This is a genomic window from Pseudoxanthomonas sp. LjRoot206 (genome assembly GCF_056175725.1).
In genome coordinates this window covers 222,775-279,876 of sequence record NZ_JBGFFI010000001.1, presented here as the reverse complement: position 1 = coordinate 279,876, position 57,102 = coordinate 222,775, and the positions used below count along the sequence as shown (strand labels likewise).

Annotated in this window: 51 protein-coding genes (2 of these 51 cut by a window edge); 20 read left to right on the top strand and 31 right to left on the bottom strand. The window is 65.9% G+C overall.

What is annotated here, in order from left to right:
• Positions 1–1,551: the 3' portion of a TonB-dependent receptor gene (locus tag AC04MD_RS01360; RefSeq protein WP_475495548.1), read on the top strand. It extends 1,494 nt beyond the left edge of the window; only the last 1,551 of its 3,045 coding nucleotides appear in the window; its start codon lies beyond the left edge, outside the window; it ends in the stop codon at positions 1,549–1,551.
• A 109-nt stretch (positions 1,552–1,660) separates the two neighbouring features.
• Positions 1,661–3,058: a CehA/McbA family metallohydrolase domain-containing protein gene (locus AC04MD_RS01355; protein WP_475495547.1), complete on the top strand. Its 1,398-nt coding sequence runs from the start codon at positions 1,661–1,663 to the stop codon at positions 3,056–3,058.
• A gap of 509 nt (positions 3,059–3,567) precedes the next feature.
• On the opposite strand, the gene AC04MD_RS01350 is transcribed toward AC04MD_RS01355, so the two are convergent.
• Both AC04MD_RS01350 and AC04MD_RS01345 read right to left on the bottom strand, forming a co-directional pair.
• Positions 3,568–3,873, bottom strand: a complete 306-nt coding sequence (locus AC04MD_RS01350) for a hypothetical protein (protein ID WP_475495546.1) — start codon at positions 3,871–3,873, stop codon at positions 3,568–3,570.
• Between the two features lie 163 nt (positions 3,874–4,036).
• On the bottom strand, positions 4,037–4,528 hold the full coding sequence (locus AC04MD_RS01345) for a pyridoxamine 5'-phosphate oxidase family protein (protein WP_475495545.1): 492 nt from the start codon (positions 4,526–4,528) through the stop codon (positions 4,037–4,039).
• A 221-nt stretch (positions 4,529–4,749) separates the two neighbouring features.
• Here AC04MD_RS01345 and AC04MD_RS01340 point away from each other — a divergent pair, with 221 nt between their 5' ends.
• From AC04MD_RS01340 to AC04MD_RS01330, 3 genes are all read left to right on the top strand, one after another.
• Positions 4,750–5,109, top strand: a complete 360-nt coding sequence (locus AC04MD_RS01340; protein WP_475495544.1) for a glycine zipper 2TM domain-containing protein — start codon at positions 4,750–4,752, stop codon at positions 5,107–5,109.
• A 471-nt stretch (positions 5,110–5,580) separates the two neighbouring features.
• Complete coding sequence (locus AC04MD_RS01335) at positions 5,581–7,827, top strand: methyl-accepting chemotaxis protein (RefSeq protein WP_475495543.1); 2,247 nt, start codon at positions 5,581–5,583, stop codon at positions 7,825–7,827.
• A 55-nt stretch (positions 7,828–7,882) separates the two neighbouring features.
• A complete protein-coding gene (locus AC04MD_RS01330) occupies positions 7,883–10,801 on the top strand; it encodes a putative bifunctional diguanylate cyclase/phosphodiesterase (RefSeq protein WP_475495542.1) in 2,919 nt (972 codons plus the stop codon).
• Between the two features lie 146 nt (positions 10,802–10,947).
• Here AC04MD_RS01330 and AC04MD_RS01325 read toward each other — a convergent pair whose 3' ends face one another.
• The 7 genes from AC04MD_RS01325 to AC04MD_RS01295 all read right to left on the bottom strand — a co-directional run bounded on the left by AC04MD_RS01325 (position 10,948) and on the right by AC04MD_RS01295 (position 14,586).
• Positions 10,948–11,277 carry a thioredoxin family protein gene (locus tag AC04MD_RS01325; protein WP_475495541.1) on the bottom strand — a complete coding sequence of 110 codons (330 nt, stop codon included), beginning with the start codon at positions 11,275–11,277 and terminating at the stop codon, positions 10,948–10,950.
• The gene (locus AC04MD_RS01320) at positions 11,274–11,678 is read right to left on the bottom strand and encodes a host attachment family protein (RefSeq protein ID WP_475495540.1); all 405 of its coding nucleotides are present in this window, start codon (positions 11,676–11,678) and stop codon (positions 11,274–11,276) included. The genes AC04MD_RS01325 and AC04MD_RS01320 overlap by 4 nt, the downstream gene beginning before the upstream one ends.
• A 74-nt stretch (positions 11,679–11,752) precedes the next feature.
• Positions 11,753–12,505, bottom strand: a complete 753-nt coding sequence (locus AC04MD_RS01315) for a hypothetical protein (protein ID WP_475495539.1) — start codon at positions 12,503–12,505, stop codon at positions 11,753–11,755.
• Positions 12,506–12,702: 197 nt separating this feature from the next.
• The gene (locus AC04MD_RS01310) at positions 12,703–13,830 is read right to left on the bottom strand and encodes a sensor histidine kinase (protein ID WP_475495538.1); all 1,128 of its coding nucleotides are present in this window, start codon (positions 13,828–13,830) and stop codon (positions 12,703–12,705) included.
• Between the two features lie 51 nt (positions 13,831–13,881).
• Positions 13,882–14,196, bottom strand: coding sequence for a hypothetical protein (locus AC04MD_RS01305; RefSeq protein WP_475495537.1), 315 nt, complete (start codon positions 14,194–14,196; stop codon positions 13,882–13,884).
• Entirely contained in the window at positions 14,197–14,391 is a 195-nt protein-coding gene (locus tag AC04MD_RS01300; RefSeq protein WP_475495536.1) for a hypothetical protein, read from the bottom strand.
• A gap of 9 nt (positions 14,392–14,400) precedes the next feature.
• Positions 14,401–14,586: a hypothetical protein gene (locus tag AC04MD_RS01295; RefSeq protein WP_475495535.1), complete on the bottom strand. Its 186-nt coding sequence runs from the start codon at positions 14,584–14,586 to the stop codon at positions 14,401–14,403.
• 175 nt (positions 14,587–14,761) lie between these two features.
• On the opposite strand from AC04MD_RS01295, the gene AC04MD_RS01290 reads away from it, so the two are divergent.
• Positions 14,762–14,989 carry a hypothetical protein gene (locus AC04MD_RS01290; protein ID WP_475495534.1) on the top strand — a complete coding sequence of 76 codons (228 nt, stop codon included), beginning with the start codon at positions 14,762–14,764 and terminating at the stop codon, positions 14,987–14,989.
• A gap of 9 nt (positions 14,990–14,998) precedes the next feature.
• Here the strand turns inward: AC04MD_RS01290 and AC04MD_RS01285 are convergent, their stop codons facing one another.
• The 4 genes from AC04MD_RS01285 to AC04MD_RS01270 form a co-directional block, all read right to left on the bottom strand.
• Positions 14,999–15,367, bottom strand: coding sequence for a response regulator (locus AC04MD_RS01285; protein WP_475495533.1), 369 nt, complete (start codon positions 15,365–15,367; stop codon positions 14,999–15,001).
• Positions 15,364–16,740 carry an HWE histidine kinase domain-containing protein gene (locus AC04MD_RS01280; RefSeq protein WP_475495532.1) on the bottom strand — a complete coding sequence of 459 codons (1,377 nt, stop codon included), beginning with the start codon at positions 16,738–16,740 and terminating at the stop codon, positions 15,364–15,366. Before AC04MD_RS01280 ends, AC04MD_RS01285 begins: the two co-directional genes overlap by 4 nt.
• Positions 16,741–16,950: 210 nt before the next feature.
• On the bottom strand, positions 16,951–17,313 hold the full coding sequence (locus tag AC04MD_RS01275) for a hypothetical protein (protein WP_475495531.1): 363 nt from the start codon (positions 17,311–17,313) through the stop codon (positions 16,951–16,953).
• A 161-nt stretch (positions 17,314–17,474) separates the two neighbouring features.
• Complete coding sequence (locus AC04MD_RS01270; RefSeq protein WP_475496147.1) at positions 17,475–19,172, bottom strand: methyl-accepting chemotaxis protein; 1,698 nt, start codon at positions 19,170–19,172, stop codon at positions 17,475–17,477.
• Between the two features lie 400 nt (positions 19,173–19,572).
• On the opposite strand from AC04MD_RS01270, the gene AC04MD_RS01265 reads away from it, so the two are divergent.
• Both AC04MD_RS01265 and AC04MD_RS01260 read left to right on the top strand, forming a co-directional pair.
• Positions 19,573–21,468 carry a diguanylate cyclase domain-containing protein gene (locus AC04MD_RS01265; protein ID WP_475495530.1) on the top strand — a complete coding sequence of 632 codons (1,896 nt, stop codon included), beginning with the start codon at positions 19,573–19,575 and terminating at the stop codon, positions 21,466–21,468.
• Positions 21,465–24,431, top strand: a complete 2,967-nt coding sequence (locus AC04MD_RS01260; protein ID WP_475495529.1) for a bifunctional diguanylate cyclase/phosphodiesterase — start codon at positions 21,465–21,467, stop codon at positions 24,429–24,431. The genes AC04MD_RS01265 and AC04MD_RS01260 overlap by 4 nt, the downstream gene beginning before the upstream one ends.
• A gap of 51 nt (positions 24,432–24,482) precedes the next feature.
• On the opposite strand, the gene AC04MD_RS01255 is transcribed toward AC04MD_RS01260, so the two are convergent.
• From AC04MD_RS01255 to AC04MD_RS01235, 5 genes are all read right to left on the bottom strand, one after another.
• The gene (locus tag AC04MD_RS01255) at positions 24,483–24,899 is read right to left on the bottom strand and encodes a nucleotide triphosphate diphosphatase NUDT15 (RefSeq protein ID WP_475495528.1); all 417 of its coding nucleotides are present in this window, start codon (positions 24,897–24,899) and stop codon (positions 24,483–24,485) included.
• Positions 24,900–24,935: 36 nt separating this feature from the next.
• Positions 24,936–25,274 carry a hypothetical protein gene (locus AC04MD_RS01250; protein WP_475495527.1) on the bottom strand — a complete coding sequence of 113 codons (339 nt, stop codon included), beginning with the start codon at positions 25,272–25,274 and terminating at the stop codon, positions 24,936–24,938.
• 78 nt (positions 25,275–25,352) lie between these two features.
• Positions 25,353–25,667, bottom strand: coding sequence for a hypothetical protein (locus AC04MD_RS01245; protein WP_475495526.1), 315 nt, complete (start codon positions 25,665–25,667; stop codon positions 25,353–25,355).
• A 123-nt stretch (positions 25,668–25,790) separates the two neighbouring features.
• On the bottom strand, positions 25,791–26,072 hold the full coding sequence (locus AC04MD_RS01240; protein WP_475495525.1) for a hypothetical protein: 282 nt from the start codon (positions 26,070–26,072) through the stop codon (positions 25,791–25,793).
• A 108-nt stretch (positions 26,073–26,180) separates the two neighbouring features.
• The gene (locus AC04MD_RS01235; RefSeq protein ID WP_475495524.1) at positions 26,181–27,167 is read right to left on the bottom strand and encodes a LysR family transcriptional regulator; all 987 of its coding nucleotides are present in this window, start codon (positions 27,165–27,167) and stop codon (positions 26,181–26,183) included.
• A gap of 97 nt (positions 27,168–27,264) precedes the next feature.
• On the opposite strand from AC04MD_RS01235, the gene AC04MD_RS01230 reads away from it, so the two are divergent.
• From AC04MD_RS01230 to AC04MD_RS01220, 3 genes are all read left to right on the top strand, one after another.
• Entirely contained in the window at positions 27,265–27,594 is a 330-nt protein-coding gene (locus AC04MD_RS01230; protein WP_475495523.1) for a nuclear transport factor 2 family protein, read from the top strand.
• Positions 27,591–28,373 carry an SDR family oxidoreductase gene (locus tag AC04MD_RS01225; RefSeq protein ID WP_475495522.1) on the top strand — a complete coding sequence of 261 codons (783 nt, stop codon included), beginning with the start codon at positions 27,591–27,593 and terminating at the stop codon, positions 28,371–28,373. The genes AC04MD_RS01230 and AC04MD_RS01225 overlap by 4 nt, the downstream gene beginning before the upstream one ends.
• A 191-nt stretch (positions 28,374–28,564) precedes the next feature.
• On the top strand, positions 28,565–29,350 hold the full coding sequence (locus AC04MD_RS01220; protein WP_475495521.1) for an alpha/beta fold hydrolase: 786 nt from the start codon (positions 28,565–28,567) through the stop codon (positions 29,348–29,350).
• A 143-nt stretch (positions 29,351–29,493) separates the two neighbouring features.
• Here the strand turns inward: AC04MD_RS01220 and AC04MD_RS01215 are convergent, their stop codons facing one another.
• Positions 29,494–30,720, bottom strand: a complete 1,227-nt coding sequence (locus AC04MD_RS01215; protein WP_475495520.1) for an HD-GYP domain-containing protein — start codon at positions 30,718–30,720, stop codon at positions 29,494–29,496.
• Between the two features lie 305 nt (positions 30,721–31,025).
• Here AC04MD_RS01215 and AC04MD_RS01210 point away from each other — a divergent pair, with 305 nt between their 5' ends.
• From AC04MD_RS01210 to AC04MD_RS01200, 3 genes are all read left to right on the top strand, one after another.
• On the top strand, positions 31,026–33,458 hold the full coding sequence (locus AC04MD_RS01210) for a methyl-accepting chemotaxis protein (RefSeq protein WP_475495519.1): 2,433 nt from the start codon (positions 31,026–31,028) through the stop codon (positions 33,456–33,458).
• A gap of 232 nt (positions 33,459–33,690) precedes the next feature.
• Positions 33,691–38,109 (top strand): CHASE domain-containing hybrid sensor histidine kinase/response regulator, encoded by a 4,419-nt coding sequence (locus tag AC04MD_RS01205; protein WP_475495518.1) that lies wholly within the window; start codon positions 33,691–33,693, stop codon positions 38,107–38,109.
• Positions 38,110–38,113: 4 nt separating this feature from the next.
• On the top strand, positions 38,114–39,136 hold the full coding sequence (locus AC04MD_RS01200) for a response regulator (protein ID WP_475495517.1): 1,023 nt from the start codon (positions 38,114–38,116) through the stop codon (positions 39,134–39,136).
• Between the two features lie 257 nt (positions 39,137–39,393).
• Here AC04MD_RS01200 and AC04MD_RS01195 read toward each other — a convergent pair whose 3' ends face one another.
• From AC04MD_RS01195 to AC04MD_RS01165, 7 genes are all read right to left on the bottom strand, one after another.
• The gene (locus AC04MD_RS01195) at positions 39,394–39,690 is read right to left on the bottom strand and encodes a hypothetical protein (RefSeq protein WP_475495516.1); all 297 of its coding nucleotides are present in this window, start codon (positions 39,688–39,690) and stop codon (positions 39,394–39,396) included.
• A gap of 125 nt (positions 39,691–39,815) precedes the next feature.
• Positions 39,816–40,274 carry a hypothetical protein gene (locus AC04MD_RS01190; protein ID WP_475495515.1) on the bottom strand — a complete coding sequence of 153 codons (459 nt, stop codon included), beginning with the start codon at positions 40,272–40,274 and terminating at the stop codon, positions 39,816–39,818.
• Positions 40,267–40,485 carry a hypothetical protein gene (locus AC04MD_RS01185; RefSeq protein WP_475495514.1) on the bottom strand — a complete coding sequence of 73 codons (219 nt, stop codon included), beginning with the start codon at positions 40,483–40,485 and terminating at the stop codon, positions 40,267–40,269. The genes AC04MD_RS01190 and AC04MD_RS01185 overlap by 8 nt, the downstream gene beginning before the upstream one ends.
• 68 nt (positions 40,486–40,553) lie before the next feature.
• Complete coding sequence (locus AC04MD_RS01180) at positions 40,554–41,090, bottom strand: hypothetical protein (protein ID WP_475495513.1); 537 nt, start codon at positions 41,088–41,090, stop codon at positions 40,554–40,556.
• Positions 41,091–41,346: 256 nt separating this feature from the next.
• Positions 41,347–42,030, bottom strand: a complete 684-nt coding sequence (locus tag AC04MD_RS01175; protein WP_475495512.1) for an Nmad2 family putative nucleotide modification protein — start codon at positions 42,028–42,030, stop codon at positions 41,347–41,349.
• An 8-nt stretch (positions 42,031–42,038) separates the two neighbouring features.
• Entirely contained in the window at positions 42,039–43,280 is a 1,242-nt protein-coding gene (locus tag AC04MD_RS01170) for a hypothetical protein (protein ID WP_475495511.1), read from the bottom strand.
• Positions 43,281–43,377: 97 nt separating this feature from the next.
• Positions 43,378–43,854 carry a hypothetical protein gene (locus AC04MD_RS01165; RefSeq protein ID WP_475495510.1) on the bottom strand — a complete coding sequence of 159 codons (477 nt, stop codon included), beginning with the start codon at positions 43,852–43,854 and terminating at the stop codon, positions 43,378–43,380.
• 198 nt (positions 43,855–44,052) lie between these two features.
• On the opposite strand from AC04MD_RS01165, the gene AC04MD_RS01160 reads away from it, so the two are divergent.
• Positions 44,053–44,373 carry a hypothetical protein gene (locus AC04MD_RS01160; protein WP_475495509.1) on the top strand — a complete coding sequence of 107 codons (321 nt, stop codon included), beginning with the start codon at positions 44,053–44,055 and terminating at the stop codon, positions 44,371–44,373.
• Here the strand turns inward: AC04MD_RS01160 and AC04MD_RS01155 are convergent.
• The gene (locus AC04MD_RS01155) at positions 44,348–44,890 is read right to left on the bottom strand and encodes a hypothetical protein (RefSeq protein ID WP_475495508.1); all 543 of its coding nucleotides are present in this window, start codon (positions 44,888–44,890) and stop codon (positions 44,348–44,350) included. The genes AC04MD_RS01160 and AC04MD_RS01155 overlap by 26 nt on opposite strands.
• Positions 44,891–45,013: 123 nt before the next feature.
• Here AC04MD_RS01155 and AC04MD_RS01150 point away from each other — a divergent pair, with 123 nt between their 5' ends.
• Genes AC04MD_RS01150 through AC04MD_RS01130 form a run of 5 tightly spaced genes read left to right on the top strand, consistent with a single transcriptional unit; the run spans position 45,014 to position 53,615 of the window.
• Positions 45,014–47,824 carry a type I restriction endonuclease subunit R gene (locus tag AC04MD_RS01150; RefSeq protein WP_475495507.1) on the top strand — a complete coding sequence of 937 codons (2,811 nt, stop codon included), beginning with the start codon at positions 45,014–45,016 and terminating at the stop codon, positions 47,822–47,824.
• Complete coding sequence (locus tag AC04MD_RS01145) at positions 47,821–49,587, top strand: restriction endonuclease subunit S (RefSeq protein ID WP_475495506.1); 1,767 nt, start codon at positions 47,821–47,823, stop codon at positions 49,585–49,587. Before AC04MD_RS01150 ends, AC04MD_RS01145 begins: the two co-directional genes overlap by 4 nt.
• 2 nt (positions 49,588–49,589) lie before the next feature.
• Positions 49,590–51,335: an AAA family ATPase gene (locus AC04MD_RS01140; protein ID WP_475495505.1), complete on the top strand. Its 1,746-nt coding sequence runs from the start codon at positions 49,590–49,592 to the stop codon at positions 51,333–51,335.
• Positions 51,332–52,144 carry an HNH endonuclease family protein gene (locus AC04MD_RS01135; protein WP_475495504.1) on the top strand — a complete coding sequence of 271 codons (813 nt, stop codon included), beginning with the start codon at positions 51,332–51,334 and terminating at the stop codon, positions 52,142–52,144. The genes AC04MD_RS01140 and AC04MD_RS01135 overlap by 4 nt, the downstream gene beginning before the upstream one ends.
• A gap of 1 nt (position 52,145) precedes the next feature.
• Positions 52,146–53,615 (top strand): class I SAM-dependent DNA methyltransferase, encoded by a 1,470-nt coding sequence (locus tag AC04MD_RS01130; RefSeq protein ID WP_475495503.1) that lies wholly within the window; start codon positions 52,146–52,148, stop codon positions 53,613–53,615.
• A gap of 96 nt (positions 53,616–53,711) precedes the next feature.
• Here the strand turns inward: AC04MD_RS01130 and AC04MD_RS01125 are convergent, their stop codons facing one another.
• From AC04MD_RS01125 to AC04MD_RS01110, 4 genes are all read right to left on the bottom strand, one after another.
• The gene (locus AC04MD_RS01125; RefSeq protein WP_475495502.1) at positions 53,712–54,506 is read right to left on the bottom strand and encodes a MipA/OmpV family protein; all 795 of its coding nucleotides are present in this window, start codon (positions 54,504–54,506) and stop codon (positions 53,712–53,714) included.
• 406 nt (positions 54,507–54,912) lie between these two features.
• Positions 54,913–56,253, bottom strand: a complete 1,341-nt coding sequence (locus AC04MD_RS01120) for a sensor histidine kinase (RefSeq protein WP_475495501.1) — start codon at positions 56,251–56,253, stop codon at positions 54,913–54,915.
• Positions 56,246–56,926: a response regulator transcription factor gene (locus AC04MD_RS01115; RefSeq protein WP_475496146.1), complete on the bottom strand. Its 681-nt coding sequence runs from the start codon at positions 56,924–56,926 to the stop codon at positions 56,246–56,248. Before AC04MD_RS01115 ends, AC04MD_RS01120 begins: the two co-directional genes overlap by 8 nt.
• Positions 56,927–57,002: 76 nt before the next feature.
• Positions 57,003–57,102 carry the end of an aspartyl/asparaginyl beta-hydroxylase domain-containing protein gene (locus tag AC04MD_RS01110; RefSeq protein WP_475495500.1) on the bottom strand. It continues 887 nt past the right edge of the window, so 100 of the gene's 987 nt are visible here — the last part of the coding sequence; its start codon lies off the right edge, out of view — the gene reads right to left on this strand; it ends in the stop codon at positions 57,003–57,005.

Below are 57,102 nucleotides of genomic sequence, written 5' to 3'. Positions count from 1 at the left end.
GAGAAGACCCTGGACTATTCCAACCTCAAGCACGTCGCCTACGCACCGTCGCGTACGCGCTGGACCGGCCGCAGCGGCGAAACCATCCCCAGCGCCACGTCCGCCGGCTTCGATATGTACAACTCGCCGTCGCGCTACCTGTTCGAGGCCTACGAGACCACACTGGAGAAGATCGACGACGACAAGTACGCGGCCAAGCTGGACGTGACGCGTAAACTCGACCTGCCCTTCCTGCCCGCGTTGCGCAGCGTGCAGTTCGGCGGCCGCTACACCGACCGCAGCAAGGAACGCCAGTACGGCGAACTGAAGATCACCGGTCCCAGCGCCGGCAATACCTCGTGGGTCAACACGCGTACGCTGGCCGACAGCCCGCTGCAGTGGATCGGCGACATCGTCCCCGGTGGCGCGTACAGCGTGAAGGACCTCGACTGGCAGCAGGTTTCCAACGACTTCGCCCGTGGCTACTTCCGCTATCCCGGCTTCTACACGCCGTTCGACGACGCGCAGTACTACCGCGTCGATGAAGAGGTCGCCAGCCTGTACGCGATGACCAACGTCGACTTCACCCTCGGTCGCGTGCCGGTGACCGTGAACGCGGGCGCGCGCTATGTGGACACGTCGGTGACCTCGTTCGGCTACCACCCGGTGCAGAATCCGGACGGCAGCACCGGCTACACCGACACGCCGGTGTCCAGCGACGGCGGCTACACCGACGTGCTGCCCAGCGTCAACCTGACCGCCGAACTCGCCGACGGCCTGCTGCTGCGCGCCGCCGGTTCGGAAACCCTGATCCGCCCCGCGCTCACCGACGTGGCCTACAAGCGGACCGCGAGCTGGAGCTCGTTCCGCTTCACCGACGGCAACCCGGACCTCAAGCCCACGTACGCCAAGCAGGCGGAAATCGGCCTGGAGAAGTACCTGGACAACGGCGGCCTGCTGGCGGCGTCGTACTTCCGCAAGAAGATCGACGGCGTGGTGGTCAGCGCGCTGACCGGGGTGGTCGAGGATGTCGCCGTCTACAACGCCAACGGCACGCTCAACGGCTACTACGACTTCGACGTCTACCAGCCGGTGAACGCCAAGGGCTCGTACGACGTCGACGGCATCGAGCTGATCGCCAACCTGCCGCTGTCGGCGCTGCATGCCTCGCTGGACGGCTTCGGCATCAACGCCAACTACACGATGCTTGACAGCTCGCTGGCCGGCGAATCCGACCTCGGCATCCGCACGCCGATGCCCGGCCTGGCCGAGAAGACCTGGAACCTCACCGCGTACTACGAGAACGCCCGCTTCGACGCACGCGTGTCCTACAACCACAAGGACGAATACGTGGAATCGATCGGCTACAACATGTACCCGATCTGGCGCGATGCCTACGGCCAACTGGACGTCTCGATCGGCTACCGCATCAGCGACCACCTCAAGCTGAGCCTGAAGGGCATCAACCTGACCGACGAGGAAACCAGCGGCTACACCATGGATCCCTCTTTCCCGACCATGTACGAGAAGTCGGGCCGCCGCATCAGCCTCGGCCTGCGCGCGGACTTCTGAGCCGCCGCGTCGCTCTTCGCGAGCGACGCGCTTCTTTCCACGCCCGGGCCGCCCTCGCGGCGGCCCGGCACGTGCGGCGCATCCTGCTGCGCCCGTTCCGGGAGTTCCCATGTTGCGTTCCCTGCTCTGCCTTGCCCTGATGGGCCTTCCTTCCTTCGCATCCGCAGCCGACGACACGGCTCGTCGCTGGCAGCCCGGCGACCACCACGTGCACAGCGAATGGAGCGTCGACTGGGACCGCACGACCTCGCCGCCGACGCCGATCCGCGGCGGCGATTCGCCGTACACGCGCAGCGACAACGCGCGTCAGGCGCAGAAGTTCGGCCTGACGTGGATGGTGCATACCGACCACGGCGGCCCCGGCCACTCCGTGGTGACGCGCGACCATGCCTTTCCTGCACTGGAACAGGCGCGTCGCGACGTGCCCGCGCTGATCCAGTTCAACGGCATGGAGTTCGATGTACCCGCGGCGGAACACGCCTCGCTGATCATCGCGCCCGGTGCCCGCGAACGCGACGAACTGGTGGAGATCGAGCGCCGCTTCAGCCGCAACGAGCCCGTGGACGGCATCCAGCGCGACGACGGCCAGACCATGCTCGATGCGCTGGCGCACATGCGCGCCCTGCCCGCACCGCCGCTGATGTTCGTCAACCACCCTTCGCGCACCGCCACCGGCGTCGGCCAGTGGGGCGACGTGGAGCCGTCGGAACTGCGCGCCTGGCACGACACCGCACCGCACGTACTGGTCGGCATGGAAGGCGCGCCCGGCCACCAGGCCATCCGCAGCGAGCGCGGCCTCTACCGCAACCAGGCGGCACCGACATTCGGCGGCTTCGACCAGATGACCACGCAGGTCGGTGGCGTGTGGGACACGATGCTGGCTGAAGGACGCCGCTTCTGGATCACCGCCACGTCCGACTCGCACCACAACCTGCGCGACGGCGGACGCGACTACGATCCCGGCGAGTACAGCAAGACCTACGTGTGGGCACGGCCCGAGGCCAATGACATCCTCGATGGCCTGCGCCATGGCCGCATGTTCGCGGTCACCGGCGACCTGATCGATGCGCTGGAATTGACGGTCCGCGGCTCCGGCGACCACGCACGCGTGGCAACGCTCGGCGACACGCTCGCGCTACCCGCAGGTGCCGCGATGCGCATCGAACTGCGCGTACGCCAGCCGGCGCACGCCAATACCCATGGCGAGCGACCCGCGCTGCAGCAGATGGAACTGATCGTCGGCACGCCCGGCGACTGCGGCACGCCGGCGATGCAGACCCGTCGCTGGACCACGAAAGAGTGGCGCCGACAGGGCGAATGGCACGTCGCGACGTGGGAACTGCCGGTACCGGCGCGCGGCGCCTTCGTGCGCGCACGCGGCAGCAGCACGCAGGAAGCCACGCCGCTGGCCGACATGCCCGGCGAGGATCCGTGGCAGGACCTGTGGTTCTATGCCAATCCGGTCTTCATCAACGCAGTGGAGCAGAACATCGCGCCGCCAACGTGATGGAGACAGCCCGTGTTCACCGTGCGATGTGACCTCTTGCGCAGTTCGCCCGGTCATGACGCGCTGCGTTGACAAGGCCTTTGCGAACCGTGCGCGACACTGCGGGCGTGGTCGATGCTGCAGCAGCAGCCTGCCGGATCCAGCTTGAACAGCCACGGCGGCCACACGGGTACCGTTGTGCGAAGCCCTAGCTTCGTCCAGCCTGGCTGCATGTGCGTCCCCGTCGGAAGGATCGCTGGCGCGCTACCTGCTTCACCGTTGCGAGACGACGAAACGCGTGGCCTCAGCCGCGCGTTTCGTCTTTTCCGGCATCAGCCGGCAAGCTGGACCCGCAACGTGCATCGACAGACGCATCCGACCCGACCAATGAACGTGGTGCTGCGAACGTGGCGGCGGCCAGCGCGGCGGCGGCCAGCATCCCGGCGGCGCACACAGCGGCACGATCTCGATCGCTGCGCTTCGGCCGTATCGCCGCACGCAACGGCGCCTTGCATCGGGCGAACACCGCTTCATACGTTCGGAGGCAAAGGAGCGCGCACGCGCGGGATGAACTCGGCCGGCGATGCCAGGGACTGCATCTGGCAGAACGTGGCGTCGTAGGCAGCAACCTCTTCCTGGTACTGGCAGAGGGCGCGGAACGGATTGCGTGCGGACAACGCCTGGGCCGAAGCGCGCAGGCGATCGCCGTCAGGATGACTCTGGACGAGCGCAGCCACCCACACGGTGAGCGCTTCCAGTTGGCCGGTGGTACGGGCGTCGCTGGTTTCCAGTCGGTCCAGCAGGGTGTGCAGATGGGTTTGCGAATACAGCAACATGGGGCGGGCTTCCGGTACGTGATCCACCGTATGCTTGGCCCCTGTTCCAGCGCGTCGGTTTCATGGGATCACGCGTGCCCGTGCGCGTGCCGGCCACCTTCGCTTGGCCGGAGTCAGGCGCCGTTGTGGAACGCATGACTTCCGGCCTACGTATTCGCGCACGTCATCCGCGCAGATCGACGTCCGCCACCTTGTCCTGATAATCCTCTTTAGGATCCACGCCCAGCAGTAGCTTCACGCCCGCCAGCAGACTCTGTTCGTTGAGCCAGATTTCCGCGTGTTCGGCATCGAAGCGCAGCAGCGCGAGCTTCGGATCGTCCTTGCCGCCTTCGTACCAGGCGGCGACGAAGGGGTTCCACAGTCGGTCGATCACCGCGCGGTCATCGTCGCGCACCACCGATCCCTGCAGGCTGGCGAAGACGTCGTGGCCCATCGACGCGAAGGTGGCGACGGCCCGCTGCGGTGATTGGGTACGCTGCGCCAACAGGTTGTCTGTCGCCGTGAAGATCCACAGCGGCCCTCGGCCCTCGTGCTCGAGCAGCGCGGTCATGGGGCGCGTATGGCCATCCTCGCCACCGTCAAGCCCGATCATCAGCGTGCGGTCGGACTTGATCGCCTTCCACAGTTTCCTTTCCAGTTCTTCGGGGGTGTGCATCGCGTACTCCTCGTGACGGATGCGCCGAACGTAAGCGCCGCAGCGTGGTGTTCGCGTCAATGCGGCATGCCGTCCGTCAGCGGGTCGTCATCTTCGTCACGCGCGCGTCACGCCTGGCGTACCGCCGCATGAACACGGCGCCTTCGCAGCGGCGCTTTTCACTACTCGTTCGCACCTCGGGGCGCAGCCTGATCCGGCGATACCCACCAAGGAGATGCGTCATGACTACCTCTCGTATCCTGTTGTCGCTCGGTCTGATGTCGGTGATGTCGGCCGCGGCAGCGCAAAGCTACGGGCCGCAGGACGAAGGCCGGCGCTTCAGCGACGGCAGCAAGGTCGAATGCCGCAACGTCGAAGTGCAGAAGAACAGCCGCGACCCCAACCGTGTGGCAGGTACCGCCATCGGCGCCGTGGTCGGCGGTCTGCTGGGCAACCAGGTCGGCAGCGGGAACGGCAAGAAGGTCGCCACCGTGGGTGGTGCCGTCGCCGGCGGCGCGATCGGCCGCAAGGTGCAGGGCAACAGCCAGGAGAGCAAGGGCGACCGCATCGTCGAGCGTCGTTGCGAGCGTGTCTATCGCTGATCGTCACCGACGATCCAGCCCCGGCGCACGAGGGCGCCTGCGGAGACAAGGCCGCAGGCGCCCTCGTTGCGTCGGTGTGGGGAAAATACCGACATTACCTACGCCGTTAGCCCCGTTATTGGAATTACATAATCCCGCTTATAACCCATCAACGAGAATGGCTTTCATCCCCTGACAAGCTGCTACCAAAGACGTAGACGCCAAAACTAAAGTCTACTGAAAACCGCCGATATCCCGGGGCGAAACGCAATTGTGACAAATCGGCGCACAGCCGAACGGCACAGGATCGGGTTCGAGAAAAGATTAACTTCGATCGATTATGTGCCGCGTGTCGGAAATCGACATATCCGAATGGGTGGATTGCGCTGGATCAAGGCAACCACCGGTATCGGGATCGAAGCTGACCCTCTGGGCTTCCGTCGCAGTGGCCGGCGGGGCTCCTCACTTGGGAGCGCAAGGGATATGAAGACGATGACGTTGAAGGTCGGCCAGCGGTTGGCGCTTGGCTTTGGCCTGGTAGTGGGACTGCTGGCGCTGTCCAGCGCTATTTCGCTGATGCAGTTGCGCCGAATTTCCAGCCGGCAGCACGAGATCACCGCGGTGCTGATGAAGGAGATGACCCACCTGACCGCGATGCGGCGCGATGCGCTGCATGCCGAGGCGTTGACGCGCGAGCTACTACTGAACACTCGTGCCGCACGCCCGGCGATGAAGGTCGAGCTGGACGACGTTCGCCAAGACTTCGACCGTCACTTGGCCGAATACCGGACGATCGCACGCGACAGCCGGTTGTCCGAGCTGCTCGATCGCGCCGTAGCGTTGGAAGCGAGAAAGCGCGCGATCGCCGACCGGATCGTGGGCGAAGCGCTGGAGGGCCGGGACGCTGCCGCAGCGGCCCTGCTGTTCAACGTCGGCAAGAAGATCGGCGAGGCCCGGACCGCACAGCTGCAGGTCGCCATCGACGCCCACGACCGCGCCATGCAGGAGGCGATCGACACGATCGGTGGCGCCACCCGCACCAGCATCTGGACGCTGCTGATGTTCGGCGCGCTGGCGACGGTCGCCGGCCTGCTGCTGGCCTGGCGCACCACCAGCGCATTGGTCAGGCCGCTGAAGGCGGCGACCCGGGCCGCCGACGAGATCGCCCGTGGCACGCTGGACGCCGAGATCGCGGTGGTGCGCGACGACGAGATCGGCGCACTGATGCGCGCCATGCGCGGCATGCGTGACGCGCTGCGCGAGCGGATCGAACGCGACCAGCGCCTGGCGCAGGAGGGTCTGCGCATCCGCACCGCGCTGGACGACGTGACCACCAACGTCATGATCGCCGATGCCGACCGCACCATCGTCTACGCCAACCGTCCGCTGATGACCATGCTGGCCGAGGCGGAGTACGACATCCGCCAGGACTTGCCCGCCTTCGAGGCGGCCAGCGTGGTCGGCCGCAGCATCGACCAGTTCCATCGCAACCCTGCCCACCAGTCGACGATGCTCGACCGTCTGCAGGGCACGCACCGCGCGCAGATCCGCGTTGGCGGGCGCACCATGCAGCTGATCATCAACCCGGTGACCGACGCCGCCGGTGTCCGCGCCGGGTATGTCGTCGAATGGGCCGACCGCACGGCCGAGCTGCGGGTCGAGGAGGAGGTCACCCGCATCGTGCAGGCCGCCGTGCAGGGAGACCTGAGCGGTCGCATCAGCGAGATCGGCAAGCAGGGCTTCCTGCTCGGCCTCTCTCAGCAGATCAACGGCCTGCTGACCGCCATCGCCACCAGCGTGGACGCGGTATCGGGCGTCCTGCAGGCGCTCTCGCAGGGCGACCTGAGCGCGCGCATGCAGGGCGAGTTCCAGGGTGTGTTTGCCCGCATGCGGGATGACGCCAACGCCACCGTCGACCAGCTCACCGACATCGTCGGCCGCATCCAGGACGCGGCTGGCGCCATCACCACGGCGGCGTCCGAGATCGCCGCCGGAAACCAGGACCTCTCGCGCCGCACCGAGCAGCAAGCGGCCAACCTGGAAGAGACCGCCGCCTCGATGGAGGAACTCACCTCCACCGTGCGCCAGAACGCCGACAGCGCACGCCAGGCCAACCAACTGGTCATCGGCGCGGCCGGCGTGGCGTCGCAGGGGGGCGAGGTGGTCGGCCAGGTAGTCACCACCATGGCCGACATCGAACAGTCCTCTCGCCGGATCGCCGAGATCATCTCGGTCATCGACGGCATCGCGTTCCAGACCAACATCCTGGCCCTGAACGCCGCAGTAGAGGCGGCCCGCGCCGGAGAACAGGGCCGTGGTTTCGCGGTCGTGGCGTCGGAAGTGCGCACGCTCGCCCAGCGCTCGGCAAACGCAGCCAAGGAAATAAAGGACCTCATCGAAAGCTCGGTGGACAAGGTGGCCGACGGTGCACGGCTGGTGCACCGGGCCGGCGCGACCATGGAAGAGATCGTGGCCAGCGTGCAACGCGTGACCGACATCATGGGCGAGATCAGCGCCGCCTCCCAGGAGCAGAGCAGCGGCATCGAGCAGATCAACCAGGTGGTCGTGCAGATGGATGGCGCCACGCAGCAGAACGCCGCCCTGGTAGAGGAAGCCACCGCGGCCGCGCGTGCCATGGAAGAACAGGCGCAGCACCTGCAAGAGGCCGCCGCCGTGTTCCGCCTGGAGCCGCGGGACACACTGCGCGCGCCGGTGCTGCTGACAGCACACGCCGCATGACACGCCACCAGCGTCCGGCGGCGCCGTCCGCCGGCCTGCCCCGCCCGAGACCGCCATGAAGATCTCCATCCCCGAGACCAGTGGCGTCTCGGCGCCGTACGTGCGCTGGGTGGCGCCGATGCTCGGCCTGCTGCTGACCACCGGCATGGTGGGCATCAGCATCACCGACCGGGCGGCCCGCGTGCGCGCCGCGGAGGCCCACACCGAGGCCGATGCGCACGCGCTGCACGACACCGTACGCGCGCATGCTCTGGGGATCGTGCGTTACCTGCACGCGATCGGGCCGCAGGCCGATGCCCTGGTCGCCGGCGCGCGCGGCGGCGAGCGGGTCAGTGGGGCGCTGCCGCCGGACATCGGGCTCGCGCCGCGGCCGGTGAATGTCTATGACGGTACCGGGCGCCCGCTGCTCGCGAGCGCAGGCGTCTGGCACACCCTGCCCACGCTGGCGGCACAGGCGCGCCAGGAGGCTGGCATCTTGGTCAGCTACGCCACCCTCGGCGCCAGCGACGCTGCTCAACTGTGGATCGGCGTGCGAACGCCGGCAGGCCATTGGGTCGTTACCCCGGTACCGGCCAGCGAGTTGGCCGCACCGCTGTCCGCACTGGAAATCGGCGAGAACGGCATCGCCCGCGTGCGTGGCCGCAATGGCATTCCCCTGGCCAGCCTGGGCGTCGGCGCTGCGGCGCGCTTCACCCATCGCTACGCGCCGCCGGACTCGCCGTTCCAGACCGAAGTCGGCGTTGCCCGTGCCGACTACCTGGCGGCCTGGCAGCGCGAAAGCGCAGCCGCGCTGGCCACCCTGCTGGCGTACTGGCTGGCGGTGGCGTTCGTCATCCAGCGCGTATCCCGCTCGGAGGCCTACAACAGCGCGGCCTACGCGGAACTGCAGCGCTACGCCGGCTGGCTGCGGTTGGCGCAGGACGCGGCCAATACCGGCATCTGGGTGCTGGACCCGGATCGCGAACAGGCTCGGCTCTCCGGCCGTGCCCTGGACATCCTGGGCCGCGATGCCGACGCCAGCCCAATGCCCATCGAGGATTTCCTCGCTCACGTCCACGTCGACCACCGCGCCGATGAAGCCGACCTGCTGCAGCACGCGCTGCGGGCGCAGACCGACTTCCAGTCCGAGTTCCGCATCGTCCGCGCCGACGGCAGCGTGCGCTGGGTGCGTTCGCAGGGCGGTGCACGCCGCGACCACGATGGCATCTACCTGCTCGTCGGCACCTTGCAGGACGTCACCGAACGCCGCCTGCAGCAGGCGCAGCTGGAGCAGGCCGAGCAGCAGTTCCGGGAACTGTTCGACCTCAATCCGCTGCCGTTCTGGGTGTTCGATGTGCGGACGCTGCGATTCCTGGCGGTCAACGAGACTGCGGTACGCAACTACGGCTACCGCAAGGACGAATTCCTCGCCATGAGCATCCTCGACATACGGCCCGTCCCGGACCATGGAGCTGTTCGCGCCGCTGTCGCCAGTCACGACGAACACGCGGGCGATGACCGTGTCTGGACACACCTCACCCGCGACGGGCAGGCACTGTCGGTACGCGTGCACACGAGCACCATCGTGTTCGGGGGCCACGACGCGCGCCTGGTGCTGGCCGAAGACGTAACGGAGCGCGTGGCCTATGAACGCGGCCTGGCCTGGCGCGCCAGCCATGACGAAACCACCGGCCTGCTGAAGAAGGCGGCGATGGCCGATGCGTTCGCACGTCGCGCGTCTCCTGCCACGCCCCCCGAACGACCGCTGGCGGCCGCGATCCATGTACAGCTGCGCGACCTCGACATCGTCGATTCGGTGCTCGGCCAGAGCGCCGCGCGCGACATCGTGCGTTCGCTCGGCCGGCGCCTGTGCGACGCGCTGTGCGAGCGCACGCTCGTGGGCTTCGACCCGCCGAGTGCTTTCGTGGTCCTGGTGCCGGTGGCCGCCAACGCGCCGGCGGCCGTACAGCGGATCGAAGCGGCACTCGCACAGCCGCTGGAAACGGACCACGGCAGCCACCGCATCGACGCATGGATCGGCGTGGCGGCGCAGAACTGTCCGCAGGAACCGTTCGATGCCGTAATCGGCCACGCCGCCCTGGCCTGCATGCAGGCGCGCAGGGAGCGAGTGCCGACAATGCATTACACCGTCAGCCTGTCCAGGCGCGCCGAAGACCGCCTGGCCATCATCCCGCGCCTGCGCCAGGCGCTGGCCACCAATGCGTTCCACCTGGCCTTCCAGCCGATCGTCGCCGCGGACGATGGCCGTCTGCTGGCGTTGGAGGCGCTGCTGCGCTGGACGGCGGAAGAAGGCCCGGTGCCGCCGGACACCTTCATTCCGTTGTGCGAGGAGTCCGGCCTGATCGTGCCGATCGGCGAATGGGTGCTGACCGCATGCGCCGAAGCGCACTGCGCGCTCGCCCTTCAGTATGCGCACGACATCCCGATCGCGGTCAACGTGTCGGCGGTGCAGTTCATGACCGGTGCGCTGCCCGAGACCGTGGACGCGATCCAGCGCACCTACGGCCTGCCGCCCGGTGCCCTGCAGGTGGAGCTGACGGAGAGCGCCATGATGCGCCGCCCTGCGCTGGTGCGCGAAGCCGTACGCCAGCTGCGCGTGCAGGGGTGCGGCGTGTCGGTGGACGACTTCGGCACCGGCTACGCCAGCATGACCTACCTGCGCGACCTGCAGCTCGACAAGCTGAAGATCGACCGCAGCTTCGTACGCGGCGTGCACCTCGACGCCAGGATCGCTTCCATCTGCCAGTCGATCATCGCACTTGGCCACGGCCTCGGATTGCAGGTGGTGGCCGAAGGCGTGGAAAGTGCTGGCGAACTGGCGTGGCTGCGCGCGCAGGGCGCCGACCAGATCCAGGGCTTTCTGGTAGCCAGACCCATGCCCATGCCCGATCTTCTTGCATGGATGACTGCGCGCGCCCGCGATCTCGTGCTGCAGACCCGGACGCCACCGCACACCGACAGTGTCGTGGCCTGACCGCCGCGCACACGACGCATGTGCGGCGCGCGCCTGGGCCGGATTCGGCTGGCCGCTACCACGCTGGCGCCACGTCGCCTACCAGCGACTCGACGCCCCCCCCCAACAAGACATTCGGACAGGTGCGATCCCAGTTGGCACTGGTGTCACGCGCCGCGCACGTTGCGTACCACGTCCAGATCCGACGACCGTGTCGGGCGCACCGCGCGCGCACGCTCGCGGCCGTTCTCGAGCACGATGACCGTCGGCCAGAGCTTCACACCGAACGACCGCCCCAGCGGCCGTCCCTTGCCGTCCTCTACCTTCAGGTGGACGACGTCCCCGTCCACCTCGGCAAGCCAGTCGCGCAGCAGGGGCTGGGCGGCGTGGCAATGTCCGCACCACGGAGCGCCGAACTCGAGGACCACCACGCCCTGCATGGTATCGATCGCGGTTCGGGACGGCTCGGTGGCCGGGTAGTCGGCGCTGTACGTCATGACGCCATTGCGATCAGCCGTTCGATGTCGTCCAGCCGGCTGTTGGTCAGGTCCTTGGCGAACTCGCCGACGAGGCGCTGCGTCGCTTCCTTGTGCAGCAGCGGACGCACGCGGCCCAACGTGGTCGGATCGGCGATCAGCACCAGGTGCTGGTATCGCTGCTTCAACGCACTGTCGTTCAAACCCTTTGCCAACTGCTTGGCGAAGGTGGCTTCGTCGATCTGGCGGCTGGTGGACTCGCCGGGAAGACGTCCCGACGGGCCATCATCGTTCATGTCCATCAGTTCGAGCAGGTCGTACTGGTGCAGCGATACCTCGCCTTTCTCGCCACGGTTGCGGAAGATGCGTGCGCCGTCGCCGTCCGCCACGACCACCAGGGTATCCACCGGCAATGAACTCATGTCGATCTCCTCGATAAAGGACGCGATCGGCGTGCCGTGCTCCATCCACCGGATGGAGCACGTCGCCTCACGCCTCAGTGCGGCTTCTGGCGGTCCAGGGTGAAGGCATCGGCGACCGCATGCTTGGCGCGCTCCCAGCTCAACCGGGACTCGCCCTTGAAACGACCCCAGCCACGCTCGAGGTCGGCCGACAGGCTGTCGTCCCACTCACGGTCGGCGTATTCGCCGCGCGCGTAGGTACCGTAGCGATAGGCGGGACGATAGTCGTCGTACTCGTCGCCCTTCTCGCGATACGGTGCCGTGTCGAAGCGCTCCGCATAGGTATCGTCGGTCCATGCATAGGCGCCGTAAGTACGGTCGGCGCGCTCCCAGGCGTCCTGCAGCGCGGGGCGTGCGCGCTCCCAGTCCAGACGCGACTCGCCGCGTCGCTCGTCCCAGCCGGCCTGCAGGCGGCGCTCGGTCTCTTCCCACGACTGTTCGGGATACTCGCCACGTGCCACCGCACCGGCCTGGTAGACGCCCGCGTAATCGCGCTGGAAGTCGTGTTCGCCCGAGTAATAGGGACGCGTGGGCGCGGTTTCGCGCCAATAGTCCGTTTCACCGGTGGGGTCGATGCGCTCGGCCACGCCCTTGCCGGCGGCGGCGCCGAGTACCGTCCCGGCCGCTGCGCCGATCAGCGTGCCGATGGGGCCGAATACGGTGCCGGCCACCGCACCCGCGGCCAGTCCGCCGGCCGCGCCGCCGACGCCGACGCCGACCGGGTGCGAGCCCGGCGCGCCGCTGATCGGGTCGCGGTTCGCATCGCGTTGTGAAGTATCGCGTGTCATCTGATTATCCTCCGGAGTTGATGAGGCGATGCGACATGCATCGCTCCATTCCACGCGAACGTCACGGTGTGCGTCATGCGTGGAGTAACCCCGATATTCCGCATCCGGAGTGATCACCATGTGCACTGGCGTGCACGCGACTCATGTTGGTGAGTACACCGTGAGTGCATTGCCGGCGCCAGTGGCGTGCGCACGCGCTACGCGCGCTTCCCGCCCTGTCGAGGCAGCAGGATGACGAACGTCGTCCTGCCGTTCTCGGAGCCGGCCGTGACCTCGCCACCGTGCGCGTGCGCGATCTCGCGCACGATGAACAGTCCCAATCCCAGGCTGCTGTGCTCGCCCTTGTTGGCGGCCTGCGAGCCCCTTCTCAACGGATCGAACAGCGCATTGAGTGCATCGCCCGACAGTGGCGCACCGGCATTGCTCACCGAGATCGCGACATGGTCGGTGCGTCCGATCACCGACACGCCGATCTCGGCATCCGCGTCGCCGTACTTCGCGGCGTTGGTCACCAGGTTGTGGATCGCTTCGCGGACACGCGCATCGTCGAACTCGCCCCAGGTATCACCCTCGACATGCAGCGCGATGGGTGCATCCTTCAGCGACGCACGCAGCAGTTCCACCTCTTCGGTCACTGCCTCGCCAAGATCGCAGGACGCCCGCTGCAGGACCATGCCGCCGCCCAGCGTGCTCTTGCTGTAGTCCAGCAATCCGTCCACCAGCCGACCCAGCTGCACGCCGCCACTGAGGACGCGTTCCACCTGGCGTGCGTACGGGGCATCCCGTGTACGGTCCACCAGCAGCTCCGCCGTCCCGATGACCGCATTCAGCGGTCCACGCAGGTCGTGGCCCAGCGCACCGAGGAACACGTGACGCCACGACTCCACCGTGTGCGAGAACTCGAGCAGCGACTCGGCCACCGCCTGGTCGATCGCTTCGTTGAAGCGGATCATGTCGTCGATCGAACCGGCAGCCAGAGCCTGGCCGGCTGCCCACAACCGCAGCACCGACGCACGCAGTGCGCGGTACTCCGCGATCATCTGGTTGACGCCGAAGCCGTCGTTCGCGCGGCTCCTGCCGTGGCTGGTCGCGGCCGACTCCGGCCCCCTGCGCACGGGTGCGCGCCCCTCGGCCTTGGCGCGCTGTTGCGATGGACTCTGCGGCGTACGCAGGTCCATCACGATCGCGCGCAGGATCAGTGGAATATCGTTGCGCAACGTCTTTACGTCGAACCGCATGCCGTCCGGCGTCTGGGTGATCGCGAACTCCACGGCGTCATCGAGGATCCGCTCGCTGTTCGCTTCAATGAAGTCGCCAAGTCGCATGGGCACTCCTTCCTGCTCCGCCGGTGAGGTAGTGGTCGAGGTCATCGCGGTTCAGTCCGCGATGCTGCGCGGGTCGCGCGGATCATCAATATGGATTTGCGTGGCCGGCGGTTGATCCGGACCGCCGGGCACCTCGTCCGGATTTCCCGGATCACGTGGTGACGCCGGCGTGTCGGGATCTTCCGGCCTGTAGGGATCGCTCGGCTTGCCCGGCTCGCTGGGCTTGCCGGGCGCCGACGGTTGGCCGGGCGGCGTCGGCACGCCCGGCGGGGTGGGTTTGCCCGGCTCGCTGGGTTGCGGCTTGCCGTGGGCCGTAATGAATGTCTGCACGGGAATCTCCTTCGCGCCGACGCGCGGCACGATCACTTACTCCCTCGCGGTGGATGCCTGCAGCGCTGCCGCCAGCCCGGCGTCGCCGGATACGAGGTCGGCCCAGCGCACTTCCACACCGTTGCGCCGTCCCTTTTCGACCAGCTTCAGGCCATGGGGGTCGATGGTCAGCGTGTAGGCCTTTTCGCCGATGGTGATTTCGCGCCGCAGCGCCTTGTCGAGTGGGGTCATGGTGCCTCCTTAGATCTGAGCGGGATGGTCGCGGAGCTGGCCTTCCGCAGCGCCGGGCTCCACGGCCGGATCGTTGCGTTCTTCGTTGGTGCGCTTGCCGGGCGATTCGCCGGGCGTCAGCGGGCTGTCGGGACGGCGCTGCCGCTCCACCGCATTCGGTGCCACGGGCGTAGCCTCCTGGGTCGTTCGATCCACGGGAAAGTCCTCGCATTGCGTGCGACCAGCGTGGCCAGAAAAACGTTGAGGATGCGTGATGAAAACGTCCACGTTTTCAGCATTCGCTCACACAGCAGCGCCTACACGACTGCCGGCTGAACACGCTCACGGCCCGCCCACGGCATTTTTACGACGCGGTCGCCAGCATCGTCCCATGCTTTCCCAAGAACGCATCGACGCGCGTCTGTCAGACGCCGAAAACCTGGTCCGCTCCGGCGCCGACATCGGCGATCCCCATGCTTTCCTGCGCAGCCTGTGGACGCAGGTCTACGACCATGCCCCGATGCACCTGCGCTCGGCCGTTCTGCGCCGCCTGCACGGCGTGGCGCGAGTATTGGGCATCAGCTATGAGCACGGCGGCGCATCGGCGCCGACACGATGATCGACCGGGTCAGTCGGCGTTCGCTCGCAACTGCGTGAGCGCCGCGTCTATGTCGTGCCGCCGGAACGGCTTTGCCAGGACCGGCGCATCGGCAAAGCGTGGCGGCAGACCCTGCTGGCCGTAACCGGTGGTGAACAGGAACGGGATGCCGCGTTCCCGCAGCGCGTCGGCGACCGGAAAGGATTCGGTGCCGGCGAGATTGACGTCGACCACGGCGAGGTCGATCTGCAGCGATGCCAGATGCCCCAGCGCCTCGTCCACCGATGCGGCGGTGCCCGCGATCTCATAGCCCAGCGTGGGCAGCAGCTCTTCCATCAGCATGACCAGCATGAACTCGTCTTCCACGATCAGCACACGGGCGGCGGTGTCCGAGGTCATGCGACGGCTCCTTCTTTGGCGAGCGGGGCGGTGATCTGGCAGACCACGCCGGTGGGCAGGAAATCGAGCGACACGTGGCCGCCGAGGTCGTGGCGCAGGCCGCGTTCGATCAGGTGCGATCCGAAACCGCGCCGGACCGGAGCGACCACCGGCGGTCCGCCCCGCTCTTCCCAGCGCAGCACGAGGCAATCGTCGCCATCGTGCACCTCGCGTGTCCAGCGGATGTCGACATGGCCGCCCTCTGCGGACAGCGAGCCATATTTCATCGCGTTGGCACACAACTCGTGCAGCGCCATGGTGAGCGCCAGCGCGCGTTGCGGCTCCAGTTCGATGGGGAACCCCTGCAGCGTGAAGCGGTCGCTGTCGTCCTGCATGCAGGGGGCGATCGCCGTCCGCACGATCGCTTCCAGCGGCGCGTGCACCCATTGCTTGTGCGTCAGCATGTCGTGCGCCTGGCTCAGCGCATGCAGGCGCGCCTCGAAGCGCTCGTAGGACGGCGACGCATCGCCGTTGCTGCCCAGCGTCTGCAGGGCCATCGACTGCACGATGGCCAGCGTGTTCTTTACCCGGTGGTTGAGTTCGGCGAGCAGCAGGCGCTGGTGCTCTTCGTACCGCTTGCGCTCGCTGATGTCGGTGGCGGCGCCGAACCACTCGGTGATCTGGCCGCCGATCGGCCGGATCGGTACCGCGCGCGAGGACACCCACGACCACGAGCCGCTATTGTTGCGTACGCGGTGTTCGGCTTCATAGGGGCTCTGCGTCGCCCGCGCACGGGCGATGGCCTGGCTGACCCGGTCGCGGTCGTCCGGATGGATCATCACCTCCAGCCAGTCAGGCGTCAGCGAGCCGTGGCGCCCGAGCAGCAGGCTGCCACCGACGATGTCGACTTCGCTCCAGTCGTCGTTGGTGCGGTAGACCAGGTCGGTGGTCGCATCGACCATCGCGGCCAGCCGCTCCTCGCTGCGACGGCGAGCTTCCTCATGCTGCTTGCGGTCGGTGACGTCGCGGGTGGTACCGGCGACGGCTTCGACTTCGCCATCCGGCCCGATCACCGGCATCAGCAGGTAGTCGTAGATGCGCCGTCCGTTGGTCCCGTTGAACGGTACGTCGCCGCGTACCGGCTGGCGAGTGGCGACGACCTGCTCGATCTCGCGGTCGTGCATCGCCGCGTGCCAGGGTTCGTAACCGATCTCCAGGCAGTTCTTGCCGATGGCTTCATCCCATGTCATGCCCCACATGGCCAGCAGTGCAGCGTTGGCATAGGTGAAGCGATGCTGCAGGTCCCACATGTAGACGAAGTCGGGGGTGACCTGCAGGAGGGTCTCGTACAGCCGGACGCGCTGCTCCACGGGAGAGCCCGGTCCGGCTGCCATCGAAGAGGTATTCACGCAAGTCCTTGCCCACCGGCGACGTGTTCAGCTTATCGTCCGCGCGTGTTGGCAAGCCGTGAAACCGCGCGCGTCGCATACCTGCGGTTAATCATCCCGGCGTACGCCTGACGCGGAGACGGGCGCGAGCCGGCCGTCCCGGACCATCAACCTGCGAGGCAAGAAAGCACTGCGAGCGCATCCCTGGACGCGCCCTCACATGAACCAGCTGAATTGGGATTCGATGCGCTGGTTGCCGATCGTCAGGGCAGCCTTGTTGCCGCGGACCACCAGCGTGAAGGGCTCGACACGGGGATCGCCGCCCTTGTACGTCAGCACCAGTACCTCGCGACGGGTGTCGAACACCTCGACCTCGTAATTCCCCCGCAGGACGACACCCTGCTTGTCGCCCGGCGCATGGAAGCTGATGCTGGCCACCTCCGGCCGGACGTCGTGGCCGATCTCCATGGAAAGCCAGTAGCCCTGCCCGTAGAAGGAGAGCGTCGTCGTCGCGGACGCGACGACGGCGACCAGCAGGAGCGTCATCGCAAGACAGCAGGCACGGAAACGGTGGCTCATGATCACTCCTTTCATCATGAAGGCGCCGATGAGCACGGATCGCGCACCGGGGTATCGGCCGACCCGATAGTAGGGTGCGCATGGCCGTGCAACAAGGAGGATTCCCTGCCCTCCCGCCGATGTTCCGGTGCACGGCCCTCGCCTGCCGGCCGGCGCTTGTCCTACGCGTGGAAGCGCGCCACCGCCTCCAGCAACTGCTCCGCCTGGTCCTGCAGGCTGTGCGCGGCGGCGGAGGCTTCTTCCACCAGGGCCGCGTTCTGCTGCGTGTTGTGGTCGATATGGTTGATCGTCTGGTTGACCTGGTCCAGCGCCAGGCTCTGCTCCTGCGAGGCCTGGCTGATCTGGCCGATCAGCGTGCTCACCCGCACCACGCTGGCGACGATCTCTTCCATGTTGGCGCCGGCGTGCTCCACCTGCCGACCGCCCTCCTCCACCCGCGCCAGCGAATCACCGATCAATTGCTTGATCTCGCGCGCCGCACCGCCGCAACGCTGCGCCAGCGAGCGGACTTCGCTCGCCACCACCGCGAAACCGCGGCCCTGCTCGCCCGCACGCGCTGCCTCGACCGCCGCGTTGAGCGCCAGGATGTTGGTCTGGAACGCGATGCCGTCGATCACGCCGATGATGTCGGCGATGCGCCGCGACGAGGCGTTGATCTGCGACATGGTGTCCACCACGCCATGCACCACCTGCCCGCCACGCGCCGCGACATCAGTGGCGCCCACAGCGAGGTCGGCGGCCATGCGGGCGTTGTCCGCGGTGTGGCGCACGGTCGCACTCAGTTCGGCTACCGACGACGCGGTTTCCTCCACCGATGCGGCCTGCTGTTCGGTGCGCACCGACAGGTCGCTGTTACCCGCGGCGATATCGCGCACGCCGGCGTTGACGACCTCGGCCGCGCCCTGGATGTCGCCCACCAGGCTGGCCATCACCTCGACCAGCGCATTGATGCCCTGGCACAGCTCGGCGACCGCGCCGTCCTTGTCGGCGGTGGGCACGCGCACGGTCAGGTCGCCGGACTGCGCCGACTGCACCACCTGCCGGCTCTGCGCCAGCGCGGCCCGCATGGCCAGCGTGGCACGCACCTGCCCGGTCACGTCGGTGGCGTACTTGACCACCTTCACCGGATGGCCCGAGGCATCGAAGATCGGGTTGTACGAGGCCTGGATCCAGATCTCGCGCCCGCCCTTGCCAAGCCGCAGGTATTGGCCGGCGTCGTATTCGCCGCGGCCCAGCTTCTCCCAAAACGCGCGGTACTCGGGGCTGTCGCGGTATGCCGCGTCGGCGAACATCGAGTGGTGTCGGCCCTGCACTTCCTCCGACCGGTAGCCCATCGCGTCCAGGAAGTTCTGGTTGGCCGACAGGATGGTGCCGGTCAGGTCGAACTCGATCACCGCCTGCGACTTGTTGATCGCGGCCAGCTGGCCGGCGTAGTCGGCCGCCTGCAACGTCTGCCGGGTGATGTCGGTGGCGAACTTGATGACCTTGTACGGCTTGCCCTGCGGGTCGAACACGGGATTGTAGGAGGCCTGGATCCAGACCTCGCGGCCGCCCTTGCCGATGCGCCGGTACTGCCCTTCGTCGAACTCGCCACGCGCCAGCCGCGTCCAGAAGTCGCGGTAGGCCGCGCTCGCCGCGTAGTCCTCGTCGACGAACATGCGGTGGTGCCTGCCGACGATCTCCGGCAACGTGTAGCCCAGCGCGCCGAGGAAGTTGGCGTTGGCGGTCAGGATGTTGCCGGCCAGGTCGAACTCGATGACGGCCTGCACCTTGTGCAGGGCGTCGACCTGCGCCTGAAGTTCTGCAAGGCATGCGCGCCGCTGCGTTTCCTTTGCCGACACGCGATGGCCCGTCCCCATCAGGCGGGCGACCCACGAACGCCAGTCGACGGAGGGTGCGGCGTCTGGCGACAGGGTGGCGGCGGTGGTCATGGTCATGCTCCTGGGTGCTTGCACGGCGACGGACCCGATCGGATCGATGAGGTCGACGTCGCTGCGCCGGCGCCTTCGTTCGCTGGCGCCGCACCTGCATAACGGCCATGGGCACTCCGCCTTGAGGTCGCCATGCGCCAACTACACGCGTGAACCCATATCCGTGACAAACCCCCGGATTTCACTGCTTCGCCCTGCTAACCGCGCTGAGCAACGCTTACGTGTTCGCCCGCACACAGACGCGCCTCCGCACGGGCGGGCCGTCTGCACGCCACGCATACAACCCGAGCGCGAGGATGAGGCCATGTTGCATTGACAGGATGTTGGCATGTCCACGTGGCCTCGCAGGACGGGAGGATCGGACATCGTCCTGGCCGCCCTGCTGATCATGGCGGGTGCCTGGCTGTCGATCCGCTGGGCGGTCCGGCCCGGGGAGCTTCCCGCGGTCTGGATTCCCGGCGGACTGCTTTGCGCGTGGCTGCTGGTCAGGCCGCGCGACACCTGGTGGCGCTACGGCATTGCGGGCTCCGTCGCGGACGCGGCGGGCCAGTGGCTGGCCGGCGCACCGCCGGCATTCGCGATGGCGCTGGCCGCCTGCCATCTGTTCGAAGCGCTGTGTATCGCCTTCTTGATCCGCCGCCACATTCCCGACATCAGCGATCCGCGGCACTGGGTCCATCTCGGCGGTGTCGCCACCGCCAGCACGCTTGTCGTGTGCGCGGTGTCGGCCGCAGCCGGAACGCAACTGGAAGGCCCGATGCCGGGCGCGGATCCGCTCGTGACGTTCGCCACCTGGTACGGTGCGCATGTACTGGGCCTGGTGATCGTCGGCACCACGGCGTTGATCCTCCATGTCGAGGGCCTGCGCTTCCTCGCGCCCCCGGGTCGTCGCCTCGACTTCGCGCTCAGCATGGGCTTGGTGGCGCTGATGGCCGGGCTGGCCTTCCTGAGCCACTACGCCCTGCTCTTCCTCACCTATCCGCCGTTGCTGTTCGGCGCGTTCCGCCATCGCTTCGGTGGCGTCGCGGTCGGGATATCGCTGCTGGCCGTCATCGGCGTGACCTTCACCGCGACAGGCCATGGCCCACTCGCCGACATGCCCGCGCGGGGCGACGCATGGCGCACGGTGCTGCTGCAGTCGTACCTCGCCGGCGCGTGCCTGATCACCCTGCCGGTGGTGCTGGCCATGGCCGAGCGCGACCGGCTGACCGCGCGCGTGCGCGACAGCGAGCAGCGCTACCGGCTGCTGGCGGATTTTTCCGGCGACCTGGTGGTGCGCCTCGACTCCGCGGGCGAACGCACGTACGTGTCGCCGTCCTCGCGCGACATGCTGGGCTGGGCCCCCGAGGAGATGCTGGGGACGCGCTGGGACCTGCTGCATCCCGACGACCGCGAGGCGCAGCGCCAGGCGATGCTCGAAGTCGTCGCCTCCGGCCTGCCGCAGACGCATCGCTACCGCGTGCGGCACCGCGAAGGCCGCTACGTGTGGACGGAAGTGGTGATGCGATCCGCGCCGCGCGAAGGCGCGGAGGGCGAACGCGACCTGATCCTGTCCGGGCGCGACATCAGCAGGCGCGTCGCGGCCGAGCAGGCGCTGGAGGCCAGCCGGCAGGAACTGCAGCGGCTGACGATGATCGATGCGCTGACCGGCATCGCCAACCGCCGGCAGCTCGAGCATCGCCTGGCGTTGGCGATCGCCCGGTTGGGCATGGAAGGCAGCGCGGTGGCGCTGTTCTTCCTCGACATCGACTACTTCAAGGGCGTCAACGACACCCATGGCCACGCCAGTGGCGACAGCGTGATCCGCACTTTCGCGCAGCGGCTGCAGACGCATGCCGGCGACGGGTCGCTGGTGGCCCGGCTGGGCGGCGACGAATTCGTCATCCTGCAGGATGGCGACGCGACGCTGGCCTCGGCGACGAAGAGCGCGCGCACGCTGCTGGCGGCCGTCAGGGCACCCATGCGCATCGGCGACACCGCGCTCACCGTGACCACCAGCATCGGCGTGGCGTTCGCCGCCGCATCCGCCAGCGAAGACGACTTGTTGGCAGCGGCGGACGAAGCCCTGTACACAGCCAAGCAGAAGGGACGCGACCGCCATGAGGTCGCCGTCGTCGCCGTCGGGGGCGACGCTGGCGGGAAGCAGCACGGGAAGGCAGTACCGCCCGGCGACGGTCCGCCGCGCGCAGGCAGGGGACGCCGCAGCAGATGGGGGACCGGATGAAGGGAAGATCATCGGACGCCGCAGGAGGAAGGAAGACATTCGTCCGCTGGATCGGTGTCTGCCTGGGCATCGTGATCAGCGCAGGATTGCTGTTCACCATCGTCCTGGACCGGCTGGCGAGAACGGAAGCCGCGCGCCGCCAGAGCACCGCGGTGACGATCGGCGTGGACCGGCTGCTGCATTTCGAGATCCGCAACCTGGAACGCGCCATGCGCGGCATGGCCGCGATCGCGGACGGCTACGCGAGCGAGCGCGAGGACAGGAGCCGCTGGGACCTGCCCGGCGAGATCCGCGGCGTCGTCTCCCGCCATGCGGAACTGCAGGACATCGATCTGTACGGCGCGGACGGACAGGCCATCTACCGCGGGGTCAGCGCCTACGGCCAGGACACCCTGCCCCTTGATGCCAGCCAGGCGCAGGCCCGCACACTCGGCGTCGGACGACTGGTCATCGAAGGGCGTGCCGAGCCCATCGTCCCGCTGGCGTTGCGGACCGCCGAAGGCAACTGGCTGGTGGCGCGCCTGCGCACGGCCGAGCTGCAGCGGATGCTGGAAGGCCTGGATCTCGGCGAGCAAGGCAGCGTCGGCATCCTCAGCCACGACGGCATCGTGCTGGCCCGTCGCGGCGCCAGCGGTGCGCACGTGGGGCGGCAGGTGCCGCTGCCCGCGGGACTGACGCCGGGCTCCACGGCACAGGTGGACGTCGTCAGCCGGCTGGACGGCATCGAGCGCTTCGCGAGTTTCGCCGGCACCAGCGGCTATCCCTTCGTGGTGGCCGCCGGCATCTCGAAGCAGGAAGCGCTCGCGCCGTGGCGCGCGTATGCGATCACCGCCATCGGCCTGCTGGTGCTGTACTGGCTGGGCACGTTCTACCTGATGCGCAAGACCGCCAGTTCGGAATCCGCGCGCGACCTCGCGCACGACGAACTGCAGCGGCACGCGGACTGGCTGACCAAGGCGCAGGAGGCCTCGCAGGCCGGCGTGTGGGCGATGGAGCGGGACAGCGAACAGGTACGGGCCTCGGCGCATGCCGCGCGCCTGTTCGGCTTCCCGCCGGTGCCCGGCATGCTGCCGCTGGACGAGTTCTTCCAGCGGATGGACGCGGACGACCGCGAGCGCGTGGAGCAGGCATTCGCCGCCGCCTGGGAGAGCGGCGAACCGTTCCATTCCGAATACCGCATCCGGCTGCCGGACGGGCGCCAGCGCTGGATCGACGCCAGGGGCGCGCTGGCGCACGATGCCGGCCGGACGCCGCGCATGACCGGCACGATCGTCGACGTCAGCGAGCGCCGCAACCAGCAGGAGCAGCTCGCACGCGCCGAAACCCAGTTCCGCGAACTGTTCGAGCTGAACCCGCTGCCGTTCTGGGTCTTCGACGTGCAGACCCTGCGCTTCCTGGCGGTGAACGAGGCCGCGATCCGTCGCTACGGCTACTCGCGCGAGGAATTCCTCGGCATGACCATCCTGCAGATCCGTCCGCCCGAAGAGCAGGCGGCCGTGCAGGCGAGCGTCGTCGAGGTCGACGAGCCCCGCGACGCCTCCCGCGTCTGGCTGCATGCCACGCGCGACGGCAAACGGATCCACGTGCGGATCCACAGCAGCAGCATCCGCTTCGACGGTCACGACGCACGCCTGGTGCTGGCCGAGGACGTCAGCGAACGGGTCGCCTACGAGCACGATCTCGCCTGGCGCGCCGCGCACGACGAGACCACCGGCCTGCTCAACCTGCGCACCTTCGCGGAACAGGTGGAACAGCTGCCGCGGGACGCGCCCGACGCGACGTACGCGGTGGTGTACGTGCAGCTGCGCGACCTGGACCTGGTGTCGCCGATGTTCGGGCGGCGCACGCGCGACGAGATCGTCGCCGCCGTCGCCCGGCGTATCGCCGCGACGGACGGCCGCGTCGGCCCGGTGGCGTATGTGCCGGCGGACGCCTTCCTGGTCGCGGTCCCGCAGGCAGGACAGTGGGATCGCGTGGTCGACGCGCTGCATGCCCTGTTCGCGGCGCCGGTGGTATCGGAGACGGGCAGCCACCGGGTGGAAGCCTGGGTCGGCGTGGCGTTCCAGCAACACCCGGACCAGAGCGGCGAGGACGTGGTGGGCCATGCGGCCCTGGCGGCGCTGCAGGCGCGTGCCGACAACGTGCCGACGATGCACTACTCGGACCTGCTGGCGGTCAAGGCGAGCGCGCGCCTGGCGATCGTCGGCCGGCTGCGGCACGCGCTGGCGAACGAGGAGTTCGAGCTGTTCTTCCAGCCGATCCGGCGCGTGCGCGATGGCCGGGTGGTGGCCGCGGAAGCGCTGCTGCGCTGGCGCACGCCGGACGGCTACGTGCCGCCGTCCAGCTTCATTCCGCTGAGCGAGGAATCGGGACTGATCGCCCCCATCGGCGAATGGGTGATCGAGCAGGCGGCGCAGGCGCAGGCGCGACTGGTCGCGGCGGGCTTCCCCCACGTCGCGGTCGCCATCAACGTCTCCGCCGTCCAGTTCATGACCGGTGCGGTGCCGCGGCAGATCCGCGAGGCCGCGCGGCGCCACGGGCTGGCGCGCGGTGCGCTGCACGTGGAGCTCACCGAGAGCGCGATGCTGCGGCGGCCGGATGCGGCGAAGTTCGCGATGGAGGAGCTGCAGCAGGACGGCGTCTGCGTCTCTATCGACGACTTCGGCACCGGCTTCTCCAGCATGGCCTACCTGCGCGACCTGTCGCTGGACCACCTGAAGATCGACCGCAGCTTCGTCGACCACGTGGACCGTGATCCGCGCAATGCGTCGATCTGCCGGGCGCTGATCGCGCTGGGCCAGGGACTGGAACTGAGCATCGTGGCCGAAGGCGTGGAGCGCGCGGAGGAACTGGCGTGGCTGTCCGCCCAGGGCGTCGAGCAGGTGCAGGGCTACTACATCGCCCGCCCCGTGCCGCTGGGCGACTTCATCGCGTGGCTGGAAGCGTCGGTGGTGCCGCGGTGAGGGCAATTGAATCAAGCCGAATCGCCTAGCAGGTTCGGCTTGGATAGACCGTCAGTCCGCTCCCTCCGGCACAAACCCGGTGGCACGCAGCGTCGCAAGCGGCGGGAACAGGGGACTCGGGAGTTCCGCCCAGCGACACCAGACCCAGCCCGCACACTTTTCCGGCTCGCGCCGCTCCGGAGCACCGGCATCGCTGCGGGCCACCACGAACAGCGTGATGTAGTGCTTTCCTTCCGTGGCGAATACGTCGCTGGTGTAGGGCGCGGCGGCGATGTCGCCGATCTCCAGCCCGGTTTCCTCGTAGACCTCGCGTGCGGCACACGCCGCGACGCTCTCGCCGAACTCCAGATGGCCGCCCGGCAGCGCCCAGGTGCCCTCCCCGTGCGAGCCGATCCTCTGTCCCAGCAGCACCCGCCCATCGCGCATGACGATCACGCCAACACCCACACGTGGTTTCTCTTCAGCCATTGGCGCAGCCCTCGCGGAGCGTGATGGTGTAGTCCTTCATTCCGTATCGACTCGATGATCGATGCCATGGCGCGCGAGCGCGTCCAGACACTGGGCGACGTGGTGAGCCGTGAGTCCGTCGAAGTAGATGCGGGCAGAATCGCCGACACGTCCAATTGCAAGATCGCCGCCATCGCCGAGCCAGAGTTGCAGCAGCGCCCCCGACTGGAATTCCTCGAGCGCCGCCTGCGCTGACGCCACGACCAAGCGCTCACCCTGGCTGGCGAAGACACTGATCGCTCCCGAGTGCGGGTGCTGCCATGACCATCCGGCGCGGACCAGCGCGTCGGCGATGGCCTCCGGTCTTGCACGTACATCTGCGACGAGGGTTGGCATGTCAGTCTGCGGCAGAGTCAATCCGCCCCGCGACGCGGGTCAGGTTGGAGTAAACGGTTGGGCAGCCCCATCGCCTGGTCAAAAGAGAAAGCTGCCGAATTTGAACAGAACGGCTTTGTCGCGAAACACCCCAAAGAAATTACCGCCGGTCCTGGGGCAATAGACGTGACGGAGATCGTCGCCCGGCTGCATCATGGCCATGGCGGTCGCCCATTCGGATGAGTCTGCGAGAACCGGATTGCCGAGCCGGTCCGCCAGGTCCAGCGCCTGGTAGCGCCTCATCGGCTCGGAAACGTCGCATCCGGCGAACCCCAAACTGCGGGCGACACGCCTCGGCTCCATGTCCGACTGGATACGGTGCGCGCAGCCAGCGCCGGATACGCCAACGAGCATGGCTACTGCAAGCGCAGCGTGGAGGGTTGTCGAGTTTCCACAGCGCATGATGCTGTCCCCTGTCGCCTGAGTTACGCCGACCGGCGAAGCGGGCTCGACTTGAACGAACTTTTAGTCACCGGCCTACCTCAGTTCGTAGTTGACGAAGCTGTTCCACCCTTCGATCGCCTCTTGTGCTGCACTTTGGTGCTTTCGAACAGCATCCTCTTGCTCCTCGACGAAGTCGCCAATGCACTGCTTGTAATCTTCTACGTCGTCCCGAAACTGCTGTACCTCCCACTCCGAGTTGAACCGGTAAGGCTTGTACGGCTTGGAGCAAGAATGCGATGGCGTGAACATGTCGGCGCGCGCCGCGCCGACGAACAGCATGAGAAGCAGTACGGCCAGAACTGGTCGGAAGCGCATAGGTATCTCCTTGTTGCCCCACTACCGATCGCCTGGGCCCTGCGCCCGACTGGGCACACCACGCTCAGCACACCGCACGATGCGCCATCCCCTTGATGCCGGTCGATCTTAGGGCGGCGCACTCCGGCCAACAAGCCGCCCCGAACTGCGACCTCCCTGCCCGCGCTCAGCGGCTCCGCGCTGCTTCACAGCTTCTCCAATATCCCGATCCAGCAGACAGTCGATGAAGGCACGCAGCGCCGGCAGCATGTAGCGGCGGCTCGAGTAGTAGAGGTAGAGGCCGGGCACGGTCGGCGACCAGTCGGCGAGGACGCGTTTCAGGCGTCCGTCGCGCAAGGCCTCGGCGATGTCGTCGTCGTTGTAGGCGTAGAGGATGCCGAGCCCCTGCAGCGCGGCGGGCACGATGATGTCCTGGTGGTTCGCGATCACCCGACCCTCGCCGAACACCTCGACCGTCTTGCCCTTCTTCGCGAACGACCAGCCCGCGACCTTGCCGCTGCCGGGGAAGCGCCAGTTGATGCACGCGTGACGGTCCAGGTCGGCGGGCGTCTTCGGTTCGCCATGCTGCGCGAGATACTCCGGCGAGGCCACGGCCAGCAGTTCGATGTCCGGCGTCAGCCGCACGGCCACCATGTCCTTCTGCAGGCGGCCACCCACGCGAATGCCGGCATCGAAGCCTTCGCCGGCGATGTCGCTCAGCGCGTCGTCGATCACGATGTCGAGCACGACATCGGGGTTGGCCTTGGCGAACCGCCCGAGCCGCGGCGCGAGCACGCGCTTGGCCGCCATGCTCAGCGTGTTGATGCGCAGCGTGCCCGCGGCGCGTGCGCTCGTGCCCACCGCCTGCGCCACCGCCTCGTCCATGTCGCGCAGCATCGGCGCCATGCGCTCGTGCAGCCGGCGGCCCGGTTCGGTCGGCGACACGCTGCGCGTGGTGCGGTTCAACAGGCGCACGCCCAACCGCGATTCCAGTTGGCGGATGGTCTGGCTGAGCGCGGACCGCGACAGCCCCAGGTGATCGGCAGCGCGGGCGAAGCTGGCCCGGTCGACGACGGCCACGAAGGCCTTCAGTTCCGCGAATTCGGCGCCGCGCATTGTGTACGGATTCCTACATAGCTTGATCGGATCATAGGTGATTTTCTTACCCAGGTGGACGGATCAATCTAGGTCCACACCACCCCGGAGCACCGCCATGAACGACCTGATCCTGCCCGAGCCCATCGCGGCCTACTTCGACGCCGACCGCCAGGACGGCCCGGCCGTCGCCCGCTGTTTCACCAGGGACGGCCTGGTCCTGGACGAAGGCCACACCCATTCGGGTCTCGCCGCGATCGAAGCCTGGAAGACCGACGCGTCCGCCAGGTACACCTATACCGCCACGCCCCACACGTTGGAGACGCAGGGCCGCAGTTACACCGTGACCAGCCGCGTGTCGGGCGACTTCCCGGGCAGCCCGGTGGACCTGCGGTACCGCTTCACCCTGGAGCGCGGCAAGATCGCCACGCTGGAGATCGCGCCATGAGCTTCGATCTCTCCCTCGCAGGCAAGCGCGTCGTGGTCACCGGCGGCACGCGCGGCGTCGGCGGCGCTGTCGTCGAGCTGCTGGCCTCATTGCAGGCGCGCATCGTGGCGACCGCGCTGTCGGCACCGAAGCAGCCCCTCGACGGCGTGCACTACGTGGCCGCCAACCTGGCCACCGCCGACGGCGTCCGCGCCGCGACGGACGCGGCCCAGCACCATCTCGGCGGCGTCGACATCCTCATCAACGTGGTGGGCGGCTCGTCGGCACCTGCGGGCGGTTTCGCCAGGCTGGACGATGGCGAGTGGGCGAAGGCGCTCGACCTCAACCTGATGTCGGCCGTGCGCATGGACCGCGCCCTGCTGCCGGCGATGCTCGCGCAGGGATCCGGCGTGATCCTGCACGTGACCTCGATCCAGCGCCTGCTGCCGCTGCACGATTCCACCATCGCCTACGCCGCCGCGAAGGCCGCGTTGTCGACCTACAGCAAGGCGCTGTCGAAGGAAGTCACCCCGCAGGGCGTGCGCGTGGTGCGCGTGTCGCCGGGCTGGATCGAGACCGAAGCCTCGATCGATTTCCTCGGCAGCATCGCCGCCAATGCCGGCACGGATTACGAAGGCGCCAAGCAGATGGTCATGAACGCGCTGGGCGGCATTCCCGTCGGGCGTCCGGCCAAGCCCTCCGAGGTCGCCGACCTCATCGCGTTCCTGGTCTCGCCCCGCGCCGCGTCCATCTCGGGGTCGGAACACACGATCGACGGCGGCACCGTGCCCACGGCGTAAGCCCCGCCGATGGCCTCCCTGCCCGCCGGCACCGCAGCGGGCAGACGCGACAGGGCGCGCGGCCGGAACGTACGCTCGATCAATTTTTCAGGACGTTACGTAACCGATGGTTCCGGCCACGCCGGCAAAGTACCCCTGCCGGCCAACGCCGCACCCCGAACGCCACCCACCACCGCCCCGAGGACACGACCATGTTCAAGCTCATCCCCGCCCTGCTCGCCGCCGCCCTGGCCACCACACTCTCCCCCACCGCCCACGCGGCCCCCACCGCCCGCGACAGCGACGCAGTGAAGAACGTCGTGCTGGTGCACGGCGCCTTCGCCGACGGTGCCGGTTGGCGCCCGGTGTACGACGACCTGACCGCGCGCGGTTACCGCGTGTCCATCGTGCAGAACCCGCTGACGTCGCTCGCCGACGATGTCGCCGCGACCAGGCGCGTGCTCGACCGCCAGGACGGTCCGGCCATCCTGGTCGGGCATTCGTGGGGCGGCACGGTGATCACCGAAGCCGGCGTGCACGACAAGGTGGCCGGCCTGGTCTATGTGTCGGCGCTGGCGCCGGACGCTGGCGAGACCACGGCGCAGCAGTACACGGGCTTCGCGCCGACGCCGGAGTTCGTCATCGAGACCAGCGCCGACGGCTTCGGCTTCATCGCGCCGGCGAAGTTCAAGGCCGGCTTCGCGCACGACACGACGGATGCGGACGCGGCGTTCCTGCGCGATTCGCAGGTGCCGATCAACATGGCGTCGTTCGGCACCGTGCTGACGCAGGCGGCGTGGCGCAGCAAGCCCAGCTGGGCGGTGATCGCCACCGAAGACAAGGCCTTCGACCAGGCCATGCTCATCCACATGGCCGAGCGCATCCACGCGCGCATCACCAAGGTCTCCGCCAGCCACGCGGTCTTCATGACGCAGCCGAAGGTGGTGGCCGACACCATCGACCGCGCGGCGAAGGACGCGGCGCAGGCGGGCAAGTAAGCGGTGTTGCTGATGCGGGAAACAGGGAGGCTCCGCAGTGCGGGGCCTGATCATGGAGCCTCCCCTCGACTGATCCGCGACACGACCTCGGTCGACTTCGGCACGCCCCCGGCGCAGCCTTCGGCGAAAACGGTCGGCGCCGCTCACGCCATCCAGAGGCGCTCGAGATCCCTGAATCCCCATTTCCTGGGCGACTCGATGGAGACGATGCTGTCCTTGGACGCCGCAAGGTCCAGGTCCCGGCGAAACACCTGGGCATTGGACTTGGCGGAGTAGAACACCCGCACCGTGGGCGGAGCGAGCGGATGCTCACCGGCGGCGATGACCACCGCCAGATGGTCGGACGCCAGCCTGACCAGCGAGCCGAGCGGAAATATCCCCAGAACGCGTATCAGCCCCTTCAGCGCGGCGACATCGAAATGGCCTTGCCACGTGGCCATGCGGCGCAGCGACTCTGCGGGATCCCAGCCCGCCTTGTAAGGCCGGTTGGAGGTGATCGCGTCGTACACGTCGCAAACCGAACTGATGCGGGTAAGCATGGGCAGATCGTCGCTCGCGAGGGCATCGGGATATCCGCGTCCGTCCATGCGTTCATGGTGGTGGCGCACGACGTGCAGTACCTCGGGAACATCCATGCCGGCATCGCGCAAGATCTTCTCGCCCTGCTCGGGATGCAGGCGCATCTTGGCCATCTCGTCGTCCTGGAGCGCACCCGGCTTGTTGAGGATGCCCATCGGGACATGCGCCTTGCCCATGTCGTGCAGCAGGCCCGCCATCGCCGCGTGCTCGCGCTGCGATGCCGGCAGATCCAGTTCGCGCGCCACCGCCGCCATCAGGCCGGCGACCGCCACACTGTGCAGATAGGTGTAGTTGTCGGCCGTCTTCAATCGCGCCAGGCTGACCAGCGCCAGTGGATTGCGCGACACCGACTCGTCGATGCGGGTCGCAAGATCGCGCGCGCCGTCCAGCACGATCGTCCGTCCCATCCGCAACTCGCCGAACATCGCTTCGACCAGGGCGCGCCCGTCGTCGCAAATGAGTCTGGCGCGCGAGAGTTCGTCGGACAGTCCCGGCACGTCCTGCGGCGGAGGCTCCGCAGCGCGGACCGGGGCGTCCACGGCCTCCGCCGCCTCCCACGCGGCGGGCGGCGGGCTCGCGGCGCAGGAGGGCGCGCCAGCCGCATCCACGTCGCGCCCGCGCTGGGTGTCGATGTCCACCTCGGCGATCTCGCTGGCCAACAGCCGGTCGACATCGTCCTGGACCACGACGAAGCGCGTGCGCCAGAACGGATGCTCCAGCCACGGGCCGTGCAGCTTCACCACGTACATGCCCGCCCGCAACGTCTCGGTCGAGATCGTCTTCAACGCCATCACCCACCCCGGTCCGCCGTCTTCTCCACCTTCAAATTAGCGGCCCCGCTTTTCGTCATTGAAGGTGTGGGAGGACATCGGGACGAAGATGGTAATTGTGATTACCAAGCTCGGACCGGGCGCGGACGACGGACCGTTTCCAAGCCGTTTCAACCACTTGCGAGCGGATCGGGCGCGCGCGCCCGTGGTACGGCCCGCATCGCCGGCATTCCCCCTACCAACGTCTAAGGCCGGTGACCTCAGGTTCCCGCAGGCGCGCCGCTAACCCTGCGAACGACAACTGACGACCAAGGCGCGGACCGAACATGAATGCCCTACTCACTGCCTGGAATAACCGCAGCACCGCTTTCAAATTGACGCTGATCTGCTGTCTCTCCACGGTCGGCCTGCTGGTGCCTTCGGGGTTCTACCTGTCACAGCTGAACGACTCACGCGTGGTCAACCGCACCGAGGTCGACAGTCTTCCCGCGCTCGATGCGATGCTCGATGTGGTCAGGGCACTCAACCTGCGACGCGGTGCCGCCGATGCGACCACTGCGGAAGCGACCATCGATGTCGTCTCGCTGTACGACAAGGCCCTGGCGACCTCGGCCGCGCAACCTCATCTCGCGGGCAGCCACCAGAAGATCCAGGCGCTCGCCCGTCAATGGGAAAAGCTGAAGGCGGTGCCGCACGACGATCCAGCGCTCGCCGCCCACGTCGACGACGCACTGCTCGCCATCGACGCCCTCGGGGATGAGAGCCTGCTGGTCTATACGACGCACGCGGATACCTACCACCTCGTGCTGGCCACCACGCAGGACCTGCCCGACGCCAGCACCGCGCTCGCGACGCTGCTTGGCGACATCCGGCGCCGCGGCAGCGAGAACGAAGACGGACACCGGCTGGCGTTGAGGGAGCAGTTCCAGCGGTCCATACGCACGTACGCGCGGGAGATGGACAAGGCGATCGCGCTGTCGGGCACGGTCAGTCCGGCCCTGCGGAGCGGCCAGGCCGCCATCGAGGACGCCGCCGCCTTCAACGACGCACACGCCGACGCGGGCAAGCTGACCCAACTGGCCGCGACGCTGGAAGCCGCCGAAACCGCCGCATTGGTCGAACTCGCCAGCCAGTCCACCCGCCACGCGTCCTCTGCAAGCACCACGTTGACGATCGGCGCGACGCTGGTGGTGCTGATCCTGTCGCTGGTGGTCGGGGCGTCGTGGTACACCGTGCGCTCGGTCACCCGCGGCGTCCGCTACGCGGCGAACGTCGCCGGGCGCATCGCGCAGGGCGATCTGGATGCACGCATCCCGTCCCGCTACCACGATGAAATTGGCCAACTGCTGACAAGCATGCGCAACATGCAGGACACGATCCGGCGCGTGGTCGACTCCCAGCGCGAGATGGCCGCACGGCATGAAGAGGGCACCATCAGCTTCCGCTGCGACGAGCGTGCATTCCCCGGTGGCTTCGGCGAGATGGTCAAGGGCACCAACGACCTGGTGGCGTCCCATATCCAGGTCAAGATGCGGCTGGTGGAGGTCATGCAGTGCTATGCGATCGGCGACCTGTCGGTCGACATGGATGTGCTGCCCGGCGAAAAGGCCGTCCTCACCTCCGCGATGGACGAGGCCAAGCGCAACCTGCAGGCCATCAATGCCGACATCAAGCGCCTGGCCGCCGCGGCGGCGGCAGGGGATTTCTCGCAGCGTGGACCGGCCGGCGCCTACCAGCATGACTTCCATGACATGGTCGCCAGCCTAAATCGGCTGATGGATTCCACCGAAGGCAACCTGTCCGCACTCTCGGCGTTGCTCAAGGCAGTCGCCGAGGGCGACCTGACCCACACCATGCGCGGCGAGTTCCACGGTGTGTTCGCCACGATGCGCGACGACGCCAATGCGACGGTCGGGCAGCTCAGGAGCATCGTGTCGGGCATCCAGGAAGCCACCGGATCCATCAACACGGCCGCCAGCGAGATCGCAGCGGGCAACGCCGACCTCGCGCGGCGCACGGAAATGCAGGCGGCCAACCTGGAAGAAACCGCCGCGTCGATGGAGGAGCTGACGTCGACCGTTCGCCAGAACGCGGATTCGGCGCGCCAGGCCAACACGCACGCGCTGTCCGCCTCCGGCGTCGCTGCCGAGGGCGGCCAGATCGTCGGTCGGGCCGTCGAGACGATGATGCAGATCGAGCAATCGTCACGCCGCATCTCCGAGATCATTTCCGTCATCGACGGCATCGCGTTCCAGACCAACATCCTGGCGTTGAACGCCGCGGTGGAAGCCGCCCGTGCGGGAGAACAGGGGCGTGGCTTCGCCGTGGTCGCCAGCGAGGTGAGGACGCTCGCGCAGCGATCGGCGACCGCCGCCAAGGAGATCAAGCAGTTGATCGAAGCGTCGGTGGAACGCATCAACGATGGGTCGGCGCTCGTGGGCGAGGCCGGCGATTCGATGGTCAACGTGGTCGCCGCCGTCCAGCGCGTCAGCGAGATCATGTCCGAGATCGCGGCGGCGTCGCAGGAGCAGGCGGCCGGCATCGACCAGGTGAACCAGTCCATCGTCCAGATCGACGAGACCACCCAACAGAATGCCGCCCTGGTGGAAGAGGCTTCGGCCGCCGCGCGCGCGATGGAAGCGCAGGCGCACGACCTGCGGCGCAGCGTGTCCACGTTCCGGACCACCGAGCGCGCGGCACCGCGGACCGTCGGCCCCACCCCCGCCCGGCGCGCGGCAAGAACGGCGCTGGAGGCCTGATCATCCAGGGTCGGGCGGTGGGATCGCCCGGCCCCGTCGCGGCGTCCCGGCAGCTTGAGCATCACCTCACACTGGCCTAGAGTGCAGCTTCGTGCTTACCGCAGCCCTTTGTCGGAAGGGCCCATGTCTCGGAGACGTGCGGGGGTAGTACATGCGGGAGGAGGGAGCAAAGGGACATGTTCCGCGACGGCCACTGGACCGCCGCTGGCTCGCGTGTGCCCTGTGTCTGGCGGTGATCGCCCTGTCCGCCCTCGCGGGCGCGCTGCAGCACCGAGCGAACGATGCGCGCCAGCGCGCCCGTTTCGACCAGTTGGCGAACACCGCCACGGCCACGCTCCACTCCCAGCTGGCTGCCTTCGAACACGGCCTGCGCGGCGCGCGCGGCGCCGTGATCGCCGCCGGCCCGGAGCTGGACCGGGAACGTTTCCAAGCCTATAGCGCCTCGCGCGACTATGCGCGCGAGTTCCCCGGCATCCGCGGTTACGGCTACATCCAGCGTGTCGCTCCCGCCGAAGAGGCGCGCTTCGTCCAGATGGCGCGGGAAGACGGCATGCCCCACTTCGCCATCCGCACCCTGGCACCGCATGCGGGTGAACGATTCGTCATTCGCTACCTGGAGCCGATGACGAACAACGAGGCGGCCATCGGACTGGACATCGCGTCGGAAGCCGCGCGCCGGGAGGCCGCGCTGGCTTCGGCGCGCAGCGGCCAGGCCACGTTGTCCCGCCCGATCACGCTGGTGCAGGAAGCAGGAAGCGCGCGCCATGGGTTCCTGTTGTTGCTGCCCGTCTACCGCGACGGGGCGCCTGCGGATACCGACGACGCGCGCTGGCAGGCGACACGCGGTTGGGCATACGCCGCCCTGAACATCGACGCGGTCCTCGAACGGCCGGAACACACCGACCGCCTGTACGATCTGGCCCTCTCCGATGCCGGCGAGGACGCGCGCCACGGACCGTTCTACGCCAGCGCCGACTTTTCCTCGCCGGGCGTGCGCAGCCTGGCGACGGAACGCGCCATTCGCATCCACGGACGGGACTGGCGCGCGCACTACGTGGCCCGGCCCGCTTTCGTGCAGGGACTGGGCCTGCCCTCCCCGCTCTTGGTGGCCATGGCCACCGCCGGCCTGGGCCTGCTGAGCGTGGCGGTGTGGTATCTGGTCGCCACTTCGCGGGAACGGCGTCGCGCGGCTTTCCTCGATCATGTCCGGCTGGCGGCGCTGGTCACCGGCTCGACGGAGACCATCATCGCCTGCGACCCCACAGGCCGCATCACGCTGTGGAATGCGGCGGCAGAAAAGATGCTGGGCTACCCCGCCGACGACACGCTGGGCCGGCCCCTCCCGACGGTCCTCACTGATGAATCCGGGCAGCCCGCGTTCCAGGACATATCCCGGGACATCCAGGGCACGCGCCATCGTCTGCGACGCCACGACGGGGGCGTTGCCGACGTCCGCGCCAGCCTCTCGGTCATCCGTGACGTCGACGGACAAACCCAGGGCGCGTCGCTCTTCCTGCATGACCTCACGCACCACTTGCGCGCGGAAGAGCAGTTCCGCCGTGTGGTAGAGGCTTCGCCAAGCGCCATCCTCATGGTGGACGAGGCCGGTCGCATCCAGCTGGCCAACGCCAAGGCCGAAGAGCTCTTCGGCTATGCACGCGAAGACCTGTTCGGCCAGCCCGTGGATCGCCTGCTGCCGACCGACACGCGCCGGCACCATGCCGGCTACATCGAGCGCTATTTCGGCCAGCCACAGGCCCGTCCGATGGGCGCGGGCCGCGACCTGTACGGCCTTCGACGCGACGGCACCCGCGTGCCGATCGAGATCGGCCTCAACCCCATACATACCGCGGAGGGACGTTTCGCGCTCGCGTTCATCATCGACATCACCGAACGCAAGCGGCACGAGGAGGGCATCATGCGCCTCAATGCCACGCTCGAGCAGCAGGTGCTGGACCGCACCGCGCAGATCCGCACCTATTCTTCGCGACTGGGCGCCATCCTCGAACACGCGGGCTACGCCATCGTCGCCACCGATCCGCAGGGCCGCATCACCCTGTTCAATCCGGCGGCCGAGCGCATGCTGGGACACGCGGCCAGCGAAGTCACCGCCGGCGGCACCAGCGTCGATCTCCTGCACGATGACGCGGAGCTGTGGTCGCGATCCCTCGCGCTGTCCGCACGCCACGGCACCCATGTCGGCGCCACCTTCGCCCAGATCGCCAGCCTGTCCACCGCCGCCGGCAGCGATATCGCGGAATGGACCTACGTGCGCCGGGACGGCACGCATCTGCCGGTGACATTGAATGTCAGCGCCCTTCGCGACGAGCACGGCGAGGCATCGGGCTTCCTGGTGATGGCCTCGGACCTGACCGAACAGAAGCAACGCGATTCGGAGTTGCACCAGGCGATCAGCGCGGCGGAACAGGCCAATCGCTCCAAGAGCGATTTCCTGGCCAACATGAGCCACGAGATCCGCACGCCCATGAACGCGATCCTCGGCATGCTGTATCTGCTGGACCGTGTGGATCTTCCCGCGGCCGCGCAGGACATGATCCGCAAGATAAACCTGGCCGCGCGTTCCCTGCTGAGCATCATCAACGACGTGCTCGACTTCTCGAAGATCGAGGCCGGTCGCATCGAGGTGGAGGAAGCGCCCTTCGACCTGGCCGAGGTGCTCGACAACGTGGCGACGCTGATGGGCTCGGCGGTGGATGCGCGTACGGTGGAGATGCTCGTATCGCCGGCACCCGATGGCGCGCGCCACCTGCGTGGCGATGCGCTTCGCCTGGGCCAGGTGCTCGTGAACCTGGTGAGCAACGCCATCAAGTTCACCGAGCGCGGCGAGGTGTCGCTCCAGGTGGAACGCCTGCCCATCGAGGATCCAGGCAACGTCCTCCTGCGCTTCACGGTCAGCGATACGGGCATCGGCATCCCTGCCGAGAAGCAGGCAATGATCTTCTCGCCCTTCTCGCAAGTCGATTCGTCCACCACGCGTCGCTTCGGCGGCACCGGACTCGGCCTGAGCATCTGCAACCGGCTCGTGGCGTTGATGGGTGGAACGCTTCAGGTGGACAGCACGCCCGGCCAGGGCAGCAGGTTCCGCTTCGAGCTGCTGTTTCCCCGGGAGCAGACGCCGGATGAGGCCGCGACTGTCCGCAGCCCCTGGCACGTGCTGGTCGTGGATGACCACGATACCGCACGCGAGCACCTGAGCATGGTCGTGCGCGGGTTCGGGTGGACGGTCGAAGAGGCCGAGTCCGGCACCCGGGCGATAGCGCGCCTGGCGACATCGGAGGGCACGCCCTGTGACGTCGTGCTGATGGATTGGCAGATGCCGGGCCTGGACGGGCTGAGTGCAGCCGCCGACATCCGCAAGGGCCTGCAGTCATCGCAGCAACCCATCATCATCATGGTGACGGCGTTCGAGCGGCAGCTCGTGGACCACGAACCCCATCGGACCGCGGTGGACGCGGTCCTGACCAAGCCGGTGACGGCATCGGTCCTGTACAACGCCATCAATGAAGTCCTCGCACGTCGCGATCCGAGCCTGCGACGCCGCCGTGCCACCCCCGCTTCGGGACATCTGCTCGCAGGCTACCGACTGCTGGTGGTGGACGATAGCGAAATCAACCGGGAAGTCGCGCAGCGCATCCTGGAAGGAGAAGGCGCGACGGTCACACAGGCCAGCGACGGACGCGAAGCCCTGGACGTGCTGAGTGAAATGCCGGACCTGTTCGACGCCGTGCTGATGGACGTGCAGATGCCGGTGATGGACGGCTATGAAGCCACGCGCCGCATCCGCGGCCTGCCCGCGCTCGCCGGCATGCCCGTGATCGCGCTGACCGCGGGCGCCTTCAAGCCGCAACAGGATGCGGCATTGGCGGCCGGGATGAACGCCTTCGTGGCCAAGCCCTTCGAAGTGCCTGATCTGGTCGCCGCCATTACGCGTTTCGCGCCCACCCCTGCGTGCCCACCCTCCGAACGGCCGCCTCACGTGGATGCTCACGATGCAACGCCTACGATCGCTGCGCCGGAGAACATCGACCCGCAACTGCTTGATGTGCAGCGGGGCCTGGCGTATTGGCGCGAGGAGGCACCCTACAAGCGCTATCTGGCGCAGTTCGCGCGACGCTACGGCGACCTCGTGGAGACGCTTGAACTCTCCCTGCGTCGGCACGAGACGATGCAGGCATGCGCCGACGTGCACCGCATGCGCGGCGCCGCGGCTTCGCTCGCGATGAGCAGCCTGGTGGCGATCAGCGCCGACATCGAGGAACACCTTCGGAACGGTGAAGAGATCGGCGACCTGCTGCCGAGCCTGCGGGTGACCCTGCGCGAGACGCTGGACGATGTGGCGCAGTACGTGGCGTCGGGTGCCGGCCCCGATGCGCCACTCGCCCGCCAGATAGACGACCCGATCGTCGCGCTGGAGGGATTGCTCGCCGCGCTGGACAGCGACGATGCCGACATCATCGAGCAGGCGCTCGGCGGCATCGCTGACGGGATTCTGCCTGGCGACGCCCGCGACCGGCTGGCGCTTCGCATCGAGGAATTCGACTACCGTGCCGCCGAAGCCGACGCCAGGGCCCTGCTGGAAGACCTGAACGCCCGCGTCCCGGACCCGTCCCCCGACGTCGACGAGGAGTGAACCCATGCCGCACGGACCGATCCTCTGCGTGGACGACGAGCCTAACAACCTGGCGCTGTTTCGCCAGATCCTCGGCGACGACCACCGCCTGGTCTTCGCACGGGACGGCGAGCAGGCGCTGCGTGCGGCCGAGAAGCATGCACCGAGCCTGGTCTTGCTGGACGTGGAGATGACGGGGATGGATGGCTATGAAGTGGCCTGGGCCCTGAAGGCGCATCCATCCACCGAGCACATCCCCATCATCTTCGTCACGGCGCTGGATCGCGAAGTGGACGAGCGCACCGGTTTCGCCTGCGGCGGCGTGGACTACATCACCAAGCCCGTCTCGCCGTTCATCCTGCGCGCCCGCGTCAACACGCACCTCTCGCTGGTGCGGGCGTCCGCGCTCAGCAAGAGCTACCAGGACGCCATCCAGATGCTCAGCGTGGCGGGGCACTACAACGACTCCGATACCGGCGCCCACATCTGGCGCATGGCGGCCTATGCGCGCGTGCTGGCCGAAGCGGTGGGCTGGGACACGGCGCGCGCCAAACTGCTTGAACAGGCCGCGCCGATGCACGATACCGGCAAGATCGGCATCCCGGATGCGATCCTCAAGAAGCCCGGAAAGCTCAACCCGCGCGAATGGGATGTCATGCAGCGCCACACGCTGATCGGGCATGAAATCCTGAGCCGCAGCCACGCACCGCTGTTCGAACTGGCGGCGGAAGTCGCGCTCAACCACCACGAGCGCTGGGACGGAACGGGCTACCCGCATGCGCTCGCTGGCGACAGCATCCCCGAGTCGGCGCGCATCGTGGCCATCGCGGACGTCTTCGATGCGCTGGCCAGCCGTCGTCCCTACAAGGACGCGTGGCCCGTCGACGTGGTGGTCGCCAAGATCCAGGAAGGACGGGGCACACACTTCGACCCCGCCATGGTCGATGCCTTCGAGGACTGCATGCCCCGGATCCTCGAGGTGAAGGCGTACTGGGACCGACAGGAGGCCGGATCCGAGGAGGCTTCCCAGGACCGGCTGCACGGTTGAGACGCTTGCGTCACTCCGGTGTGGCGATGGCCGCCTCCGGATTCACTGCCGCTATCGTGGAACCGAGCCGTCATGGAAGCCGGTCGACCAACACTGCGATACGTTGAGGCCTGTCCACCGTTCGCCTCATCGTCCATGTGGCGTGGCAGAAGCCTGTTGGCTATCAGCCAGGCCTAGTTGTCGCAGAGGCGATGCTGGGTCATGCCGCTGACGCCCGGCTTGAGCCGATCCGTGATGCGTGTGGACTGGATGGATCGCTAGAGGTGCGTACTCAGGAAGCCGGAAAGCGGCGCCAGCAGTGCGCACAGGATGGGGGCGGCATGCCGGAGGGGCGAGAACCGACCGGTCTGCTGCACGTGTCGCGCGGCAAGCAGGAACAGCACGCTCGCCGAGAGAAAGACGGCAGTGAGGACGTATCCGAGTGCCCGTGGCCCGCCGGCCGCTTCCGGTGGCGGCCACGAGGTGGTGACCGCTCCCATAAGCGCCAGGCCCAGGGCGATCACGCCGAGCAGGTCCTCGAGCCCGACGATCAGCTTTCTCAATGTGGTTGGCATGCTGGATGGCACCGCTACGCCAACGGACCTTGGCCATCGATCTCTACTACGGCGATGACGTCTTGATCCCTGGTATCCGCCTGACCTGAGCCAAGCCGCTGAGCAGGTCCTGCTTGCATGCGTTATCAGGGCCCCGGCGAGTCATCTGCAAGCGACGACTCGTGTTCGGGATCTGCGAGGAGAAAGGTATCTCCATTGCTGGCCGTCATGCTGCCGGTGCCCAGGCTACGCATCTCCCACTGCCACCTGTCGTAGCGGGTCTCGAAGGTACCTCGCGCGACACACGGGCCATGAAGGAAGAAGTCGTGCTGTTGCCGCCCGGAGATCAGTACGGCCTTGTCGAAGAAGGTCCGAACCTGCTTCGACGTCACCACAAACCCAGCGCACCCCTCGCTCTTGGGCCCGACACCTGTCTCCGTCACGACGATCCTGGTGATGGGGCCGACCGGGCTGCACAACGCCATGGCAGGGAGGAGCAGCCCGGCCATCAACGAGAGGTACGCCATGTACGTGGCCATCGGTGCCTGCCGCCTGAATCGAGAAGACCCGCAAAGCAGGTTCTTTTTGAATGGACTGTCAGGCATCGGCCTGCTCCCACAGGCGCCCTGCCCTGACCACCTTGCAGTGGTAGCAACCACTGCGCCGGTCGTCCAGGTTGTACCACGCGTGGCCCCCTCCCGCCGCCTCGCAGTCCTGGCCCTTGTCGGCAATGCCGGCCTCGATCAGGAACCAGGGCAAATGCGTGCGTACGGCGGTCCTCCAGCGATAGGGAGACGGCTTGGACGTAGGGTTCATTCGAGACCTGACGCCTGGTTTAGGGCGACCCGCGAAGCGCGAGCTTGAATGAATGGTCAGGCACTTGCTTACCGCCTGAATTCCGTAACGCTCTTTTGAATTTCCATGCTGGAAAAATAGACCGGGTAGTGGGTTCGAATGTGGCGAACCATGTCGGCTTCATTGTCTTCAATGGAAATCTTGACCATCTCATTGTCAGTGGTGACATCGATATGGCCAACGTAGGTGATTTTTCCTGGCGCAACCGAAAAACGGTTGGACGAGTGGAAGCTGGCTTGTCTCCGGGACTCACCAATCACCTTGCTCCACATGTAGTCGCCGGGCGCTACAGGCATAAGCCAGTACTTCTCCCCGGCCTCCATTACCACGGACTCGTCCGGGCCGACGAAGTATTCCTTCATCAAGGACTCCGAGGTTTCGAGTGCCGTGAACTTCTTGTATTGGAGTTGCCCGTGGCGAATATTCGTAGTGACCTTGAATGCGACGACACCCTTCGCCGGGCTCACGCTCGCGCCATCTGAAATGCTGTTTGTCGATGCGCAAGCGGCGAGAAACAGCAGTGCAATCGAAACGGCGACATGTCGAATGATCCTGGCGGTGCGCATGTGGTTCCTGTGCGTTCGTGCCGAACTACCCAATAGCCGGATCGGGGTCCGGTTATGCGACTTGCCCACAGCCGGCCGTACGGTGGGCTATCCCCTTGATACCGCCCGATCTTAGGGCCGCCGGCTCCGGCCAACAAGCCGACGTATAACCGGATCCCGACAAGGGTGGGAAACAGCGAGGCCCCGCAGTGCGGGGCCTCGTTCGTTATTGAACCGGTGGTGGGATCAGGCGCAAATGCCGCTCTCTGAGGCTGGGCTATGTGGCGCACCCTCGGGGAACACACGGTGGGCGGCGGCCCGGCGTATCGCGCCGGATCCTGCACTTCTCGGGCCGGGAACGTCCGCAGCTGCGGAGCCCAACCCCGGACTTCCTGCGAATCTGCGGCGACGCCAACGACGCCCTGCCCTCATCGCTCTCCGGGCGCCATGGCGAACACGGCAATCCATGCATGCCGTACTCGAACCTGGAGCGGAACCAGTCGACCAGCGACAGCACATGGCCTACGTGCAGGTCGCCGCGATAGCCGCGTCCCCGTTTGAAAAGCGATGCCCGCTGCAGTGTGACCGGGAGTTCAGTGCACGACAGGGCGTTGCGTCCGAAGTAGAAGTAGTTCGAGGATATGAGCGCAAAGAGATTTCCATGATTACGCTCGATGGCATCGTTCCGTCCACGGAACCGGGGGTCTGCCAGGAATCTCGAGAACGACAACTTCTCGTCCACCCGCATCAGGTACACGATGCGATTCACGCCCGCACTCTCCGGACCCGCGCCGCCCGACCCCAGGATCCAGTCCCCGGGCGACGCCATCTCGACGATGTTGCGTCGCCCACCCGCCCCACCGAACTTGCAGTGCACGAGGCTGCAGTACCCACCATAAGGATTCGGGGCGAATCCCAGATCGTGGTCCACCACATAGGAGAAAAGTCGCGGCGCGCCCATCGCACTCCTCATGCCGCATGGCCTTGCTTGACCAGCGCCAGCAACCACGGCGTCGCTGTCGCGAGTCGTTTGCCGCGGAACCAGAGACAGCCGATCTCCCGCCACTCCAACAGACGCTGCACGTCCTTCTTCGGCTCTTTCGGCAATAGCACCGCCAGCTTCGGACGCTGCGTCTCGGGAAAACGGAAGGCATAGGCGTACAGCTGCCCCATCGCCATTCTGACCTCCGCTTCGTACTCGCTGCTCTTGACCTCGATCAGCAGGTCCTTCCCCGTCAGGGCGCGCTTCACTAGCACGTCGTACTTGGCATCCTTCTTCCTGCCTTCCAGCAACTCGAAGCGGCTGCTCCAGAGTCCCTTCAGATCATTCGTCATCGTGTTGTGCTGCCGACGGGCCATGATCTCCGAGGATCGGGCGATACGTTCCACGTCCGCGTCGTCCTTAAGCGGGAGTTCGGCGCCGTCCACGGGCTTGGTGGCCAGTACCGCACCCTCCGCCTTCGGATGCGCGCGATTGCTTTTCTTCAGCGCGGCATTCTTGTCCGCCACCACCTGTTCCAGATCGGCCTGGTCCAGATCAGCGGAGTCGTGGATTCCGTTCGTCCCATACTGGCTGACCATTACCCAGTACTGCGCTTCCAGACTTGAACTGCCCGCGCGGTGCCGGGCCAGCAACGCCTTGATCCCCCGGCGTCCGTTGATGATGGGGAATCGCCTGCGGGGATCGAGGGAGAACAGCAGCGGCGTCAGCAGGAACGCCGGCTTCATCTCCCGGCGCTTGCTCGGATCCGGGATGGCAGGCAGCGCGTCGATACGCGACGCCAGCCACGCGCCGTCCTGATCGCTGGTCAGCCTTCTGGCTTTGCGTACGAGAGGCGCGATGGCGTCGATATTCTTGCGTATCCAGGGCAGCGCGCTGTTCCGGTAGGCGCCGTAGAAGTTGGTGAATCCGGTGTCCTTCCTGATCAGGGCAGGCAATCCGGGCGATCCGACGATCTTTCCTATCTGCTTCGCGGCATCGGCGAGGCTGGACTGCTCGTCCAGCCGAGGGAATACATGCAGCAGCCCGGGCAATTTTGCGCTGGCCACATAACCGGCCTTCTCGCCCTCGGAACTGCCCGTGATCCAGGTGAGCTGGCAGAGGCCATAGATCTGCTCGGCGGTAAGTTTTCCACGCGTCAGCATGTGATCTGCGAGAACACCCACCAGCGTCTGGGTAAGACGCTGCCGGTCCTTCCATTCCTGTGCCATGCCGCTCTCCTTTCCGAGTCTGCTGCAAGGGTCCGCGATGGGCGGCTACTAAACAAGAAGGCCCCGCGATGCGGGGCCTTCAGGGGAACGGGGGAGATCAGACGTTCGGTGGGGACATCGCGCCGGCGCCCGCGCGGCGACGGTTGAAGCGCGAAGCCAGGGCATTGCGGGCTTCGTCCACGCCTTTGTCCTTGCCGGCCACTTTCAGCACGCCGTAGACCTCGAGGGAGGCGGCCATGACGTCGCTGCTGAGGGCGCGTTCGGTGTCTTCCATGCGCTGCATGAGGTAGGCCATGCGGGCGAGACGGGGCCGTAGAGCCGTCAGGGCGAGGTGGTCCTGGCGGAAGGCGTCGATGTCGAAGTCGCGGGGCATCAGGCCGGCGTGCTGTCCGGCGACTTCGAGGGCTTTGTCGCAGAAGGCGCGCGACTTGTCGCCCATCTTCACCAGTTCCAGGCGTTCGTCCGGGGTGAGGGCGATCAGCAGGTCGAGGTCGGCTTCCAGGGCGGTGAGGGAGCCGTCGATGCGTTCCAGCCGGTCGGTCTGGAAGGTCATGGCGATGCGGTTCTGTGTCATGTGCTTGCGTCCATTCGGGTGATACCGACCGGGTCCGGCCGGCACCCGCAATCTAACGCCGCGGCACCGCGTGAAATCTGTCACGTTTGCTAATGGAGTACTTCTCACACTCCCCTGCCCGATTGGATCGAAAACATCGGGCGTTGCATCGAAAAGATCCGACGTTGGATCAAAAACATCGGGCGCTGGATCGAAACGATGCAACGTTGCATCGAAACGATGGATCGTTGGGTCTTAGTGTTAGATGATCCGATGAAAAAGATGGAACGGTGGATCGAAACGATGGAACGTTGGATGTTTTTGATAGATGAGCGAGTGAAAAAGATGGAACGTTGGATCGAAAAGATCGGGCGTTCGATCGAAATGAGAGAACGGAGCGTGGAAAACATCCAACGATGGATGTTCTTGTCAGGAGAGATGCAGCAGGAACGCCAAGGGCGGCTGCCTGTGCAGAACACGGTGAGCGGTAGTCCTCGCGGGCACGACACTTACGTCACGCCCCCACCCTCACCGACCTGATGATCCCGACGAAGTCGACTTCGTCGTAGAACGCCGGATCGTCGCTGCTGGACAGGCCGAGGGTGAATGCGAGGCCAGGGGTGAAGACCAGGTAGCTGCGACTGCGCACGCCGATCTCCACGATCTCGTCCCGGGGCTGGGTGAAGAGGGTGAAGTTGCCCCTGACCAGGGTGGCGCGGTAGCCGGCGACGATGGCCTCGTGGCTGGCGAACTCGAGCGTGAAGTCGGGGCACTGCCCGCGCATGACGGCAAGCTGCCGGTCGAGGATATCGCCCGCCTGCTCGTTGTCGGGAATCGCCGACGGCCGTGCCGTCACCTGCAGCGTGGGATACGCATGCCGGTCGCTGTCGTGGTGCGCCTGGGCGCAGCAGAACGGCTTGTTGGCGAACGCGAACAGGTCCTCCGGCCCCGCCGCCCGTTTCCACTGCTCCACGGGCGACCAGGCGGGAGGTAGGAATCGCCAGTGGTCGGGGATGTCGAGGGAGAACTGAAAGTAGCGGTCGGTGAAGGTGGGCATAAGGATGGTTTTGAAGGGCCTAACGCCGCCCAGGACTGCCCCCGATTGGGGCACCCGTTCATTTGAGACTATCCTACCGATCGACCCTTAGCCCTGTTGGGCTGCTCGCCTCGAGGATCCCGGATGACCCCCGAAACCAAGGCCCGCCAACTCATTGATTCCAAACTTGAAGTGGCAGGCTGGGTTGTCCAGGACACCAAGCAGTTGAACCTGTCGGCTGGACCCGGCGTGGCGGTCCGGGAGTACCCCACGGACTCCGGACCTGCGGACTACGTTCTGTTCGTCAACCGTGAGCCGGTGGCGGTGATCGAAGCCAAGCGCGAGGAGGAAGGGTCCAAGCTGAGCGCTCACGAGACGCAGACCGAGCGCTACGCCAACGCCACACTGAAATGGCGCAAGGGTAATCAGCCGCTGCGGTTCCTCTACGAGAGCACCGGGCGGATCATCTTCTTCACCGACGGTGCCGATCCTGCACCGCGCGCGCGCGAGCTGTTCCACTTCTTCCGGCCGCAGGCATTGACCGAATGGGCGACGCAGCCCGATACCCTGCGTCGCCGCCTGACCTGTATGCCGCCCTTGCCTGAGCGCAATCTGCGCGACTGCCAGGTCAGCGCAGTCACCGGACTGGAAGCCTCGCTGGCGAAGAACAAGCCACGCGCCCTCGTCCACATGGCCACCGGTGCGGGCAAGACCTTCACCGCGATCACCTCGGTCTATCGCCTGCTCAAGTTCGGCGGCGCCAAGCGCATCCTGTTCCTGGTGGACACGCGCAACCTGGGCAAACAGGCGCACCAGGAGTTCATGGCCTACACACCGCCGGATGACGGACGGAAGTTCACCGAGCTGTACAACGTGCAGCGGCTGTCCTCCAGCCACATCGACCCGCACGCGCAGGTCTGCATCAGCACCATCCAGCGTATGTACTCGATCCTGTCGGGCACCGAGCTGGCCGAAGCCGGCGAGGATATCTCGCTCAACGAACTTGGCCAGACGGATGCACAGGCGAAGCTGGTGCAGTACAACCCTCTGGTCCCCATCGAGACGTTCGATTTCATCGTCATCGACGAATGCCATCGCAGCATCTACAACCTGTGGAAGCAGGTGCTGGACTATTTCGATGCCTTCCTGATCGGCCTGACCGCCACGCCGGACAAGCGCACCTACGGCTTCTTCAACGAGAACGTGGTGGCCGAGTACAGCTACGAACAATCGGTGGTCGACGGCGTGAACGTGGGTTACGACGTCTACGAGATCGAAACCGAGATCACCGCCAAGGGCGCGGAGCTGAAAGCGAAGGAATGGGTGGACCACCGCGACCGCGAGACCCGTGCCAAGCGCTGGGCACAGACGGAAGAGAACACGCCCTACGGCGCCACTGATCTCGACAAGTCGGTCGTCAATCCAAGCCAGATCCGCAACGTGGTCAAGGCGATGAAAGCGGCGGTCGAGACCACCATCTTCCCGCAGCGCAAGGAGACGCCGAAGACCCTCATCTTCGCCAAGACAGACAGCCATGCCGACGACATCATCCGGATGGTCCGGGAGGTCTATGGCGAGGGCAATGCGTTCTGCAAAAAGGTCACGTACCGCGCCGGCACGGATGCGGAGACCGGCAAGCCGGTGCCGGGGGACGATGCCGACAGCGTATTGGCCAGCTTCCGCAACGACTACAACCCGCGCATCGCCGTCACCGTGGACATGATCGCCACGGGTACCGACGTGAAGCCGCTGGAAGTGTTGCTGTTCATGCGCGACGTGCGCAGCAAGGGCTACTACGAGCAGATGAAGGGCCGCGGTGTGCGCAGCCTGGACGCGGAAACGCTGAAGAAAGTCAGCAACTCGGCCGAGGGCGCGAAGACGCACTTCGTGCTGATCGATGCGGTGGGCGTGGAGAAGTCGCTGAAGACGGAGAGCCGCCCGCTGGAGCGCAAGCCTGGACTCAGCCTGGATAGCCTGCTGAAGGGCGTGGCGGTTGGCGCACGCGATGACGACACCGTACTGACCCTGGGCAATCGTCTGGTACGTCTGGCCAAGCAACTGGACGACAAGGCACTGAGCCGGATCAAGCAGGCTAGTGGCGGCATCGGGCTGCAGGATCTAGCCCGCGGATTGGTGCAGGCGCTGGACCCGGACCGCATCGCCGCTGATGCGCTGGACACCGCTACGGCGGCGGGCATAACCCGCAGTGTGGAGACGCTGACACCGGACGAGTTGGACGCTGCGCGACGCCATCGGGTGGATACGGCCTGTGCACCGTTCGATACCCCTGCCCTGCGCGAGCTGATCGAGTCCGCGCGGCGCGAGCGTGAGCAGTTGATCGACCACGTGAATCTTGATGCAGTGACGCGCAGCGAGTTCGCGGCGCAAGCGCAGGCCAATGCCGAGGCGGCCGTGGGCCGGTTCCGGGAGTTCCTGGAGGCGCATCGGGACGAGATCGCGGCGCTGGGATTCTTCTACGCCCAGCCGTACAGCCGACGGGCGCTGACGTTCGAAATGATCGAGGAGTTGCATGAGGCGTTGCAGCGCCCGCCTTTGATGCTGACCACGGAAAAGCTGTGGTCGGCCTACGCGCGGGTGCAGGAGAGCCAGGTGCGGGGCAGCGGCGTGCGCCGGCAGTTGACGGATCTGGTGTCGCTGGTGCGCTTTGCGCTGGGCCTGGAGGACGAGTTGCGGCCCTTTGCGGACAGCGTGGACAAGCGGTTCGCGGACTGGGTGTTCCGTCATAATGCACGCCGCGCCACGGCGTTCACGCCGGAGCAGATGGAGTGGCTGCGCCTGGTCAAGGACCATATCGCCAGCAGCTGCCGGATCGAGCGCGACGATTTCGACTACGCGCAGCTGGCCGGCAAAGGCGGGCTGCAGAAGGCGTGGACGGTGTTTGATGGCCAGTTGGATGAACTGCTGGCAGAGATGAATGAGGAGTTGGTGGCTTGACTATTAGCGAAGCGCAACATGAACTGCCAAGCGGTTGGTGCTGGGCAACAATCGGTGATACAGGCAAGTACATCAACGGGTTCGCTTTCAAGCCCGAGCACCGCGAAGCAGCCGGACGACCGATAGTTCGCATCCAGAACTTGACCGATCCGGAGAAGCCACTGTATAGGACGTCACTCAACGTCTCAGAGGATTTTCACGTCGCGACAGGTGAAATGCTCTTGAGTTGGTCGGCAACTGTCGACGTATTCGTTTGGAATCGCGAGCCGGCGCTTGTTAACCAACACATCTTCAGAGTGGCCCCTGACGAGGCCATTGTCGACAAAGCGCTGTTGTTCCACTGGCTCAAGGTTGCTATCGACCAGCTTCTGGATTCCGAGCACCTACACGGAAGCACCATGAAGCACATTAATCGTGGGCCTTTTATGGCCCATCGAATTCCTCTTCCGCCATTGCGCGAGCAACGCCGAATTGCCGAGGCACTGGAAGAGCTATTGTCCGATCTCGACGTCGGCGTGGCCGAGTTGCAGGCTGCGCAGCGCAAACTTAGGAAGTACCGTCAATCCCTGCTGAAAGCGGCAGTGGAAGGCGACCTGACCGCTGACTGGCGCGCGGCGTATGGCACGCCACGAGAAACAGGCGCGGAGCTACTGCAACGCATTCTCACCGAACGCCGCGCCCGCTGGGAGCAAAAGCAACTCGCCAGATTCGCCGAGCAAGGCAAGACGCCACCAAAAGACTGGCAAGCAAAATATCCCGCGCCTGTTGCGCCGGACATTGCCGAATTGCCATCGTTGCCAGCCGGATGGGTATGGGCAACTATCGATCAATGTTCAATCGATGAGAATGGCATCACGGATGGTCCATTCGGCTCGAACCTAAAGTCAGAGCACTACACAAAGTCTGGCCCTCGAGTAATTCGCCTTCAGAACATCGGCGATGGACGCTTCCTTGATGCACACGCTCATATTTCCGAGGATCACTACGAGCGTCTCCAGAAACACGCCGTGATCGAAGGTGATGTTGTTGTTGCTATGCTTGGCGACGTATTGCCTCGCTCCTGCGCCATACCTGCGGGCATTGCTCCGGCAATAGTCAAGGCAGATTGCGCTCGCGTTCGACTGAACCCTGAACTTGTTCCGCCGGAGTTTGCGGTAGCGGTGCTCAATGCAGAGCCGACGAGAAAGCGCGTAAACCAACTAGTGAAGGGAATTGGGCGGCCGAGAGTAAATCTCGGGCACATTCGCTCTATTTCACTTCCGTTACCGCCGAGAGCCGAGCAGAACCGGATCACCGAGGTTCTATCTGAGTTTCTGGAATCCTGTGACAGTCAGAACTCGGCCATTGAGAGAGGCTTTTATCTATCAGCTGCGCAGCGAAAGAATATTCTCAAGGCTGCGTTCGCCGGCCAACTGATTCCGCAAGATCCGACCGATGAACCCGCCGGCGCGCTACTAGCCCGAATAAGCGACGAGCGAGTGAAGCAATCCTCGCAACCCAAGGCGCGTAGAACCAAACTAGCAAAGGAGATAGCCGTCGTGGTAAGCAGACTGATCGACGTGCTCGCCGAGTCGGGAGACTGGGTGCCGGCACAGGAGGCCTTCCGCCGCTGTGGCGTGGCCGATGGCGCTGTCACGGAGCGCATTGAAGATCTGTACTTGGAGCTGCGCAAATTGGACAAGGCGGGCCGCCTGGCGGTGAAGCCCGTTCGTGATGAGCAGGGCCGCAAGCTTTTTGACGAGTTGAAGCTATTGGAAGGCTGAGTATGCGTCTAGACAAACTCACCATCGGTAGTGCGAAAGAGCCTGCAAACGGTGTCGACAAGCACAGATTCAAGAACCTGAAGAACGTCACCATTGACTTCGATCAGGAGCAATGGGTAACGGTCGTTATCGGCTGGAACGGCACCGGCAAGTCAAATGTGCTGGAGGCATTGGCCATCATCTTTCGCGATCTGATAGCCAAGAAGCGTACGCCCGAATTTGCTTTTCAACTGGCCTATCGCATGGGTGCGGGTGAGAGTCTGCGGCATGTACATATCAGCGCGGATCCGGATCGTGAAAAGGAACCTTTCACGATTCATGTCGCAACGGACGCTCAAGCCAGAGGCCAAAGCACATTATTGACTCCGGCGATTGAAGGCGAAAGGCCGGTGTCCGCCTTGCGTGGCGAACTCGTGAAGCTCTCCGCCTTCTTGAATGCGGATGCCCAGTACTTACCCCGCTACGTGTTCAGCTACTACTCGGGCGAAAGCTCGCGCATGCACGAGATATTTCGACCCTACCTGGAAACCTACGACAGCAAGCTGCGTAATGGTGAAGATCCCGGCATGAAGCGGTTGTTCTACGCCATGCCCGTACACAGCCAGTTCGTATTGCTGGCGTTTTTGATTCAGCAGTCCGAGGTGGTGCGTGCATTCCTGAACGATCACCTCGGAGTTGATCCTGACGAGGGAATCGAATCAGTGCTTTTCGTACTGAGGCAGCCACCGTGGAAATCCAAGGTCACTGACGGTGATCCTCGCTTCTGGAACGCGCGCGGCGTGGTGGCTGGCTTCTTGTCACGCCTGTATGACATAGCCTTGGCTCCTATCGAGGTCACTCGACGAGTCTCGACATCCCTTTGGAATAAGCAGGCGCTTCAGTTCAAGTATCTGTATGTTAAGGATATCGCTGCACTGCGGCTTTTGGTCGGCAATCAGACGCCGGCACAGTTCTTCCGTGACTTGGAGAGCACCTACGTTTCAGAGTTGATTGAAGAGGTGCGCATCCGAGTTCGTCTCAGGAAGAACGATGGCAGCGTGACATTCCGTGAGCTCAGTGAGGGTGAGCAGCAATTGCTCACCGTCCTTGGGCTGCTTCGCTTTACAGCTGAGGAAGAAAGTCTGTTCCTTTTAGATGAACCGGATACACACCTGAATCCGCGCTGGAGCGTGGACTACATTTCGTATTTACAGCAGTTCATTGCCAGTGGCACCAGGCGGGAGGAGACCAGCCACATTCTGCTCACAACTCACAACCCACTCGCGATTGCAGAGCTCGACCGCGAGCAGGTGCAAATTCTGCGCATGCAAGAGTATGAAGACCTTCGTCAAATAGTCGCTTGCTATCCGGAAATGGCGCCGCGCGGCATGGGTTTTGCAGCGATAGTGACGAGCGACATGTTCGGCATCACGTCCTCACTGGATCAGCCGACTCAAGAGCTCCTAGAAACTCAGAGGGCATTTGCAGCTAAGGAGGAACTCACAGCGGGCGAGCAACGCGAGCTTGATGGCATTAACGCGCAACTCGACAGGCTCGGCTTCCGGTTCTTTCATCCCGACGACGAGTATTCGCGATACCTACGCTTGCGCAATGAACTGTTAACTCTGAGATTTCAGACAGAGCAGCCCACGGAGCTAGCCAAGAAGGTGGTGAAAATGTCGCGCACCGAGCGGGAAGGATTGGCAAAACGCTTGATTGCAGAGCTGCTGGCCGTTGAAGCGAAGTCATCATCTGAGGCAGCTCAGTGAGGTACATAGACCGTGCGAAGCTGGTGAAGCCGGCAGGGTGGGTGGCGCGTGCGCAAGCGGCGTCACAAGCTGTTGCAGACGGAGAGGATCCGAACGATCACAGTGCGGTATGGCGCGACCTCAAGAACGGACTCGCCGATCTGTTGCACGACAAGTGCTGGTACTGCGAGTCGCCCGTGGATAGATCGGATAATGCAGTTGATCATTTTCGACCAAAGAATCGCGTGAGCGATGCAGGTAGACCCCACACGGGCTATCGCTGGCTAGCCTTCGACGTGAATAACTTTCGCTACGCATGTACCTATTGCAATAGCAGGCGCATAGATGTCGATGGCGATACTGCGGGCGGCAAGGCAGACCGGTTTCCGCTGATCGACGAAGCGCAGCGCGTCTATGTGGCTGGCCCCCTTTCCGCCGAGAGGCCACTGTTACTCGACCCATGTGAAATTGCAGATTGGCGCTCCTTGGGTTGCCATCAGGAGAATGGTCAGCCATGCGCAGCTAGTGGCGATCTCGTCTCCAAACGGCGGGCCGAAGCCTCTATCGAGATTTACCATCTCGACTACGAACCCACTTGCAAGCGCCGTCACGCCTCCGCTGTTCAGTTGATGGCGGATGTCGATGAGGGCAAGCGTCTCTTCGAACTTGCGGCGAATGACCCTAGTCGAGAGCCCGACTTCATGACGGTTGCGGCTCGCCTGCGACGAGCTATTGATCGTGACTCACCATACAGCGGTGACATGCACTTCCTTCTTCGCGGTCAGCGAGGAGAGGAGCACCCGTGGATTCAAGAGATCTTGGAAGCCTGATATGAATAGCAACACCCTGGTCCAGAAGATCTGGAACTTCTGCAATACCCTGCGCGATGACGGTGTCAATTACGGTGACTATCTGGAACAGTTGACCTCGCTTCTGTTCCTCAAGTTAGCGCATGAGTACTCGCAGCCGCCGCACAGCCGCGAACTGAAGATTCCCAAGAAGTATGGCTGGGCCAGTCTCAAGAGCAAAACTGGCGCCAATCTCGAGGAACATTACCTGGAAGTGTTGCAGAAGCTAGGCGAGAAGCCCGGCATGCTCGGCGCGATCTTCTTCAAGGTGCAGAACAAGATTCATGACCCGGCGAAACTGTCGCGCCTGGTACAGATGATCGATGCTGAAAACTGGCTTAGCATCGAGATTGATATTAAAGGCGATATGTACGAGGGGTTGCTGCAGAAAAACGCCGAAGACACCAAGAGCGGCGCTGGTCAGTACTTCACGCCGCGCGTACTGATCGAGGCTATGGTCGAGTGCATGCGGCCCGAGCCCGGTAAGACAATCGCCGACCCTGCCTGCGGCACCGGCGGTTTCTTCCTTGGTGCCTACGACTGGCTCACCCGAAAAGGCATGAAGCTGGATAGGAACCAACAGAAGTTCCTGAAGCATAAAACTTTCTTCGGTAACGAGATTGTCGCCGCCACCCGTCGTCTTTGCCTGATGAACCTTTTCCTACACAACGTCGGCGATCTCGACGGCGAGCCGACGGTGGACCGCTCCGACGCCCTGATTGCCGAGCCGAAGCAGAAGTTCGACTACGTGTTGGCCAATCCGCCCTTCGGCAAGAAGAGCAGCATGACTATCACCAACGAAGACGGTGAGGAAGATCGGGATGCGCTCACCTACGAGCGCCAGGACTTCTGGCAGACCACCTCGAACAAGCAGCTCAACTTCCTCCAGCACATCGTCTCGATGCTCAAGACCGCGGGCCAAGCCGCGGTCGTAGTGCCGGACAATGTGCTGTTCGAAGGCGGCGCCGGCGAGAAGATCCGTCGCAAGCTGCTGGAAACCTGCGACGTGCACACCCTTCTCCGCCTACCGACGGGCATCTTCTATGCGCAGGGAGTTAAGGCGAATGTCTTGTTCTTCGATCGCAAGCTTGCAGACGGTAAGGTCCATACCAAGGGCGTGTGGATCTACGACTTGCGCACCAACAAGCACTTCACCCTGAAGACCAAGCCGCTGCGTCATGAGGATCTGCAGGAGTTCATCAAGGCGTACAACCCAGCCAATCGCCACAAGCGGAAAGAGTCGGAGCGGTTCAAGTACTTCGACTACAAGACGTTGACTGCCCGCGACAAGGCAAGCTTGGACATCTTCTGGCTGAAGGACGATAGCCTGGATGATCTGGACAACTTGCCTACCCCGGATGTGCTGGCGCAGGAGATCATCGACCACTTGGAGGCGGCGTTGCTCGCATTTCGTGAAGTAGGTATTGCGCTTCCCAGATCGAACGTCGACTAAGGCAAAGCGCCCCTCATCCGCCTTCGGCACCCTCTCCCCGTTGCACGGGGAGAAGGGAACGCGGGGATCGCCCGCTGGGGCTGCGGGTGTCGCGCCTCAGAACCCCCGCGACAGCCCGATGAATATCGAGGCGGTGCTGTCGGTATCCCGCTCCAGCAGGGGGCTGTCGGAGAGTTCATCCGGCAGGTGGCTGTACTTGGCGAAGCTCATGATCGACCACTTCTCGCCGATCGGGCGGAAGTAGCTGAAGCCGATGTGCGGCACCGTCACCGAGTCCGGCTGGTAGTTCACCACCCCGCGCGCCACCTCCTCCTTCAGCGTGCCGTAGTAGTAATTGGCCAGATCGTCCGACTGCCAGGTCACGCCGATGTTCGGCGTCAACTGGCCCTTGCCGACCTGGAACCCATACCCGTACTGCACCGACAGCTCCTGGCCCTCGCTGGTGCCCGTGGCGTCGGCCAGCAACTCGACCTCCAGCTCACCCCCGCGCCCCTTCCACTTCGCCGACATGCCCACGTCGAACCCCTTGTCGCGGTCTTCCAGCAGACGGTAGTCGATGCCGTTGCGCGCCAGCTCCACCCGGCCCAGGTCCTTCACGTCGAACCCGTCGAAGCGGAACTTGCCGATCGCGGCCAGCTCGAACGCATCGTTGTCGATGAACTTCCAGCCCGCGGTGATGCCCTGGAAATAGAACCGCTCGCCGTTGTACGACACCAGCGGGATCGGCATCACGTCCGAGCCCTCGCCCGCGTACTGGCCGTTCTTGATCATCGCGCCCAGGCCCACGCTCCAGCGCGGCGGACCCCCGGGACCGCCCTCGTCATCGTCCGCCTGCGCGAACGCGGTGAACGACAGGCTGGAGAGCAACAGGGAAAGAAGAAGCTTGTTCATGGCAGGCAGGACCTCGTCAGGGGTGGGATTCGCGTCCGCGGTGTCGCGTGTCATCACGCGCGTCGGCGGCCGTCCCCTGCAGAGTGGCGAAGCGATGTCGCTGCTTTGTCGTACGTGGCGGCGGAGCGCTGAACGGATCCTGTCGCCGACCGGGAACGCGCAAGTCCGGGCAGGAGCCGTCATTCCCGCGCAGGCGGGAAGCCAGTGCCTTGGCTTTCGTACGGCGTTCAGTCACTGGGTGACCCGCCATTCGGCTGTTGAGAAGCGCTTCCCGCCTGCGCGGGGATGACGGGCAAAAGCGTCGCCAGCGCTTCGCTGCTAGCGCCTTGGCTTTCGTAAAGCGTGAAGTCACTGGGTCCCCGCCTGCGCGGGGATGACGGGCAAGGGCGGAAAACTCAGCGCAGCTCTAGAGCGGGATGACGCTCGCCGATACGTCCAGGTGCGCGCGGGTGCCGGAGACGGTGCCGGCGTCGATGGCGAGGCGCCAGCCGAAGCGCTCGCAGATGCGGCCGATCAGGAACAGGCCCAGCCCCTGCCCGCGCGTCGGCGTCGCGCTGCGCAGGCTCTCGCGATACCGGCGCGCGGCCTCCACCGGATTGAAACCGCTGCCGGAATCGACCACCGCGATGACGCCGTGCGACAGCGTCACGTCCACATAGCCCGCCTCGGTGTGCTCGATGGCGTTGCGGATCAGGTTGCTGACCGCAATGCGCACCATCGCCTCCGGCGCGGCCAGGTAGGTGGGCGGCAACTCACCGACCCGCAACTGCGCCACCCGCCCCGCCAGCAGGTGCTCATGGTCCTGGACGATGCGCGGCAGGCATTCGTGCAGCGCGGTGACCTCGGCCGGCTCGCTGCCGGCCTCCGGTTCGCGCGCCAGGTACAGCAGCGCGACCATGGTCTCCGACAGGCCTTCCACCGCGTGCTCGATGCGCGCCAGCGCCGGCTGCGACATGTCCGGCAGCGACATCTGCTTGAGTACGTCGACCGCACCGGCGATCACCGCGATGGGCGTGCGGAACTCGTGGCTGGCCTGGTCGAGCAGGCTGCGCTCGCGTTCGATGAACTGCCCCACCCGCTCCAGATGCACGTTGCTGGCCTGCGCGATGACCTGGATCTCCTCGCGCAGGTAGGTCGTCGGCAGGCGCGCGGCACTGTCGCGCGGGTCGATGGCCTGCATGCGGTCGGCCAGGTCGCGCACCGGGCGGACCAGGTTGGCGTGCAACCACGCGACGACCGCCCAGATCATCAACGCGTACGACAAGGCCCATAGCACGCTCCACCAGGAGGTGCGGTTCTGCTGGTCCTCGATCGCGTTGATGTCCACCCGGGTGATCAGTCGCCCCGGCGGCAGGTCGACCACGGCGGCGTGGAAACTGCCGCGGCCCTGGACGTTCTCCAGCTCGGCGAAATTGCGAAAACCATTTTCGGTGGAATAGAACCCGGACGGCAGCTCGGCCAGGTACGACGGCGCCGACGTGGTCGCCTGCCCCGGCGCGAGGTACCACGACCGCACCAGCCCGGTCTGCGGCAGCGTGTCCGCCTCGCCCGCCCGCACGCGCGCCGCGTGGTCGGCCGAGATCGAGCGCAGCAGGTCGCCCCAGTAGGGATGCTCGATCAGGCCCTGGCTGCTGAAGTTCTGGAACGCCAGCGAGGCCGCCATGATCAGGCCGAACACGACCAGCGCGACGGTGATGCCGCCGTGCACGCCGCGCGGCTTGAGGATGCGGGATAAGAACCTAGTCAACGACGCACAACCGGTAGCCGGTGCCGGGCACGGTGTGCAGCAGCGTGGTCTCCGGCGCCTGTTCCAGCGCACGCCGCAGCACGTACATGTGCGAGCGCAGCAGGTCGGTGCCGGGCACCTCGTCGCCCCACGCCGCACGTTCCAGCTTCGCCCGCGAGACCACCTGCGGGCTTTCGCGCATCAGCAGCTCCAGCAGGCGCCGGCCGGTGCGGGTCAGCACGATGCGGCGCCCGCCGCGCTGGATCTCCATCGTGCCCATGTGGAAGGTCAGGTCGCCGACACTCAGCACGTCGTCCGGGGCGGACGACTGGCGCAGGCGCGCGACCAGCGCGCGCAGCCGCACTTCGATCTCCGGCAGCGCCACCGGCTTGACCAGGTAATCGTCGAGGCCGGATTCGAAGCCGTCGATCTTGTCGTCCAGCTGGTCGCGCGCGGTCAGCATGATCACCGGCACCTTCTTCTTCGCCTCGCCACGCAGGCGGCGCAGCACGGTCAGGCCGTCCAGGCGCGGCAGGTTCCAGTCGAGCACGATGGCGTCGTAGTCCTTCGACGAGGCCAGGTGCAGGCCGGACAGACCGTCGGGCGCGGCATCGAGCGTATGCCCGCAGTTCTCCAGGTAATCGTAGAGGTTGGCCGCGAGCTGCGCGTTGTCCTCGATGATCAGGATCGACAGGGAATCGCGGCTCATGGGACGTGCGCCTCGGAACGCGCGGACAGGCGGGAACAGGGAGCAGAAGATCGCGCGGGCATCAGTACAACGCCGCCAGGCCCGCGCGCTCGATCCACTGTAGCACGGCGTAAACAGGCAGGAAGGCGAGCAGCAGGAGCATCGTGTTCAACGAATACTTC

Excerpts from the sequence above, each read along its gene's own strand:
- AC04MD_RS01335 (WP_475495543.1), top strand. The coding sequence starts at position 5,581 with ATGACGTTGAAGGTCGGCCAGCGGTTGGCGCTTGGCTTTGGCCTGGTA.
- AC04MD_RS01200 (WP_475495517.1), top strand. The coding sequence starts at position 38,114 with ATGCCGCACGGACCGATCCTCTGCGTGGACGACGAGCCTAACAACCTG.
- AC04MD_RS01320 (WP_475495540.1), bottom strand. The coding sequence starts at position 11,678 with ATGAGTTCATTGCCGGTGGATACCCTGGTGGTCGTGGCGGACGGCGAC.
- AC04MD_RS01315 (WP_475495539.1), bottom strand. The coding sequence starts at position 12,505 with ATGACACGCGATACTTCACAACGCGATGCGAACCGCGACCCGATCAGC.
- AC04MD_RS01195 (WP_475495516.1), bottom strand. The coding sequence starts at position 39,690 with ATGCCAACCACATTGAGAAAGCTGATCGTCGGGCTCGAGGACCTGCTC.
- AC04MD_RS01285 (WP_475495533.1), bottom strand. The coding sequence starts at position 15,367 with ATGACCTCGGACACCGCCGCCCGTGTGCTGATCGTGGAAGACGAGTTC.
- AC04MD_RS01245 (WP_475495526.1), bottom strand. The coding sequence starts at position 25,667 with ATGCTCGTTGGCGTATCCGGCGCTGGCTGCGCGCACCGTATCCAGTCG.
- AC04MD_RS01185 (WP_475495514.1), bottom strand. The coding sequence starts at position 40,485 with ATGAACCCTACGTCCAAGCCGTCTCCCTATCGCTGGAGGACCGCCGTA.
- AC04MD_RS01250 (WP_475495527.1), bottom strand. The coding sequence starts at position 25,274 with ATGCCAACCCTCGTCGCAGATGTACGTGCAAGACCGGAGGCCATCGCC.
- AC04MD_RS01190 (WP_475495515.1), bottom strand. The coding sequence starts at position 40,274 with ATGCCTGACAGTCCATTCAAAAAGAACCTGCTTTGCGGGTCTTCTCGA.
- AC04MD_RS01175 (WP_475495512.1), bottom strand. The coding sequence starts at position 42,030 with ATGGGCGCGCCGCGACTTTTCTCCTATGTGGTGGACCACGATCTGGGA.
- AC04MD_RS01310 (WP_475495538.1), bottom strand. The coding sequence starts at position 13,830 with ATGCGACTTGGCGACTTCATTGAAGCGAACAGCGAGCGGATCCTCGAT.
- AC04MD_RS01150 (WP_475495507.1), top strand. The coding sequence starts at position 45,014 with ATGACCCCCGAAACCAAGGCCCGCCAACTCATTGATTCCAAACTTGAA.
- AC04MD_RS01170 (WP_475495511.1), bottom strand. The coding sequence starts at position 43,280 with ATGGCACAGGAATGGAAGGACCGGCAGCGTCTTACCCAGACGCTGGTG.
- AC04MD_RS01300 (WP_475495536.1), bottom strand. The coding sequence starts at position 14,391 with ATGACCCCACTCGACAAGGCGCTGCGGCGCGAAATCACCATCGGCGAA.
- AC04MD_RS01290 (WP_475495534.1), top strand. The coding sequence starts at position 14,762 with ATGCTTTCCCAAGAACGCATCGACGCGCGTCTGTCAGACGCCGAAAAC.
- AC04MD_RS01330 (WP_475495542.1), top strand. The coding sequence starts at position 7,883 with ATGAAGATCTCCATCCCCGAGACCAGTGGCGTCTCGGCGCCGTACGTG.
- AC04MD_RS01130 (WP_475495503.1), top strand. The coding sequence starts at position 52,146 with ATGAATAGCAACACCCTGGTCCAGAAGATCTGGAACTTCTGCAATACC.
- AC04MD_RS01210 (WP_475495519.1), top strand. The coding sequence starts at position 31,026 with ATGAATGCCCTACTCACTGCCTGGAATAACCGCAGCACCGCTTTCAAA.
- AC04MD_RS01140 (WP_475495505.1), top strand. The coding sequence starts at position 49,590 with ATGCGTCTAGACAAACTCACCATCGGTAGTGCGAAAGAGCCTGCAAAC.
- AC04MD_RS01125 (WP_475495502.1), bottom strand. The coding sequence starts at position 54,506 with ATGAACAAGCTTCTTCTTTCCCTGTTGCTCTCCAGCCTGTCGTTCACC.
- AC04MD_RS01255 (WP_475495528.1), bottom strand. The coding sequence starts at position 24,899 with ATGGCTGAAGAGAAACCACGTGTGGGTGTTGGCGTGATCGTCATGCGC.
- AC04MD_RS01165 (WP_475495510.1), bottom strand. The coding sequence starts at position 43,854 with ATGACACAGAACCGCATCGCCATGACCTTCCAGACCGACCGGCTGGAA.
- AC04MD_RS01180 (WP_475495513.1), bottom strand. The coding sequence starts at position 41,090 with ATGCGCACCGCCAGGATCATTCGACATGTCGCCGTTTCGATTGCACTG.
- AC04MD_RS01265 (WP_475495530.1), top strand. The coding sequence starts at position 19,573 with ATGTCCACGTGGCCTCGCAGGACGGGAGGATCGGACATCGTCCTGGCC.
- AC04MD_RS01160 (WP_475495509.1), top strand. The coding sequence starts at position 44,053 with ATGCAACGTTGCATCGAAACGATGGATCGTTGGGTCTTAGTGTTAGAT.
- AC04MD_RS01345 (WP_475495545.1), bottom strand. The coding sequence starts at position 4,528 with ATGCACACCCCCGAAGAACTGGAAAGGAAACTGTGGAAGGCGATCAAG.
- AC04MD_RS01235 (WP_475495524.1), bottom strand. The coding sequence starts at position 27,167 with ATGCGCGGCGCCGAATTCGCGGAACTGAAGGCCTTCGTGGCCGTCGTC.
- AC04MD_RS01350 (WP_475495546.1), bottom strand. The coding sequence starts at position 3,873 with ATGTTGCTGTATTCGCAAACCCATCTGCACACCCTGCTGGACCGACTG.
- AC04MD_RS01355 (WP_475495547.1), top strand. The coding sequence starts at position 1,661 with ATGTTGCGTTCCCTGCTCTGCCTTGCCCTGATGGGCCTTCCTTCCTTC.
- AC04MD_RS01215 (WP_475495520.1), bottom strand. The coding sequence starts at position 30,720 with ATGGCGTTGAAGACGATCTCGACCGAGACGTTGCGGGCGGGCATGTAC.
- AC04MD_RS01280 (WP_475495532.1), bottom strand. The coding sequence starts at position 16,740 with ATGGCAGCCGGACCGGGCTCTCCCGTGGAGCAGCGCGTCCGGCTGTAC.
- AC04MD_RS01325 (WP_475495541.1), bottom strand. The coding sequence starts at position 11,277 with ATGACGTACAGCGCCGACTACCCGGCCACCGAGCCGTCCCGAACCGCG.
- AC04MD_RS01340 (WP_475495544.1), top strand. The coding sequence starts at position 4,750 with ATGACTACCTCTCGTATCCTGTTGTCGCTCGGTCTGATGTCGGTGATG.
- AC04MD_RS01270 (WP_475496147.1), bottom strand. The coding sequence starts at position 19,172 with ATGGGGACGGGCCATCGCGTGTCGGCAAAGGAAACGCAGCGGCGCGCA.
- AC04MD_RS01230 (WP_475495523.1), top strand. The coding sequence starts at position 27,265 with ATGAACGACCTGATCCTGCCCGAGCCCATCGCGGCCTACTTCGACGCC.
- AC04MD_RS01260 (WP_475495529.1), top strand. The coding sequence starts at position 21,465 with ATGAAGGGAAGATCATCGGACGCCGCAGGAGGAAGGAAGACATTCGTC.
- AC04MD_RS01155 (WP_475495508.1), bottom strand. The coding sequence starts at position 44,890 with ATGCCCACCTTCACCGACCGCTACTTTCAGTTCTCCCTCGACATCCCC.
- AC04MD_RS01240 (WP_475495525.1), bottom strand. The coding sequence starts at position 26,072 with ATGCGCTTCCGACCAGTTCTGGCCGTACTGCTTCTCATGCTGTTCGTC.
- AC04MD_RS01220 (WP_475495521.1), top strand. The coding sequence starts at position 28,565 with ATGTTCAAGCTCATCCCCGCCCTGCTCGCCGCCGCCCTGGCCACCACA.
- AC04MD_RS01275 (WP_475495531.1), bottom strand. The coding sequence starts at position 17,313 with ATGAGCCACCGTTTCCGTGCCTGCTGTCTTGCGATGACGCTCCTGCTG.
- AC04MD_RS01225 (WP_475495522.1), top strand. The coding sequence starts at position 27,591 with ATGAGCTTCGATCTCTCCCTCGCAGGCAAGCGCGTCGTGGTCACCGGC.